Source organism: Actinomadura sp. HBU206391 (genome assembly GCF_014323665.1).
Classification (GTDB): domain Bacteria; phylum Actinomycetota; class Actinomycetes; order Streptosporangiales; family Streptosporangiaceae; genus Actinomadura_C.
In genome coordinates, this window is sequence record NZ_JABVEB010000005.1 from 56,084 (window position 1) to 109,677 (window position 53,594).

The following is a 53,594-nucleotide window of genomic DNA, read 5'->3' on the forward strand; positions in this document are numbered from 1 at the left end:
CCAGGCCATCGACGGAGGAGCGCAGCAGCGTGGCCGCGACCAGGTGAATCGGGTGAGCCGGTCTGGTGATCTCAACATGCTACATACGGCGTTACGCTGCACAATGTGACTTATAGCTACCGTGTGGACAGTGAGGTCGGACGGCTCCGGGCCGTCGTGCTGCATCGCCCCGGTGCGGAGCTGAAGCGCCTCACTCCACGCAACAACGACAAACTCCTGTTCGACGGGATCCCATGGGTGGGCCGCGCGCAGGAGGAACACGACGCCTTCGCCGAGGCTCTACGGGGTCGCGGCGTCGAGGTGTTGTACGTCACCGAGCTGCTCCAGGAGGCACTGGAGTACCAGTCCGCGCGGCAGGAGGCGATCGCCGGCGTACTGACCGACGCCCGGCTCGGCGACCGGCTGCGGGGTGTGGCGGCGTCCTATCTCGCGGATCTCGACACCGAGAGCCTCGCCCATGTGCTGATCGCCGGGCTCGCCCATGAGGAGCTCAAGTCCGGCCACGGCCTGGTGTACGAGCTGATGGGCCGGCATGACTTCATCATCGACCCGCTGCCGAACCTGCTGTTCACCCGGGACTCCAGCGCCTGGATCGGCGACCGGGTCGCGGTGACGAGCCTGGCCATGCCCGCCCGGGAACGGGAGACCGCGCTCACCCGGCTGATCTACGGCCACCATCCGAGGTTCGCCGGGGTCGACACGCTGTACGAACCCGGCCTCGAGCACGTGGAGGGCGGCGACATCCTGCTGCTCGCCCCCGGAGTGATCGCCGTGGGCACCGGCGAGCGGACCACGCCGGCGGGCGTGGAGCGGCTCGCGCGCCGGGTCTTCGACGCGGGGCTGGCCCGCACCGTGCTGGCGGTCCCGATCGCCCAGGAACGGGCGACGATGCACCTGGACACGATCTGCACCATGGTCGACGTGGACACGGTGGTGATGTACCCGGCGATCGCCCACTCGCTGACCGCCTATACCGTGACGATGGCGGACGGCGAGCTGCGGATCGCCGCGGCCCGGCCGTTCCTGTCGGCCGCCGCGGACGCGATGGGCGTCGACCGGCTCAAAGTGATCGACACGGGGCTCGACCCGGTCACCGCCGAACGCGAGCAGTGGGACGACGGCAACAACACCCTGGCCGTGGGGCCACGCCTGGCGGTCGCGTACGAGCGGAACATCGAGACCAACGCCCAGCTCGAGGCCGCGGGCGTCGAGGTGATCAGGATCAAGGGCAGTGAGCTCGGCAGCGGCCGGGGCGGCCCCCGCTGTATGTCCTGCCCGATCGAGCGGGCCGCCCTGCCGGAGTCGTGACCACGGCCGGCCCGGTGGCGTGCTTGGAGGCTCGGATGCTGCCGACGGGGGCGCGGCAGCACCCGAGCTGGGATGACCCTAGCGGGTGCGGTTCAGCAGGTTGACGGCGGGGATGCCGGTTATGCCGGGCTGTGCCGTGACCACGGGCTGCGGGGTTTCCGCCGCTCGGCCGTTGCTGGTCTCCGTGGAGGGCAGGACCGCCCACACCGTGGTGCCGCCGTCCTCGTAGCGCACGCCCCAGCATTCCGCGAGGCTCTCCACGATGCCGAGCCCCCGCCCGCCGAGCGACGAGAGCGTGGGGTGATTGCGCCGGGGCTCCGTCATGGCTCCGCCGTCGCTGACAGCGATCTCGATCGCGTCACCGGTACTGATCCACGTGAGCTTGATCTGCCCTGAGGGCAACGGGCGAGCGTGCCTCAGCGCGTTGCTGAGCAGTTCGCTCATGATGACGTTCACGTCGTCGATGACCGATGGGAGGACCCCCGAGGCGATGAGCTCAGAACTGAGGCATTGCCGGGCGATCGCGACGCTGGATGGCGCATGTGGCAGCAATACGACGCTCGACGCCCTCACCTCCCCGTGGCCTCCCGAGTCCGAACACTCACCGTCGCATCCCCGGTACGACCGAAATGCCCAGTACGGGATACCCGGAAACCCACAGCAAACCATCGGCTACCAACACAACGAGTGACTAACTCTACAGACACCCCTACAGACCCCCTCAAAACCTCTGAAGCATCGCGATGCGTCTCGAACCGGACGCCCGTCGTGGTGGTGCACCAAGGTCGGTTAAAGACCTATCCACTCAACGCGGGATTACTCCTCCTGCGAGAGTTTCGTCCGTCACGGTGTGTGCAAGAACGAATCGTCCGCGGGCTTCAGCACGAGGCGCATGCACGTTCCACCGCACGTGCGAGAGTGTGCGGAGATGTCGCCCTGCTGTGCGAGGGCCAGCCGTTTCACGATGTACAGGCCGAGCCCGATCCCGCCGAACCGCCGGCGATCTCCGGCCTCGCCCTGGACGAACCGCTCGAAGATCCGCTCGTGGTCGCCGGACGCGATGCCGACGCCCTCGTCCTCGACCGTCACCACGATGTCCGCGCCGTCCAGCCCCGCCCGCACGTGGACGGTGCCGCCGTCCGGCGAGTACTTGAAGGCGTTCTCCAGCAGCTGGCCGATGATGATGTCGGTGGCCATCGCGTCACCGCTGATCTCCGGCAGGTCCGGCGGCACGTCGAGTTCCACCGTGTGCCGGTCCGACAGCGAGCGGAACCCCGCGACGGCCTGCCCGAGCAGCCGGACCAGATCGAACCGCTCGATCGTGACCTTGAGCTCGCCGGCACCCGCACGCGACCCGAGCAGCAGGTTCTCGACCAGCCGCGCGAGCGAATGCGCGCGTTCGGCGATCGTCGCGACCGCCTGCCTGCGATCGTCGTCGGTGAGCTTGTCCCACCGGTTCACCAGCGTGCTGGCGAACCCCTGGACGACCGTGATCGGGGTACGGAGCTCGTGACTGGTCGTGGCCAGGAACAGATCCTTGGCCTCCTCGAGGGCCTTGGCGTCGGAAACGTCACGGAAGTCGACCACCAGCTCGTCGGTCTCCTCGATCTCCGCGCACAGCACATTGAGCCAGGTGCCGCCGGTCAGCCGATGCGTGACCATCTCACCGGGCAGGGGCTGCGGGAACGGCAGATGCTGCCCGATCGCCACGTCCGACGGCACACCGGTGATGGCATGGGCGGCCGGGTTCCACTGCCGTACGACGCCGTCCCGGTCGAGCACGGCGATACCGTCCGCGCTCGCGTCGATGACCGCCCGCTCGTGGGCGCGCTGCCGGACCACCTTGGAATAGGCGACGGCGTTGCCCACGGCGACCCCGGCGTGCCCGGCGAGGAGTTCGAGCACCTCCAGCTCGCTGTGGCCGACCTTCTGCCCCGAGAACAGCGCATACAGCGCGCCGTACGGCGCCTGCTGCAGGTAGGACAGGCTCAGCGCGATCGTGTGGAGGCCCGGCAGCTCAGACCAGATCAGCTCGTCGAGCCGGCGGTGACCGGTCGCGAGCATCACCGTCTTGCCGGTGCGGAGCAGCTCGCCGACCAGGCTCGGGTGCAGTTCCGCGACGGAGTCGTTGAGGTGCTCTGGGAGCCCGCGCATGCTGACCAGCCTGAGCTTGTCCCCGTCGATCCGGACGAACCCGCCGGCATCGGCGCCGGTGAGCTCGATCAGCGCGCCGGTGATCCGGTCGAGCACGGTGGCCAGGTCGAGCTCGGCGTTGAGGTCGGCGATCACGTCGTTGAGGCGGCGGACGAGGCGGGCCCGCTCTGTCGCGTGATGCTGGGCCGCCTCGTCCTCCTCGACCGGGTGGAAGACGCTCACCCAGCCGATCAGCTCATCGCCCGCGTCGCGCAGGACGCTGGTGTCGATCCGTACGTCGATCAGGTGCCCGTCCCGGTGGAACCTGCGGGTCGCGATCGAGATCTGCCCGCCCTCACGGATCCGCTCGAGCACGGCGTTGTGCTCGGCCTTGAGCTCGTCGGGCACGATCGGCGGGATCTTGCCGAGCACGTCGCCGGCGGCCCAGCCGAACATCCGCTCCGCCGCCGGATTCCAGACCGTCACGGCGAAATCGGGATCGACGGCGACGATGGCATCCGCCGCGCACTCGATGACCGCGCGGACGATCGGATCGTGGACGTCCCCTTGCACGTTTGTCATGGTGCCACCGGATGCCACCTGACGGCGCCTGAAGTGCCGTGGAAAAGTTCCGACGGTTCCCCGGCCCACTCCGCAGGATCGTCACTGATCAGCGTGATCGCACGAAGGTTTCCCGGTGGTCAGCGCCGCGTGAGCCGGCCGATGAGGTACGTCGCCAGGGCCGCTGCGGCGAACGCGAGCAGCGATGCGCTCATCCAGGAGGACGGGGAGAAGTGCAGCAGGTCCTGCACATCGCCCCAGAAACCGCTCCACCAGCCGACGCCGCCCGGGTTGATCAACTGATAGAGGGCGAAGCCGACCGCCCAGGCGGCGATCATGCCCCACCGCGAGGGCGCCGTACGTGAGACGTCCCAGGCACGGCCGCGGTGCAGCACGAAGAAGTCGACCGCCAGCACGCCCAGCATGGGGACGAACACCGAGCCGATGAGCGACAGGAAACTCGAGTAGTCGCCGATGTCGACCAGCAGTGCCAGCACCGTGATCAGTACACCAAGCGCGATCGACAGGACCCGGCGGTCGGCTCTCGGCGCGAGATTCTGGAGCGAGACGGCGGTGGAATAGACGTTGGCGAACGACTGGTCCGCCTCGCGGAGCACGAAGATCCCGAAGAACACGGCGCCCAGCGCCACGTGGAGGAACGGGTCGAAGACCTTGGAGGAGTCGCCGGCCACCAGCGCCAGCGCGATGAGCCCCAGGACATAGGCGACGATCTGGGTGACCGAGTACCCGATCGCCGCGGCGCCGAAAGCCCCGCGCGCCGTACGGGCATGGCGTGTGTAGTCGGCCGCCATCGGGACCCAGGAGATCGAGACGGCCAGTGCGGCGTCGGCGCCCAGCCAGAACTGTCCCCAGCCCCCCTCGGTGAGGTCGGGCAGCGGTTCGCGCAGCAACTGGACATAGAAGTAGACGAGAGAGATCGCGACCGCGATGGTGACGTAGCGGCGCAGCATCCGGACCGAGCCGAGCGGCCAGATGGTCAGCACCGTAGTGATCACGCCGGCGGCGACGACGTAGCTCCACCGCGGGATGTCGTCGTACAGCGCCCGCGCCGCATCGGCGATCACGACCAGCTCGAAGGTGCCCCACCCGATCAGCTGGGCCACGTTCAGCACGGTCGGGAGATACGACAGCCGGGCCCCGAACAGCCCGCGCAGCAGCACCATCGCGGGCTGACCGGTGCGGGCGCCGGGCACCGCGGCCACCCCGAGCATCAGCCCGCCGAGCACCGTACCGACGATCATCGCCGTGATGCCGGCGGTGATCGCGAGCTGCGGGACGCCGTTCGCGTCCGGGGCCAGCACGGTGTAGGCCCCGGAGAAGGCGAACAGGCTCACCCCGAGATTCGCCCAGAACGCCCCCTGGTCCCAGAAGCTCAGGACCTTCGGCGCGGGCTCGTCGAGGGTGTAGGGGACCTCGTTGGGTCGGCCGTCCTTGTTCGGACGCTCGTTGTTCAGATGCTTCTGGACGGCGGCGCTCAACGCACTCTCCCTACGCCGGCATTACCCGGACAGGTTCATGCGGTCGGCGACGCTGTCAGTCGCCCTCTCAGCCCGGTTCCGCCCGAGCTCCCGCGGTCTTCAGTTAGTTAGACGGGCAAATAGTACAGGTCCAGCACTCGGCCCGCCAGGCTCCACCGGTCTGGCGTTGTGGGCGGTCAGGCCGTTCGGCGGGTCGGAAGACGCGGGCTCGGGCGCTCAGACCACGTAGGGCTCCAGGCTCGTCTCACTGACCATCGGACGCCCCGCCTCGGCCCAGCGCTGCATGCCGCCGTCGACGTTCGCCGCCTGCCAGCCGGCGTTGTTGAGCGCGACCGTGACCTGCGCCGACCTGGCACCGGACCGGCAGATCACGTAGACGTCCTGATCGCGTGGGATCTCACCGGCCCGATCACTGAGCTCGCGCATCCGGATGTGCACCGCCCCCGGTGCGTGGCCCGCCAGCCATTCCTCCGGCTCCCGGACGTCCAGCAGATACGCACCTTCCGGGACGGCCGTGGCGTCGACCACCGGAATGTTCTCCCCGAGATTCATCACGATCCCATGGAACCCCGAGGAACCCGTCCACGTCGAATCTCGCATGCGGTATCGGATGCTCTTTTTCACAGTGCCTGGCCTCGCGGTGATCGTATCTCTGGCGAGTTGCGGCTCTGAGCAGGCCAAAGGCGCTCCGAGCCGGACCCCTTCCGGGGTGGTCGCCACCCCGAGTCCGGCACAGCCCATGACCGATCTCACTATCCAGGTGAAGTCGCCCACGTCATCGACCGAACCGCCCGCCGAGGCGCCCACCAAGAGTTGGACGCTCTCCTGTGATCCGCCGGACGGCACCCACCCCGACCCGACCGCCGCGTGCGCGGCGCTGGGCAAGGCCCCGGACCCGTTCGCGCCCGTCCCCAAGGACCGGCAGTGCACGATGATCTTCGGCGGGCCCGAGGAGGCGACCGTCGCCGGCACCTGGAAGGGCAAGCGGGTCGACGCGAAGTTCAACCGCAAGAACGGCTGCGAGGTGTCCCGTTGGAGCGGGCTCGCCCCCGTGTTCGGCAAACTCCCCCAGGCCGGCTGACCTCCCGTCGGCAGCGGTGATCCGGCGGTCATGATCTGGCGGTCGTCCCGTGCGCGGACGGCCACCAGATCACCGCCGCGAGAGCCACCGCTGCGGTCCACGCCCGGTTGGAGCGCGGACTCACTTGAGCAGCCGGGACAGCCTGCGGTCGGCGAGAGGCTTCCCGCCGGTCTGGCAGGTGGGGCAGTACTGCAGTGCCGAATCGGCGAACGACACCTCCCTGATCGTGTCGCCGCAGATCGGGCACTTCTCACCGGCTCGCCCGTGCACGCGCAGCCCGAGTTTCTTCTCCGCCTTCAGGTCGCCGGCCGCGAGTCCCTCGGAGCGGCCGACCGCCTCCCTCAGCGTCATCACGATCGAGCCGTGCAGGAGCTCGACCTCCTCTTCCGTGAGGGTCGCGGCGATCTTGAACGGGGACATCTTGGCGACGTGGAGGACTTCGTCGGAGTAGGCGTTGCCGATCCCCGCGATGATCCGCTGATCGCGGAGCAGCCTCTTGATCTGCGTACGGCGGTCGCCGACGATCTCCTGCAGCGTCGCCACCGTGAAGGTCTCTGACAGCGGGTCCGGGCCGAGGGCCGCGATGCCGGGGACGTCCGCGGGATCTCTGACGACATAGACGGCAAGGCCCTTCTTGGTGCCGGCCTCGGTGAGGTCGAATCCCGAGCCGTCGTCCAGATGGACGCGCAGCGCGAGCGGCCCCTTGCCGGGCCGCACCGGTTTGACCGGGATCTCTTCCTTCCACCGCAGCCAGCCCGCGCGGGCGAGATGGATGACGAGGTGCAGTCCGTCGACATCGAGGTCGAGGAACTTGCCATATCGACCGACCGCCGTGACTGGCAGACCGCCCAGGCCGGTCACAGGGGGGTCGTAGGTCTTGAGTGCGGAGATGGCGAGCACATCGATCCGTGCGATCACGCGACCGACCGCGCGTTCCCGAAGGAACGCCGCGAGCGCCTCGACCTCGGGTAGCTCAGGCATCCCTCAAGTATGGGCGACCATCCCGTGGGGGCAAGCCGACCTTCCACAGGCCTGTGGACGGCTGTGGAAAAGCCTGTGCGTAACCCCGGATCCAGGTGCGGCTTCAGGGTTTCCGAGCTCCGTACCATGGCAGAAGCGGGCAAACCGCCAAGGCGCGGCGGTTCCGGCCGTCACAACGCCTGTGGATAACTCTCCGTAACGTGCCGGCGGAAAGACCACTGAAGATCGGCGCCACGCCGGAACGGCCCCACCTGCGGAACGGCCGCGCCGTCGGCCCGGCGGGCGTGCCTCAGGCCGGCACGTCCCAGAACGCGATCTCGTGGCGCATGCCGTCGAGAAAGAGCGACTCGGCCCGAGCCGGATCCGGTGCCGCCTCGTCGATCATCTGCGCGCAGCGCCGGGCCAGCGCCGCGAATCCCGGGTCGGCGTACGTATCGACCCACCGCCGTAGGCGGGGCTCCTCCGGCGGATTCGTCGCCAAGATCGCGCCCAGCTCCGAGTAGCCCCACATGCAGGGGTACAGGGCCGCCAGTCCCTCGCCGTAGAGCGCGGCGGCGTCGAGCAGGAACGCGGTGTAGGCCGCGCACGCCGGGCTCTTGCGCGCGCCGCCGAGGTCGGCGTCGAACTCGGCGGCCAGCGAACGGTGCAGCGACAGTTCCTCGTGGAAGGTGGAGTGCGCCAGGTCGACGAGGTCGCCCAGGTGCTCGGACGGCGCCTGCCAGGCCAGCCGGGAGAACACCCTCACGTAGTCCAGCAGGAACAGGTAGTCCTGCTCGAGCCAGGATCTGAAGACCGCCTCGTCCAGATCGCCTCTCGCGATCCCGGCCACCGTCGGGTGCTTCAGTTGCTCCTCGACCAGCGGCCGGCCGATCTCATGCAACCGCGCCGACAGACTCATGGTCGGAAGTGTCCCATTGCCCGCCAGAGGCCGGCCACGTGGCGCGCGTCGGGACTTCCGGACGCTCAGGTAACTTCCGGCTTCGGTTCGGTGTCGAGCCGACGCGGCAGCGATGTGACGTGCATCACTTTCCGCCTGAGGGCGATCGGGTAATGGAGGGGCCATGACGGACACGAACCTGACCATCGCCGAGGCCTTCGTACTGCTGTCCCTGCGCGAGGAGAACGGCAAGCCGCTGATCGGCTCGACCGAGGCCGTCACCGCCGTCGCCGGGGCCCTGCTGACCGACCTGGTCATCGCGGGCCGCCTCGGCATCGACGACGACGACCGCATCACGTGCACGGACCCGTCACCGACCGGCGATCCCGAACTCGACGCGGCGCTGAGCCGCATCGCCGAGGAGAAGAAGCAACGCAAGGCCAAGTGGTGGGTCTCGAAGCTGCGCTCAGAGAGCCTGCGGAAACGGCTGACCGGCCGGCTGGCCGAACGCGGCATCCTTCGCGAAGAGCGCGGCCGCGTGCTCGGCGTCTTCCCCACCACCCGCTACCCCGAGCAGGACCCCGTGCCGGAGCAGCAGATACGGGCCGACCTGCGCTCCGCGATCGACGGCGCCCGGCCCAACGCTCACACGGCATGCCTGTTCGCCCTGATCCACGCCTGCAAGCTCGACCGGAAGATCTTCCCGGACGTCGCCAAGTCGCTCCTCAAGCAGCGCGCGCAGGAGATGGCCGAGGGCGAGTGGGCCGGCGCGGCCGTACGAAAGGTCATCAGTGAGGTTCACGCCGCGACCACGGCCGTCCTCGTGGCCACGACGACCGCCACGACAGCGGGGAGTTCCTGACCCCCACCCCGCCAAGGCAGGCGAAACCCCGCCCAGGCGGGCGTGACCCAGCCCGGACGGGCGCACGTCCCGCCCAAACGCCGCCGTGATCATGCAGTTGTTCCCGCCCGGGCGTTCCCGCCAGCACGGGCACACCGCGAACAACTGCATGATCACGGCTGAAGTGGCGACATCCACCGGTCGTGATCATGCAGTTGTTCGCAGGGACTCGTCGGACGGCCTGGGATGAGAAGAGAACAACTGCATGATCACGGCGGGGGAGGTGGACGGGGATGTGACCTAGGCGGGTGACGTCGCGGCGCCGCTTGCCCCGGGCCTCGGTATCGGTTCGCAAGACGTCGCGGCGCCGGTTGCACCGGCCTCTTGGTATCGGTTCGCAATCGCACCAATCCGGTCCGCACACGGCTCCGAATGCTCCGTGTGACAGGCGAACCGGTACGCCGCCCCGCCGCCGCATCCCTCGGCCTCCTCGCCGCCGCGGCGGCGATGGGGGTCGCGGAACTCGCTGCGGGCCTGCTCGGCCGCGCCGGAGCCGCACCGCTGTTCGCCGTCGGCGCGGCCGGGGTCGATCTGACCCCGCAGTGGCTCAAGGACTTCGCGATCCGCCGGTTCGGCGCCCACGACAAGCTCGTCCTGCTCTGCGATATCGGCGCGGGCATCGTGGTCATCGCTCTCGTCATCGGCCTGCTCGCCCGGCGCCGCCCGGTGTACGGAACGGTGGGGCTCGGGCTGCTCGGCGCGCTCGGCGGCGTGGCCGCGATCTCCCGTCCGGGTGCGAGGGGAACCGATGTGCTCCCGTCCGCCGCCGGGGCCGTGGTGGGAGCGCCGGCGCTCACCCGCCCTCGTGCGCGCGATGCGACAGGGCACCGCCGTCCGGTCGCGGGTCGAGACCGTAGCCGGCGTGGTCTGCGGGAACGTCAAGACCGCCAATGCCACCGTCTACACCATCGACAGCGTGCTGATGCCCAAATAGGGACACAGCACGGCAAATCCCCTATCGGGGCAGGTCAGACGCCGTCGCCCCGTACACTGCCCATAACAAGCAATCGGGCCCCGGTGCTTGCCGCACTGGGGCCCGTTACGTCACTGTGGGGGTCAGTATCACATCGCTGTCCCCGAGTGGGCGAGGAGGGATTTGAACCCTCACGTCCTTGCGGACACACGGACCTGAACCGTGCGCGTCTGCCGTTCCGCCACCCGCCCTGGGCGCGTGGAAAGGTTAGCACGGCTCGGGCACGAGGTCGGAACGTGCATGCTTCCTGCGAACCTCCGCACGGATACGATCGTCTAGCAGTGGGGAAGGGAGGTGCCCGTGGGTGTCCTACAGCGCTTCGAGCGACGGCTCGAGGGCATGGTCGAGGGTGCCTTTGCGCGAGCCTTCAAGTCGGAGCTACAGCCGGTTGAGGTCGCGAGCGCCGTACAGCGGGAAATGGACGAGCGGGCCGCGATCGTGGCCCAGGGCCGCACGCTCGTCCCGAACGACTTCGTGGTCGAGATCTCACCGACGGACGGGCAACGGCTGGCGGTCTACGCCGACAGCCTGAGCCAGGAGCTCGCCAACCTTGCGCGGGAGTACGCGAAAGAGCAGGGGTACTCCTTCGTCGGGCCGGTGCGGGTGCGGTTCGAGAACGCCGGTGATCTCGCGACCGGCATGTTCCGGATCCGGTCCGGCGTGATCCGCGGCTCGACGGTCGAGGGCGGCGAGATCCGGCAGCCGAGGAGCGACCTGCCACCCGGCGGTCCCGGCGTCTTCGGCGGTCGGCCACGACTCCTCGTGACCACGGCCGGCGAGGGTGGCGGTGCCGGCGTGCAGCGGTCGTACGACATCACCACTCCGGTGACGCTGCTCGGCCGGGGAACGGACTGCGATCTACGGCTGGTCGACCCGGGCGTATCACGGCATCACGCCGAGATCCGCGTAGAGGGTCCCGAAATAGTCCTTGTGGACCTAGGGTCAACAAACGGCTCATTCATGAACGGGCAGCCGATTCGACGCGTCACACTTGTCGACGGTTCTCGTATCACGATGGGCCGGACGACCCTGGTGTTCCGCCGCGATAGGGAGTAGCCCCGACTCCGATGACCGCACTGACCCTGACTCTCATCAAGCTGGCATTCCTCGCGGTGCTGTGGCTCTTCGTCATTGCCACGGTCGGCGTGATTCGGGCCGACCTGTTCGGCTCGAAGGCCGCCACGAGATCGGCATCCCGGCCGGCCAGGCAACCCAAAGCGCCCCGCCAACCGAAGCCGCCCTCCCGGCCCAGCAGACAGAACGTGCCCAGCAAGCTCGTTGTGACTCAGGGCGCCCTGCAGGGCACGACCTTCGACCTCGGAGAGGCCCCCATCACAATCGGCCGAGCCAATGACTCCACGCTCGTGGTCACCGACGACTACGCTTCGAGCCGACATGCCCGAATTTTCGCGCAGGACGGTCAGTGGATCGTGGAAGATCTCGGTTCGACCAATGGGACCTATCTCGGACGTACGAGAGTGACCCGGCCCGCGCCGGTCCCTCTCGGCGTACCAATCCGTATCGGCAAAACCGTCGTTGAGCTGCGCAAATGAACATAGGAATTCGTTACGCCGCCAGGTCGGACGTCGGCATGCTCCGTGAGGGCAACGAGGATTCGGCCTACGCGGGCACTCGCCTGCTCGCGGTCGCCGACGGCATGGGGGGCCATGTCGGGGGCGAGATCGCCAGCGCCGCGGCCATCGACGCCCTGCGCAAGCTCGACGCCGACGTACCCGCGGCCGAGCTTCTCGCAGCGCTGGAACACGCCGTCAAGCAGGCCAACGAGAACCTGCACCGCATCGTCGAGGGCGACCCGACCCTGCAGGGCATGGGCACGACGCTGACCGCGATGCTGTGGTCCGGCAGCCAGATCGCGCTCGTGCACATCGGCGACTCCCGCGCCTATCTGCTCCGCAACGGCGAGCTCTTCCAGATCACGCACGACCATACTCTCGTGCAGTCCCTGGTCGACGAGGGCCGGATCAGCATCGACGAGGCGGCCGTGCACCCGCAGCGCTCGCTGCTGCTGAGGGCCCTGGACGGGCGCGGGGAGGTCGATCCCGACCTGTCACTGCGCGAGGCACGCGTCGGCGACCGCTATCTGCTGTGCTCCGACGGCCTTTCCGGTGTGGTCAGCGCTGAGACCATCCACCAGGTGCTGACCGGTGTCGCCGACCCTGAGCAGGCCGTACGCCAGCTCATCGATCTGGCCAACCGGGGCGGCGGGCCGGACAACATCACCTGTGTCGTGGCCGACGTGGCCGACCTGAGCCAGCAGCTACCGGCCGTACGGCCGGTCGTCGCGGGCGCGGCGGCCAACTCGGGCGGCCCGCCCGGGCAGACGTCCGGCGGCCCCGCCCCGGCCATGGTCGAGGACACCCCGGCGCAGCGCGCCAGGCAGCTCGGCGACACCATGCCGCAGCCGCCGATCGCCGTCGACGAGATGCCCCCGCCGGCGCCCGCCCCTGCCATGGCGGGTGCGGGCGACCCGATGCGGAGGTCGCCGCACGCCCGCCCGCGGCGGAGCTGGACCTGGCTGGTCGTCGCCGTCGTCGTGTTCGCCCTGCTGATCGTGGGCGGCGGCTTCGCCGGCCTGCGATTGCTGCGGAGCGGCTACTACGTGACCGCCGACAAGGGCACGGTCGCCATCTACAAGGGCTCGCCTGACGGCGTCTTCGGGCTCGACATGTCACAGAAGGCCAAGGACCAGCCGTCTCCGCCGGTGCCGCTCAGCGATCTTCCCCCCGACCGGCGCAAGCAGGTGACCGACACGATCCAGGTCGACGGAGGCCTGACCGCCGCCAAGAACACCGTCAACGAACTCCGCGCCGCGCTGTGCCGCTACACGGTCGCGTCGGAGAAGGAGAACGTACTGATCTTCCAAGGCCGCGGGCAGGTGGACAAGGGCTGCTCGGGCGCATCGATCACCGGCACCCCGGCCCTTAAGATCAACGATCTGCCGAACTCCGACAAGGAGGCCGTGCGGAAGGGCATCGCCAGCGAGAGCCGTGAGGGCGCACAGGCCACTCTGACCGAGTTGATCGCCAAGCGTGACACCTGCCGCACGACGCCCACCGCCCTGCCGGACTGCCCGAAGTAGACATCATGAGTTCAGTGTCCGAACAAGTCCCGCGAACCCCGCGAAAAGGCGCCTCACTGTCGCTGCTCGTCTTCGCGATGGTGGTCACGCTCGCCGCTTTCGCACAGGTGGGGCTGGCCCGGGACGGCGGCCTGCCCAAGGGCCTGTTCTTCTATTCCGTCGCGCTTCCGGTGCTGGCGGGCGCCGCCTATTACGTCGTCGCCAGGTTCACCCCGTACGCCGATCCGGTGCTGCTGCCGCTGGCGGTCCTGCTCAACGGGATCGGCATCGCGATGATCTACCGTCTCGACCTCGACACAAGCCGCACCAAGATCGCCGCCGTCCAGGCGGGCCAGAAGCTCGCCGAGGACGAGGCCAAGGCGCTCACGCAGCTGCAGTGGACGTTCATCGGCATCGCGCTCTTCGTCATCGCCATGGTCATGATGCGCGACACCAAGGGCGATCAGCGCTTCACGCTCACGCCCAAGACGCTGCAGCGCTCCACCTACACGCTCGGCGCCCTCGCCATTCTGCTGCTGCTCCTGCCGATCGTGCCGGGCATCGGCGGCGAGGTGAACGGCGCTCGGGTCTGGGTCTTCATCGGCCCGTTCTCGGTCCAGCCGGGCGAGTTCGCCAAGCTGCTGCTGGTCGTCTTCTTCGCCGGCTATCTGGTGAACAAGCGGCAGGCACTGTCGCTGGTCGGCAAGAAGATCGGCTTCCTCTCCCTGCCGCGCGCCCGCGACCTCATGCCGATCCTGGTGATCTGGTTGATCACGCTCGGCGTGCTGTTCGTCCAGAAGGACCTGGGCACCGCGCTCCTGTACTTCGGGCTGTTCGTGTCGATGCTCTACATCGCCACCCAGCGGATCTCGTGGGTGTTCATCGGCACCGGGCTGCTGGCCTTCGGCATCTTCGTGGCCACGCTGATCCCGTTCCTCGGCCACGTGAACCAGCGAATCGACATCTGGCAGAACCCCAAGCCGTACTTCGACGGCGGGTGCCTGCTCGACAGCGGCAAGGTCGTGTCGGTGGCCCCCGACACCCTGAAGCCTGGCGAGAACGGCTTCGGCAAGTGCCTCCAGATGGGCGGCGAGTACGCCGACAGCGCCCAGTTGCTGAAGGGCGTCTACGCGCTCGGCGAGGGCGGGGTGCTCGGCACCGGGCTCGGCCAGGGCGAGCCCTGGCGCACACCGCTGTCGTTCAGCGACTTCATCTTCGACTCGCTCGGCGAGGAGCTCGGCCTCACCGGCCTCATGGCGCTGCTCGTCTGCTACGCGTTGATCGTGCAACGGGGTATGAAGACCGCGCTCGCCGCGCGTGACCCCTTCCTCAAGCTGTTCGCCGGCGGCGTCTCGTTCGTCCTCGCCCTCCAGGTCTTCGTGATCGTCGGGGGAGTGACCCGGCTGATCCCGCTGACCGGCCTCACGACGCCGTTCCTGTCCCAGGGCGGTTCGTCGCTGATGGCGAACTGGATCTTGATCGCGCTACTGATCCGGATGAGTCACGACGCGCGCAAGCCGCCCCCCCAAGCCATCCAGGACGAGGGCATGACGCAGGTCGTGATGACACGATGAGCAGACCCGAGAACCGGCGAGGGAGCGCCGCGAGCGCCGCTCCCGGCGCGCACTGTCGCATCGCCCCGCCGGCCGGGCGCACGAGGCAGGGAGCGGAACCATGGATCTAGACAAGCCACTGAGGCGCGTGTCGATCTTCGCGCTCTTGCTGATCCTCGCCCTGATGATCAATGTGAACTACATCCAGGGCAGCGAGGCCGAGAACCTGCGGAAGGACAAGCTCAACTCCCGGCAGTACGCCGACGTCTTCAACCGCGACCGTGGTTCGATCATCGCCGGCGCCGAGACGCTGGCGTCGTCCAAGGAAAGCGGGAAGAGCAACCCGAAGTACCAGCGGGACTACAAGGACGGCGTGATCTTCTCCCCCGTCACCGGCTTCTTCTCGTCCACCGGTGGCCGGTCCGGCCTCGAGGTGGCCTACAGCTCCCTGCTCGACGGCCAGGACAAGCGGTTGTCGGCCAAGCGCTGGTTCGACTCCTTCATCGGCAAGCCCACCGAGGGCGCGAACGTGGTGACCACGATCGACCCCCGGGCGCAGCGCACCGCCTACACCGCCCTGAAGGGCACCACCACGCGCCGCGCGGCCGCGGTGGTCATGGACATCAAGACGGGGGCCATCAAGGTCCTGGCCTCCTACCCGTCCTACGACCCGCAGGCGATCGCCCCCCAGACGGGGGACAAGGGCGCCAAGGAACTCGCGCGCCTCGACGACGCCAACTTCAAGCCCCTGGTCAACAAGGCGCTGAACGAGACCTTCCCACCCGGATCGTCGTTCAAGACCGTGGTCGCGGCCACGATGATGGCCGACAAGGGGCTCACCACCGACAGCGTGGTCCCGACCGGCACGCTGATCCTGCCCGAGTCGCGCAGGCCGCTGCCGAACTCGCACGAACATGGGGCATGCGGCGGCAGCGCGTCGCTGATCAACGCTTTCGCCGAGTCGTGCAACACCACGTTCGGTGACATGGCGCTCAAGCTCGGTGCGCCCGCGCTCAACGCAGGTGCCGCCAAATTCGGCTTCGGCAAGAAGGTGCAGGTCGAGCCGGACCTGTTCAGCGCCGAGAGCGACGTGCCCGTCAAGGAGCCGAACGGCCAGCCGCTGGGCGGTGACAACCTGGGCCGGAGCGGCATCGGCCAGGCCAACGTCCGGGCGACCCCCCTGCAGATGGCGATGGTCGCGGCCGCCGTGGCGAACAAGGGCAAGATCATGAAGCCGTACCTCGTGGACAAGGTGCGCGCGGACGACCAGTCAGAGCTCTACAGCGCGAGCCCTGAGCAGTACGCCCAGGCCATGAGCGGCGGCGTCGCCGACCAGCTCAAGCAGATGATGGCCGCCGTGGTGAACAGCGGTACCGCCACGAACCTGCGGGGCACCAACATCGCCGGCAAGACGGGTACCGCCGAGACCGGTATCGCCGCCAACAACAGCCGGTGGTTCGTGGGCTACAGCCCGGTCGAGAGCCCGCGCTACGCGTTCGCCGTCGTCACCGAGGGCGCCGGAGCGGCCGCCACCAACGCGGGCAACCCCGCCGCGACCATCATGCAGGCGGTGCGGCGTTGAGCGACCCGACGCGGAGGCCCACCGCCGAGCGGGGGTCTCCATGACCGAGCAACTCCTGCTGAACGGCCGCTACCAGCTCGACGAGCTGCTGGCCACCGGCGGAATGGGCCAGGTGTGGAGCGCCACCGACCAACTCCTCGCCCGTTCGGTGGCGGTCAAGCTGCTGCGTCCCGAGTACGTCTCCGACGAGGCCGCCCGCAGCCGGTTCCAGGCCGAGGCGAGGTTCGCCGCGTCACTGCACCACAGCGGCATCGCCCAGGTGTACGACTACGGCCAGCAGGACGATCTCATCTTCCTGGTCATGGAGCTCGTCCCGGGCGAACCACTCTCCAAGATCATCGCCCGTACCGGCGGGCTCGACCCCGAGGCCACCCTCGATCTGATCGCGCAGGTCGCACGGGCACTCCAGGTGGCGCACTCGGCGGGGATCATCCACCGGGACGTCAAGCCCGGCAATCTCATGGTGACCGCCGACAGCACCATCAAGGTGACCGACTTCGGCATCGCCCGGGCCGCGGCGGTCAGCACACTGACCCAGACCGGCATGGTGATGGGCACCGCCCACTACGTGTCACCGGAACAGGCGTCCGGTCAGGCGATCACCCCCTCGACCGACCTGTACTCGCTCGGCGTGGTGGCGTTCGAATGCCTCACCGGCCGGCCGCCCTTCGACGCCGACACCCCGGTCGCGATCGCGCTCCAGCACGTACGGGACTTCCCGCCGGCGCTGCCCATCGACATCGCGGCACCGGTGCGCGAACTCGTACGCCAACTGCTCGCCAAGAAGCCGGCCGATCGCCCGGCCAGCGCCCAGGAGGTGGCCGACCAGGCCTACCTCATCCGCGAGTCGCTCGCCCTGGGCTTCGACCTGGACGAATTTGACGACGCCACGAGGTCGGATAACCTCGCCGTCGAATCAGACGAATCAGACGTGGCCGAGGATCCGGACCTCCTCGCCACCGGACGGATCACCGGTGGACCGGCCACCACCGCACAGGCCACCACACGGGCCGCCACCGACGATCTCGCCATTGACGAAGCCGCCACCGACGAAGCCACCGTCGGCACCGGCCCCCGATCACCCTTGCTCCTGGCGGCGGTGGCGATGGGCGTCCTGCTCCTGGGTGTGATCCTCATCACGTCCCCCTGGGCGGGGAGGCAGGGCGCCGGGCTCAACGGCAACGACAGCGATGTTCCGGCCTCGCACGGGCCGGTGCTGCAGGGGGATCTGACCGATCCGAACCCGGTCGGATCGACCCCCTCGCCTGAGGAGACTCCGTCACTCGACAACGGAGGGACGACCGTGCCCACCCCGAGTGCGTCCCCCACGGCGACCGCCAGCCCGACCCCCAGCAAGACCCAGACAATCACTCCCAAGCCGACCCCGCCCAAGCCTGATCCAAGTACTGAGCCGTCGATTCCGGAGCCAGATCCGTCAAGCAGTGCCGGATCGGCACTAGGTTCATAGCATTGCTGTAGACGACAAGGGAATGTGCGAGACATGACTCAGCCTCGGCTACTCGGTGGCCGCTACGAGCTCGATGGTGTCATCGGGCGCGGTGGCATGGCCGAGGTCTACCGTGCCCGAGACCTCCGGCTGGACCGTGTCGTCGCGGTCAAGACACTCCGCTCGGACATGGCCAGGGACCCCACGTCCCAGGCGAGGTTCCGGCGCGAGGCGCAGTCGGCCGCGTCGCTCAACCATCCCTCCGTGATCGCGGTGTACGACACCGGAGAGGACAAGTTCGGGGACACGCCGGTCCCGTACATCGTCATGGAGTACGTCGAGGGCCACACCCTCCGTGACCTGCTCCAGCAGGCCCGCCGACTCCGGCCGGAGAAGGCGATGGAGATCGTGGACGGCATCCTGCGTGCGCTGGACTACAGCCACCGCGGCGGGATCATCCACCGGGACATCAAGCCGGCGAACGTGATGCTGACCCGTGAGCACGAGGTCAAGGTCATGGACTTCGGCATCGCCCGAGCCATGGACGACTCCGCCGCGACGATGACCCAGACGGCTCAGGTCATCGGGACCGCGCAGTACCTGTCGCCGGAACAGGCCCGCGGCGAGCGCGTCGACGCCCGCAGCGACGTCTACTCGACCGGCTGCGTGCTGTACGAACTGCTGACCGGACGTCCGCCGTTTCAGGGCGACTCCCCCGTCTCGATCGCGTACCAGCACGTACGTGAAGATCCGATCCCGCCGTCCCAGCTCGACCCGCAGATCCCGCCGTGGGCCGACGCCATCGTCCTCAGGGCGATGGCCAAGAGCGCGGACGACCGCTACCAGAGCACCTCTGAGATGCGGGCCGACATCCAGCGCGCCCTGCAGGGGCAGCCGGTCTCCGCGGCGGCCACGATGGCGATGAGCGGGACCCAGGTCATGAGCGCCGCCCCGCCGGCCCGGACCCAGATGCAGCGGCCCGTGAACACCGGCTACGACCTGCCGCCCGTCCGCTACGACGAGGACGAGCGCGATGGGAGCGGCAAGAAAGCCGCGATCTGGCTGCTCGTGGCGGTACTGATCCTCGGCGGAGCGGCACTGATCGGCATCATGCTGACCAAGGGCAACGGCGACGACTCGGGCAAGGGCCAGCAGATCGCCGTGCCGAAGGTCGTGGGGCTCGACCAGGGCGACGCCGTGAAGGCCATCGAGGACGCTGGGCTGAAGTCCGACATCGAGGAGGTCTTCGACGACTCCGTGGCCGACGGGAAGGTCATCAGTACCGACCCGAAGGAGGGTGAGGAGATCTCCGCGGATGAGACGGTGACCCTGACCGTCTCCAAGGGCAAAGAGGTCAAGGAGGTCGAGGTCCCCGACGTCAGGGGTCAACCCGCGCAGGCGGCCAAGGCCGAGCTCCTGGCGGTCGGCTTCAAGGTGGTCACGCGAACACAGCCGTCCACGTCGGTGCTGCAGGGCATGGTGATCAGGACCAGCCCCAACGGCGGTGGCAAGGCCGAGGAGAAGTCCACGGTCATCATGTACGTCTCCTCCGGCCCGCAGGAGACCACGGTGCCCGGCGTCGTGGGTCTGCAGAAGAACGACGCGGTCAACCAGCTGAAGGACGCCAAGCTGCGCGTCGAGATCAGAGAGGTCCCGCCGGAGGGCGATGTCCCCGAGGGCACCGTGTTCCGACAGAGCCCGGACGAGGGCCAGAAGGTCCGGCCCGGCACGACCGTGGTCATCTACGTCGCCAAGGCGCAGCAGCAGCCGCCGCCCGGACCGGAGCCGACCATCACCCTGCCCGGCCAGCAGTGACGACATGGAAAGAGGGCTTCCGCCACTCGGGGGCAATGGCGGAAGCCCTCTTCATGTGAGTCGTTTCAGCGGCTCACGGTGTTACAGAGTCTGCGCAGCCAGTTTTCGAAAAGTTGGTGCCCGCCCTCGCTGAGCACCGACTCGGGATGGAACTGAACACCCTCGATCGGCCGTCCGCGATGCCGGAGGCCCATGATGGTCCCGTCGTCGGTGCGGGCGGTGATCTCCAGTTCCGCCGGTACGGTCGCGGGCTCGACCGCCAGCGAGTGGTACCGGGTGGCCGGGAACGGGTCGCCCAAGCCGCTCAGCACGCCCTCACCGGTGTGGTGGATCAGGCTCGTATATCCGTGCAGCAGTTCGGGCGCGCGCGACACGACCGCCCCGTACGCCTCCGCGATCACCTGATGGCCGAGGCACACACCGAGCAGCGGTCGCCCGCTCTGATCGGCGTCACGCACGAGATCGAGACAGACACCCGCGTCGGACGGATGCCCCGGACCCGGGCTGAGCAACACGCCGTCCACAGCGCGCGCGTCGGCGATCGTGACCTCGGAGCGATCCCGCACCACGCAGTCGGCGCCCAGTTCGAGCAGGTACTGAACGATGTTGTAGACGAAGCTGTCGTGGTTGTCCACGACGAGGACTCTGCTCATGGCCGCACCTCCGTCGCGGCGGCTCGGGGCGCTTCGAGGCCCCCCTCGCGGAACTCCTCAGGTCCGGGCATCGTCGCGGCTTTCATGGTCTGGGGGTGGACGGCCCGGAGGTGTGGTGGTCGATGACGCCGCGGTCGAACTGGACCTTGGGTTCGAGCCACGGGAAGACCACGTACCAGAGTACGGCGGCCAGGACCAGAGCCAGGGCCGCGGCGGTCGCGGCCCTGGTCGCAGGGGTGCCGGGCAGATGACGCCAGATCCACATGTACATCAGGTGCCCCCGCCGGAGCCGTGGGCGGGCGAGCCGGCCTGTGCACGGGGGAGCTCCCGCACCAGCTCACCGAAGATGATCAGGCGCTTTGCGGCGGAGAATTTCGGGTGGCATGTAGTCAGCGTGATCAGCCGCTTGGCGGCCTTCTGCTTGGGGTGGAAGGGGACGGAGGCGGTCACGTTCACCTCGCGAGGAGAGACGATCTTCTTGTCGGTCACCTTGTAGACGAACTGGCCCGCGCGGGTGTCGACCAGGATCCGATCTCCGTCGCGGAGCTCGTCGACCCGGTTGAACGGGGCGGAGTAGGTGGTCCGGTGGCCCGAGACCACGAAGTTGCCCTTCTCACCCGGCAACGCCGTCCCCGGATAGTGCCCAGGCCCCTTGCGGAGATCGCCGAGATCGACGCCCTCGACCACGACGTAGCGGAACTTCTCGCCGAACCGGGGGATGCGCAGCAGCGCCATGCCGTGACCGAGCCGCACCTTCTCGGTGGTGACCCGCGGGCGGTCCCAGTCCTGGGCGAGCTGCCTGCTCAGCATGTCCTGCTGCTCACGGGTGTAGCGACCGGTGCCCCACAGCTCGTAGGTGACGAAGAACAGCAGGACGATCCCCGCGGTGATGCAGAGCTCGCCGACACCGCGAATGAGTGTCCGCACTTTTCATACCCCCGCAGCTACATCCCGTCGCGCTCGCCGGCTTGCGGCACGGTCGCGTGTTCCATGGTCACGTTGCCGGTGTAGGCGGGAAGGGTGACATGGTCGAGGGTCTTCACTTCGTATCCGAGGCCATACTCGGTGACATAGTCCTTGTAGGTCGCGATGTCCGGGGAGGCATCGAGCGCAACCCGCAACCGGCCCGGATCGCCCACAGCGGTGATCCGGAATGGCGGGGAGTAGACGACGCCCTGCAGAATCAGCGTATTGCCAACGCACCTGACGGCGCTGGTGGAGATCAGACGTTGGTCCATTATTTGCATGCCCTGTGCACCGCCCGCCCAGAGGGCGTTCACCACCGCCTGAACGTCCTGCTGATGGACGACCAGATCGTCGGGATTGGGCTTGACGCCGCCGCGCTTGCCGAGACCGGAGCGCTGCGGGGCGTCGTCGAGCGTCACCCTCAGACCGCTGCCTTTGATCGCGGTGAATCCGGAGATTCCGGCCAATCCATCCGCCCGCGCCTGGGCCTGCTTCACCCGCTCGTCGCGCCGGCCGGCCTGTCGTGAGATGCTGTCCACATCCTGGTGGAGCCGCTGGTAATCAGCGCGTTCCCGCTGGTTGCGGCGCTGCTCGGCAGTGATCAACTGAGTGAGTCTGGTGCGGCCGGCATCGCGCAGATCGGTACCACGCGCGGTGCTCGCACTCGCGGCGAACAAGGTGCCCGCGGCAAGTGTGAGGATGGGAATGATGCTTCTCCACGTCTGACGCCGTACGCTGCTCACCAGCGACTACGCTATCCGACAAACCACCCATGCGTGGCCCGGCGCGCTGCCGCCGCCCGCCCGAGGAGACCGATCCACAGTGGCCAAGTCCAAAGTGCGCAAGAAGGCCGTCTACACGCCGCCGCAGAGATCGCAGAAGGTCCAGGTCAGCCCGCGCTGGCTGGCGCCGACGATGGTCGCATGCTGGATCGCCGGCGTGGCCTGGATCGGGACCTTCTACGTCGTGGCGAGCACCGATACCAGGGTCCCCGTGATGACCGATCTCGGCAACTGGAACCTGGGCATCGGGTTCGCCTCAATCATCCTGGGGCTGGCGCTCGCGACCCGCTGGCGTTGACGCGTACCCACGTTTGTTGATGATCAATCCACGAGAATCATCCACAGCCTGTGGATAACTCGCCCTGATATCCCCAGGTCGTCCACAGCCCTGTCCACCGTCGTGGTCTCGCAGCCGTTCGCCGAACGGCTGCGAAACCACGACTAGGTGATGCTCAGCTGCGTGGTCAGCTGACCGACACGGATGACGATCAGCGCCAGGAACAGTGCGGCGACCGCCACGGTCGCACCGAGCTGGATCGGCTTCTGCCGGTCCCGTGGGGCATAGGCGTACGCGAACGCCAGCACCGCGCCCGTCACCAGGCCGCCGAGGTGCCCCTGCCAGCTGATACCGGGGATGGTGAAGGTGATCAGCAGGTTGAGGCCGATCACGACGGCGATCCCCCGGGCGTCGAACCGCATCCGTCTCGCGACCACGAAGATCGCTGCGAACAGCCCGAAGACCGCGCCGGACGCTCCCGCCGTGTTCGTGTTCAGCGAGGCGAACAGCAGGGCGCAGACCGAACCGCCGAGCGCACTCAGCACGTAGAGCACTGCGAAGCGCAGCCGTCCGAGCCACATCTCGAGCGGCTGCCCCACCATGTACAGCGCCCACATGTTGAACAGCAGGTGCACGATCCCGTAGTGCAGGAACGCCGAGGTGAGCAGCCTCTCGTACTGACCGTCCGCGACGGCCGGGGGCAACAGCCCGTAGCGTGCCTCCACCGCACTGTCCTGCAGGAAGAACACGACAACGTTGACGGCGATGAGCGTGTACGTCACCACCGGGGTCGTCGAGACCCTGCCACCGAAGACCGTACGCGGCGCGCGCACGGCCCTGTTGCCCTCTTTCACACACTCGACGCACTGGTGACCGACCGACGCGACCCGCATGCACTCAGGGCAGATCGGACGGTCACAACGCGTGCACCGCACGTACGTCTCGCGGTCGGAATGGCGGAAACACTTGGGCGTCTCCGCCTCCGATCCCGTAGGAGGCTGCGGATCAGTATTCATTCGCGCTCGCTCCGCTCACGCGACTCCGCGCGCTTCGAGGCCCCTCGCGGTTCATTGCGCTCGCTCCGCTCGCGGTTCATGCCTCGCCTCCGAGTCGACCGGTCCACGAGTACTCATACTTCTATTACGACTGGCGACGGTCGATCGTCACCGACTCGAGGATGATGTCGTCCACCGGACGATCCATCGGGCCCGTCCGCGTCGTGGCGATCTTGTCGACGACATCGGTGCCCTCGATGACCTCACCGAAAATGGTGTGCCGGTTGTTGAGGTGCGCTGTCGGTACGACGGTGATGAAGAACTGTGAGCCGTTGGTGTTCGCGCCGGCGTTGGCCATCGCGAGCAGATACGGCCGGTCGAACCGAAGGCCCGACTGGAACTCGTCGGCGAACTCGTAGCCGGGCCCGCCCGTTCCCGTTCCCAGCGGGTCGCCGCCCTGGATCATGAAACCGTCCATCACCCGGTGGAAGATCGTGCCGTTGTACAGCGGCGCCCTCGACCTCTGCTGGGTGTTCGGGTCGAGCCATTCCCTCGTGCCCTCGGCCAGGCTGACGAAGTTGCCGACCGTCTGCGGCGCATGTTCGGGGAACAGCCGAATGACGATCGGCCCGAACGTTGTGCGCAGTGTCGCGACGAGCACCTCCGAGTTCCCCGTTCCCCCGTACCCCTGATTGGTTTGTTCAGCCACGGAAGGCTGCCTCCTCCTCGATCACGGACATGTAGCGCTTGGAAAACAGCGCGTGACCGCATACTCCCACGCGGGAGGTTTACCCTGCGCGCTCAGGGAAGGTTGAGGGTCGAGACCCCGCAGATCCGGGAGGTTAGCGTGTTCCTCAAAGAAAGATACCGCCCGTCGACACGGGTCAAGATTGACCGTGCGCAACTGCAGCGTATGCAGGAGATGAGCAAGGAGGGTGCGTACCGGGCCAAGGAACGTCTCGGTCCCACCACACAGGCCGCGCGTGTGATCGCCGCAGAGCGCATGCTCGAGGCCAGGGAGTGGAGCGCACCGCGACTGGTGCGCGCCGCGCATTACGTGGAGACCGAGTTGGGCCCGCGAGTGGGCACCCTGCTGGCCAAGGCGGCGGACAAGGTCGAGCCGCCGAGACGTCAGCGCCAGCGGCGGAACACCGCGATGAAGACGCTGGTGGCCGCCAGCGCGATCGGCGCGGTCGGCGCGGTGGTGAGTCGCCGCATCCCCACGAACTCTCCGAAGCAGTCTGAGGACGTGCTGGAGCCGTCGTCCCCGATGACCAAGCCGTCAACGGACGGGCAGGCTCGCATTCCTTGATCCGATCTCCGTAGGACGGCAGCGAAGGACCCGGCGGCGTGGCCGCCGGGTCCTTCCGCATCTCGTCTCGTGGTGTGGCGCTTGTCTCGTGGTGTGGCGCTTGTCTCGTGGTGCTCGCCTCGTGGTGCTCGCCCGGCTCACCCGGACCGCGCGCATCCCCTGCGCAGGTGGCCTGTACCGTGTCCGCCATGTCGCTCAGGGACGGGGTCGCCGCGCCGATCCGCCGCATGCTCAACGTCGCCGTGCACCGTGGGTGGGAGTGGCTGATGCGGCACGGTGAGATCACTCCGAGCACACCCGGCCGGCTGCGCTTCGCCCGGCTCGGCGAAGGCGCCTGCATCGGCTTCCCGGTGGGCACCATCTACGGTGAGCGGTGGATCTCCGTCGGGGCCCACACGCTGATCGGGCCGCACGTCACGCTGTCGGCCGGCTTCGGGCCGGGGCTCGACCTCGGTCCGAAGCTGATCGTACGTATCGGTGAGAGCTGCTCTCTGGGCCGCGGCAACCAGATCATCGGGCATCAGTCCATCGAGATCGGCAACAACGTCTTCACCGGCCCGAACGTGTACATCACCGACCAGAATCACAGCTACGGCGATCTCGACATGCCCATCGGGCGGCAGTGGCCGGAGAACAACCCCGTCGTGATCGGCGACGGCTGCTGGCTGGGCACCGGCGCGATCATCCTGCCCGGCACCCGGCTCGGCCGGAACGTCGCGGTGGCCGGCGGCGCCGTCGTACGCGGGGAGTTCCCCGACCACTGTGTCGTCGCCGGCGTTCCGGCCAGGATCGTCCGGCGCCATGACCCCGACGAGGGCTGGCAGCCGCCGCTGCGCGGCAGTTCCCGGCTGGCCTCGATGGACGAGCTCGCCGCACTCACCGTGGAGGAGCTCGAAGGCCTCCAACTGCTCCAGGAAAGGCTCCGCGAAGAAGCCGGCTGAGTGGTGCGGGTCAGCCCTGGTGGGAGGGGCGGGGGCGGCGGCGGTCTCCGCCGGCGCTGGGACGCTGCTCCTGACCCCGCTGGCCATGGCCCGTGCGCGGCTTGAACGAATGGCGGTCGCCGCCGCCGTCGCCGCCGCCCTCGCCGGACCAGCCGCCGCGCCGCTCGCCGCTTCGGGGCCTGCTGCCGAGACGGTCGCCGCCGCCCCAGCCCTGGCCGCGGTTGCCGCGCCGCTCGCCGGGCCGGCCACGGCCCGAACGGCCCGCCGACGTGCGGACGACCGGCTCGATGATCGGCTCGCCGCTCGGCGGCCGCGCACCCGTGAGCCGGACGAGCTTGTCGTCGCCGGCCATCACCTTGGTACGGGACGGGTCGATGCCGGCCCGGCGGGTCATCGCCGCCGTGGCCCGCACCTGGTGCGGCAGCACGAGGGTGACGACGGTGCCGCTCTCTCCCGCCCTGGCCGTACGGCCGGCGCGGTGCATGTAGTCCTTGTGGTCGGCCGGGGGGTCGATGTGCACGACGAGGCTGACGTCGTCCACGTGGATGCCGCGGGCCGCGACATCGGTCGCGACGAGCACGCTGATGCTGCCCTCACGGAACTCGGCCAGCGTGCGCGTGCGCAGGTTCTGGCTCTTGCCGCCGTGCAGGGCGCCGGCCCGCACGCCCACCTGGGCGAGCTGCTTGGCCAGCCGGTCGACGCCGTGCTTGGTGCGGGCGAACAGGATCGTGCGGCCCTCACGGTTGGCGATCTCGGCGGTGATCGCGTTCTTGTCCCTGGGGGCCACCAGCAGCAGGTGGTGGTCCATGGTGTCGACCGACTCGTCGACCGGGCCGATCGCGTGGTTCACCGGGTCGTTGAGATAGCGCCGCACGAGGACGTCGACGTCCTTGTCGAGGGTGGCGGAGAACAGTAGCCGCTGACCGCCCGGGCGCACCTGGTCGAGGATGTCGGTGACATCGGGCAGAAAGCCCATGTCGGCCATGTGGTCGGCCTCGTCGAGGACCGTGACGGCGATGTCGCCGAGATCACAGGCGCCTTGCCTCATCAGGTCCTTGAGCCGGCCGGGGGTGGCGACGAGCACCTCGACGCCGCGGCGCAGCGCGTCGATCTGGCGGGGCATCGACGTCTGGCCGATGACGGTCTTGAAACGCAGGCCGAGGCTGCGCCCGAGCGGCTCCAGGTTGGTCTGGACCTGCATCGCCAGCTCGCGGGTGGGGACCAGGATGAGGGCGAGCGGCCGCTTGGGCGCCGCCTTCTGCCCGGCGATCAGGGTGAGCAGCGGGAGTCCGAAGGCCAGCGTCTTGCCCGAGCCCGTCTTGCCGCGTCCGAGCACGTCACGTCCGGCCAGCACGTCGGGGATGCAGGCCTCCTGGATCGGGAACGGAGACTCGATCCCCTGGCGGGAGAGTGCTGAGACGAGAGGAGCAGGCAGGCCGAGCTGGGCGAACGTGGGCGTGTCTGACACGTAAAACCTTCCGAGAGGGGGCACGTCTCGGGAGGCACCACGTTCCATCGGTGGGCTGCAAGGACGAGCCAGGCGCGCTCAGCGCCGCAAAGGGTGATTGCCTCATTCTAACGGTGAGGGTGTGCCTCGTTATGCCCGGAGCGTCGAAAAAGATCTTTCGGGTCCCGCCGGGTCCACCGTCACGGACCGGGTACCGGCAATGGGCTCCCGGTCTCGATGCGGCTCTTCAGGCTGGACGGCAGGCGGGGCCATCCCGCCGAGCAGGCCCGCCATTCCGGCTCCACCCGGTGGCCGAACCAGCAGCGGCGCGTGAACTCACCGCCGGTGAGCGCCCGCCACAGCTCCTCGGGGATGGCCTTGACATATGTCACATACGCGGTCCCTGCCGTCCCCCGCCGGTCGGCGACACCTATGCCGTCTGGGAGCGGAGGGCGATGCCCGGTATCGTCTGGCGAGTCACAAACAGCACCATCAAGAGGTCCTCGAACGAACTGTGAGCCCGGACCGCCGACCCGCGTCACTGCGGCCGCAGCGCCCCGTTCGGCCGACCCCTCGTTCGGCTGACCATGCCGTGCCGAAGCCTGGACGCCTCTGGACGACCTCCGGGGGCGTCCGCGTACGACCCTGGAGACCGCCCGTGACCGACCGCGACGAGACCCGACGGCCCGCCCCCCAGCACGCGCCCGACCTCGAGGTCCTGAACGAGATCCAGCGGCGGGTGCGGTGGCTCTCCACGCGGATCGTGGACGCCGCCAACCACGACCGCGAGACCGGTGACGGGGTCAAGGTCGGCGGGCATCAGGCGTCCAGCGCATCGCTGGTGACGGCCATGACCGCCCTATGGTTCGCGCACCTGAACGCGGACGACCGGGTCGCGGTCAAGCCCCACGCGTCGCCGGTGTTCCACTCCATCCAGTATCTGCTGGGCAACCTGGACCGTTCCTACCTGCCGCGGCTGCGGGCTCGCGGCGGCCTCCAGTCCTACCCGTCGCGCACCAAGGACCCCGACGAGGTCGACTTCTCCACCGGATCGGTCGGGCTCGGGGTGGCCGCGCCCCTGTTCGCGGCGGTGACGCGACGCTACGTCGACGCCCACTTCGGCGAGCGGCCCACCTCACGCTTCGTCGCCATCCTCGGGGACGCCGAGCTCGACGAGGGCAACATCTGGGAGGCGGTCGCCGACCCGGCGACGACCGGGCTCGGCAACGTGATGTGGCTGGTGGACTTCAACCGCCAGTCGCTCGACCGGGTCGTACCGGGCGTGCGGATCGACCAGTGGCGCGGCCAGTTCGAAGCGGCCGGCTGGCATGTGGTCGAGGTGAAGTACGGCCGCCGCCTGCGTGAGGCGTACGAGCGCCCGGGCGGCGAGCACCTGCGGGCATGGATCGACGCGATGCCCAACGAGCAGTACCAGTCGTTGTTCGGGCCGCTCGGCGACGGCCTGCGCAAACGATTCCTCGACGGCGCCCCGCCGGAGGTGGAGCAGATCATCGCCGGCATCCCCGACGACGAGCTGGCGCCGCTGGTCACCGATCTCGGCGGGCACGACCTCGACGCCATGCTCGACGCCTACGCCCAGTGCGACGCCGTGACCGATCGTCCCAGCGTCGTGTTCGCCTACACCGTCAAGGGATGGGGGCTGCCGATCGCGGGCAATCCGCGCAACCATTCGGCGCTGCTGTCGACGGAGCAGATCGACACCCTGCGGGCCGAGCACGGGCTCGACCGCGAGACCGAGTGGGACCGGTTCGACCCCGCGTCGCCCGCGGGGATCTGGGTCGGTTCCCGCCGCGAGGCGCTGGCACGCGCCCCACGGGAGCAGGCGCTGCCCGTAGAGGTGCCCGAGAGCACCGACGTTCGGACGAGCAGGCCGATCTCCACTCAGGAGGTCTTCGGGCGGGTGCTGGTCGACCTGGCCCGCAACGAGAACGTCGCGCCGTACCTCGTCACCACCGCACCCGACGTGGCGACCTCGACCAACCTGGCCGGGTTCATCAACAAGACAGGGGTGTTCGCCCCGGCACAGCGCCGGTCCTGGAACGAGGACAAGATGCTCCGCTGGGCCGAAGGGCCCTCGGGTCAGCACATCGAGCTGGGCATCTCGGAGATGAACCTGTTCCTGCTGCTCGGCCAGCTCGGCCTGTCCTGGGACCTGTCCGCACAGCCGCTGCTCCCGGTCGGCACCGTGTACGACCCGTTCGTCCTGCGCGGCCTCGACGCGTTCCTGTACGGCACGTACTCCGGTTCCAGGTTCATCGTGGCCGGCACCCCATCCGGCGTCACCCTGGCCCCCGAAGGCGGCGCGCACCAGTCGACCATCACCGCCTCGGTCGGCCTGGAACTGCCCGGTGTGACCTTCATCGAGCCCGCCTACGCGACCGCGCTCGACTGGCTGATGTGCGACGCGCTGTCGCACATCGCCGCAGGCCCGAGTTCGACGACCACCGCGACCCCCGCCGAGGACGGCGCCTACTACTTCCGGCTGACCACTCGCCCGGTCGACCAGGCCCCGTTCGAGGCCGCGCGGGCGCGGATCGGCGACGCGGTGCTGCGCCGTCAGGTGCTGGCCGGCGCCTACCGGCTGTTCGACGCCCACCACGCCCACCCCGAACTCCGTGCGGCCGGCGCCCCCGTCGTGCACCTGGCGGCGTCCGGCGCCGTACTCCCCGAGGTGCTCGCCGCGGCGGCCGAGCTCGCCGACGAGGGCATCGCCGCCCACGTGGCCGACGTGACCTCGCTGGACCGGATCTACACCGCCTGGCAGCGCACGCTGCGGCAGAGCGTACGGACCGCCGCCGCGCCGAGCGTCCCCGGTGCCCTGCGTACGGTGTTCGGCGACCGCGCGCCCGTCGTCACTGTGCACGACGCGGCCTCGCACACCATGGCGTGGCTCGGTTCGGCGCTCGGAACGCCGTGCGTGCCGCTGGGCGTCGACGAGTTCGGCCAGTCCGGCACCGTGCGGGAGCTCTACGAGCTGCACGACCTGCTGCCCGGAAGCATCGTCAACGCCGCACTGGCCGCGCTGTCCCTGTCCTGAGTCGCAGGGGGCGAGGAAGACGCGAGGCGCGTGCCTGAGGCGCGGAGGGTCAGCCGCCCACCGACAGCCGGTCGAGGAGATCAAGGGCTGCCTGCCGTACCGGCTCGGGCTTGACGCCGCTGAGTACGGTCCGAGCCTCGTCGAGGCTGCGGGTGGTCGCGCAGGTCACGGCCACTGACCCGGCGGCGGCCTTCTGTACGGATCCGGACGGTGAGCCGTCTGCTATCTCCCGCGCGCTCGCGGCGAGGTCCAGGTTTTCGCTCGTGTCTGAGGCGGTCAATGGGGCTCCTTGAACTAGCGACGTGGTTCCATTGTCCGCTGTCGCGGGCCGCGAGGTCGCCGCGGGGCCGAACCTTGACCAACTTCCGGGTTTGAGCCGGTGCCCGCCGGGCTCGTCGCACCTCGCCTCAGCGGCCCCCTCACGGTACGCCGGGTCACAACGGGCCCTGGGTCCCTTGGGTCCTCACGTCGCGAAGGACGTTCCATGATGACGTCCTCTCGTCGGTCGGCGGCGCTCAGATTATTCAGCCCGATGGCTTCAATGGCGCCATTCTTTCGGTACTCCATAAAGGCCGGAATCGGCGCGGCATCCGGCGCCCTGGGCCCTGAATGTAGGCCCGGAAACTTGGGCCTGTACATGCTGATCTTCCTCGGTTATTCATGGTATGCCCCAGCGGGACCGCGCCCACGAGAGGGGAGTGCGCTCGACCTCTGCGCAGTGCCGGCACTCCGTGTCGCGCCTGCCGGCCATGCCGCTTAATGGAAGAGAGTCTCATGACGAACACCGCAGTACAGGAATTGAACCGTGAACTCGACAACCCCGCAGGCGATCTGGACGCCGAACTACGCGAACTCGAGCGGTCCGAGGATCTGCGGGAGACCGAGAGCGTCTTCACCTGGTTCTCGGCCGTTCGCATCTGCTGCTTCAAGGTCGGTTCCTGACTGATATCGATGTGACCGGTATGGCCCAGCCGATGGCCTCTCCGCCGGCGGGCGGTGAGGCCGTCCCGTCGGTCGGCGCGTTCCGGCGGGCCACCCCGCTGAGCGAGCGTCCGGTCCCCGAGGACGGCGTCCGGGACACCGGGCGGCTGCACCTCGCCCAGGTGCGGCGGGAACGCTGGCGCCAGGCGGTGCCGTTCGGCTCGAACGACGCGATGGGCACGAGCGGCTCACCCGGATCGAACGGCACCGCAGAGGTCGCGGCGGTCGGCTCAGCGGCCGGCTCAGGGGGCGGTTCAGGGGGCGGTTCAGGGGACGGGCAGGTGTTGTGGCGCCGCCGTCTCGCGTCCGCCGGGCTGGACGAGCCCGGCCTGCTCGCCGTGCTGGCGGGCGAGGGCGGCCCCGAGCCGGAATGGGCGGCCGACCTCGCCGCCGCCTACGCACTGCCGATGGACCTGCGGATCGGCGAGGCCGGCGGCCTGCCGTTCCTCGCCCTGGCAGAGCCGGTCGCCGGCCAGGTACGCGAGCGGCTGGTCGCGGCGGTCGAAGCCGTCGCCGCAGAGCGGCTGCCGGCGCCCGAACACCTCGCCGACCTTCTACTGCGCGGGCTGTTGCCACGGCTGAACGCGATGGTGCAGCGCACCTGCATGCTGGAGCTGGCCGCCGCCAGGCGGGCGGGCACGCTCATCGGCGAGACACCAGAGGACCGGTTCGCCTCCTTCCTCTCGTGGTTGCGCGAGCCGGGCCGGCGGTGGAACGTGCTGGTCCGCTATCCGGTGCTGGCCCGGCAGCTCGCCGTGACCGGCCGGGCCTGGGCCGACCAGGCGGCCGGGTTCGTGGCGCACCTCGCCGCCGACCTGCCCGCGATCGTGGAGACGTTCGCCGCCGGCACCGATCCGGGACCGGTCGTCGAGGTCACCACCGGGCTGGGCGATCCGCACCGGGGGGCGCGGACCGTGGCGATGATCCGCTTCGCCTCCGGGCTGCGCGTGGTCTACAAGCCCCGGCCGTCCGCGGTGGAGGGCCATTTCCAGGACCTGCTGGCGTGGGTCAACGCGCGTACCCCCGGTCTGCGTTACCGGGTGCTGCGATGCCTGGACCGGGCCGACCACGGCTGGATGGAGTACGCCGCGGCCGCCCCGATCACCGACGTGGACGCGGCGCGGCGGTTCTACCGCCGTCAGGGCGGCCTGCTCGCGCTGCTGTACCTCGTGCACGCGGGCGACATCCATGCGGAGAACCTGATCGCCGCCGGTGATCAGCCGGTGCTGGTCGACCTGGAGACGCTGTTCCAGCCGGGGCTCCCGTCGCTGCGCGCACCCGGCGAGTCCGAGGCCGAGCGGCTGGCGGCCGATCTCACCTCGGGATCGGTCCTGCATGCCGGTCTGCTGCCGACCGGGCCGTCCCCCTGGGGCGCCGGTCTGTCCGGCATGCGCGACGTCGGAGCGCCGCGGGCCGAGCGTGCGGTGGTGCGGTCGCCGCATGTTGCCGACGCCCGGACCGATCGGATGCGGATCCGCCTGGCGCACGCGGATGAACAGGCGCACGCGGATGAACAGGCGCATGCGGATGAACAGGCGTATGCGCATACGCACGCGGACGAGGACGCGCACGCGCATGCGGACGACGCGGCGGACCCGCACGCTGCCGGCGAGCTCCCCATCCGCCTCGCCGACCATGTCGAGGACATCGTCGGCGGCTTCACCGAGGTGTACGGGGTGCTGCTGGAACACCGGGACGAGCTCGCCGCGCCGGACGGCCCCCTGGCGGCGTTCGCCGATGACGAGGTACGGGTCCTGGTGCGCGACACGATGACCTACGCGTTGTTGCTGGACATGTCCTTCCACCCCACCCTGATGATCGACGGGCTGGACCGGGAACGGCACTTCGACTGGCTGTGGCGCGACGCGGCTCGGCGACCCGGGCTGGCGGCGGTCACCGAGGCGGAGCGCCGGGACCTCTGGCGCGGCGACATCCCGGTGTTCACCACCGGCGCGGGCCGTGGGCCGCTCGTCGACGGCCACGGGGCGCAGGTGCCCGGCGTACCGGTGGTGCACGGCATGCGCGTCACCCGGGAGATCCTCGCCAGGCTCGGGGATGAGGACCTGGCCAGGCAGACCTGGCTGGTCCGCGCCTGTATCGCCGTCAACGGGGTGCGGCAGGAGCAGCGGTTCCTCTTCCGGCGGCACCGGACCGAACCGGCGGCGCGGCCCGCGAGCGATGCCCGGCTCGCCGGCGCGGCCGCCGCCGTCGCCGACCGGCTGGCCGCGCTGGCCGTACGGGGTGGCGACGGAGCCGTGTGGATCGGAGCGCACACCGGGTCGTACCGCAACTGGAACGTCGGGGTGCTGGGCCCGGGCCTGCACGACGGGCTGCTGGGCATCGCGCTCTTCCTGGCGTACAACGCCGAACTGGGCGGAGACCCAGGCTCCCGGAGCCTCGCCGGCGATGCCGCCCGTACCGCCGTCGCCCAGGTGCGCCGCGGTCGCCTCGGGCGAGCCATCGGGTTCACCGGGATGGGCGGCGTGATCTACGGTCTGGCCCATCTCGGAGCGCTGTGGTCCGACGACGGCCTCCTCGACGAGGCGGCCCGCATCGCGGGTGGGCTGGACGAGCCGATCATCGCCGATACCGAGTACGAGGTGATGGGCGGCGCGGCCGGCGCCGTGCTCGGCCTCGCCGCGCTTTATCGCACCCGGCCGTCCGGGCGAGTGCTCGACCAGGTCAGGACGGCGGCCGACCATCTCCTGGCGGCCCAGCGGCTCTACGGCCGCGGTGCCGCCTGGCTGCCTGCGGAGGCCGTCGCCACGGGCCTGGCCGACCGGCCCCTGGCCGGGTTCGCCCACGGCACCGCCGGCATCGCGGCGGCGCTGCTGGCGGCGGCGGAGATTCTCGGCGACGACCGGTACGGAAGCGCGGCCGCCCGGGCGTTCGACTACGAGCGCGATCTCTTCGACCCGGCGGGCGGCCATTGGCGGGATGTACGGGACTTCTCCCGCACCGAGAAGGAGATCGAGATCGAGTTCGACGGCGGCGCGCCGGGGCGGTTCGACCGGCCGGTCGCGTGGTGCCACGGCGCCCCGGGGATCGGGATCGCGCGTCTGCGCGCCACCGCCCGTCTCGGCCTGGCCCGTCTCGACGTGCCCCACCTCGTCACCCATCTCGGCCTGACCGCCGATCTGGACGCGGCGATCGCAGACACGCTGCGGGAGGGCTTCGGCAACGGCCACTCGCTCTGTCACGGCGACGCGGGCAGCCTCGACTTCCTGCAACTCGCCGCGGAGCACCGGGACGACCCGGTGCTGCGGGACCGGGTGCGCAGGCAGGCCGCGACGGTGCTGGACTCCATCGACCGGACCGGCTGGCACTGCGGGCTGCACCGGGACATCGAGGTGCCCGGGCTGCTCACCGGGCTCGCCGGGATCGGCTACGGCTGGTTGCGGCTTCTGGCCCCCGAACAGGTGCCCTCCGTCCTGGCCCTTGAACCGCCTACATGCGAATGAGCCGAGGGATGACCGAGCCAGGTACGACAAGCCGACTTCGAATAATGTGGGCGGCCGTGTAGAGCACCCGCCGTCGGCTCCGACCCCTCGGTGAAAGGTGCCCCACCGGGCGCCACTGCGGTGAGCACAAGGAGTCTTCATGCGGAAGCTGTTCTCTTTCATGATGGTGTCGCTCGACGGCTACCACGCCGGCCCGAACGAGGAGATCGACTGGCACAACGTCGACGAGAAGTTCGGCGAGTTCGCCGCACAGCAGCTCGACGAGGTCGACACGCTGGTGTTCGGCCGGGCCACCTACGAGGTGATGGCGTCGTACTGGCCGACGCCCGAGGCCAAGCGCGACGACCCGGTCATCGCGGCGATGATGAACGAGGCTTCGAAGATCGTCGTGTCGAGCACCCTCGAGCGGGCCGAGTGGAACAACACCCGACTGATCACAGGCGACATCGCCGCCGAGCTCACCGAACTGAAGGCGCGGCCCGGCAAGGACATCGCGATCTTCGGCAGCTCCGCTCTGACGGCGAGCCTGCTCGACCTGGGCCTCGTCGACGAGCTCCGGGTCATCGTCGCTCCTGTCCTTCTCGGCGCCGGGAGGTCGCTGTTCCGCGACACGGCCGGCCGGATCGCCCTGACGCTGACGGACACCAGGCGGTTCGACTCGGGGAACGTCCTCCTCTACTACCGGCCCGCGGAAACGGGCAGCGCTTCGAGGTCATAGCCGTGGAAGGTCCCGGGTGACTCCCTCGGCCGTGCCCGAGACGCTGTAGAGCCCGCCGTAGGCGGGGGCGGGGGCTGGGGCGGAAGGATCGAGGGCGGTGCGGGTCGCCGACCAGATGCCGTCGGCGCCGACGAGCAGGTCGGCGCTCGCGGTGTGCCCACCGGCACCGGTGACGATCCGGGCGCCGGTGTTCGGCGGACGCGGAGGCGGGCACGGACGCCAGGAGGTCGGCTACGTCGTCCTGCCCGAAGTAGCGCGCCCAGCCGAGCGGAGTCTCGTTGAACTTCGGGTCGCGCGCGTTCAGGTCCGCCCCGCGGTCGACGAGAAGTCGTACGAGCTCCGGCTCGCCCCACCGGCCGCGTAGTGGATCGCGGGAACCCCTTCGGAGGTGTTCACCTCGAACCCGGATTCGGCCAGGAGGCCCACGACGTCCCAGCTTCCCGCGGCCGCCGCCTGGACGAGGATCGCCGGATGGGACGTGCGCAGGCCGGGATCGGCCGCGAGCCGTGCCTCCGCAGCAGGGCGATCGCCGCCGAGACATGCGGCCACGAAGTCGAGGGCCTCCGCCGCCGTACCCGGGGCCCCCGTGTGCTCCGGCGCCGCCGAGGGCGAGACCCCGATCCACGTGGCGTTCCGCTCGCCGCTCAGCAGATCGATGACGTGGGACAGCCGCCACGCGATCGTGGTGAACGGCGCGGGCTCGGGCGGCAGCGCCGAGCCGTCGGCCCGCCAGGTGCCGTCGCCGGCGGCGCGAACCGTCCAGCAGTAGGGCGCCGGCTCCCAGAGGTACTCCTCGTTGGTCAGTCCTTCGACGCGGGCACGGAGTCGCCGCCAGGCGGTGTCGGAGAGGTCCAGAAGCTCGCTCTTGAGCGTCATACCGAAACCGTACGACCGAACGCGGACAGGATCGGGCCGCTTCCGACAGTCGGCCGCTCCTGCGCGGTCAGCCGCCGCGCAGCAGATCCGCGATGGTGTCGATTCCTTCGGAGATGGCGTCGGCGGTCAGGTTGCCGTAGCCCAGAACGAGCTGAGCGGGCCCGGGGCGCGGTTCGAGTCGGTAGTCGCTCATCGCGTACAGCCCGACCGACCGGCGACGCGCGGCCGTGACCACCGCCTGCTCGTCCGTGCCGGGCGGCAGCTGGGCGACGGTGTGGAACCCTGCGGCGAGACCGCGCAGCTCGACAGCGGGCGCGTGTCGCCGGAGCGCTTCGACGAGCGCGGTACGCCGCGCGGCGTAGCGCAGGCGCATGCCGCGCAGATGGCGGTCATACCGGCCCGACCTCAGCAGGTCGGCGAGCGCCAGCTGGTCGATGATCGGTGATCCGCGGTCGGCCAGCCCCTTGTGGTGGGCGATGGCGGCCGACAGGTGCGGGGGGCACAGGATCCAGCCGAGCCGCAGCCCTGGTGCCAGCGACTTGCTGACGGAGCCGATGAGCGCGACCCGGTCGGGGGCGAGGCCCTGGAGCGCGCCGACCGGCTCGCGGTCGTACCGGAACTCGGCGTCGTAGTCGTCCTCGACGATCGTCGCGTCGTTCGCCCTGGCCCAGGCGATCAGGGCCTGCCTGCGCTCGGGAGCCAGCACGACGCCGGTGGGCGATTGATGGGCGGGCGTGACGACGACGACGCGAGCGTCGGTGGCCGCGAGCGCGCCGGTGTCGATGCCGCCTTCGTCGACGGGGACGGCCACGACGCCGAGGCCCAGCGTCGCGGCGATGACGCGCTGGTCGGGATCACCGGGGTCCTCGACGGCCACCGTGCGCACCCCCTCGCCGGCCAGGGCCCGCAGGACGAGCTGCAGACCCTGCGCGTAGCCCGCGCAGACGACCGTGTGGGCGCCGTCCGCGGCGGCTGCGCGCACGCGCCTCAGGTAGGCGGCGAGCACGTCGCGCAACGCCCGATCTCCGTACGGGTCGGTGTAGCCGAGCAGGTGCGCGGGCGCGTCGCGGCAGGCATGGCGCAGTGCGCGGCTCCAGTCCTCACGGGGGAAGCTCGACACATCCGGCAGGCCTGGCCGGAAGTCGACCCGGGCGATCGCGGTGGCCGCGGGTCGCGGCCGTACGGCCGCGGACGCGGACGCGGACGCGGCGGCGGACGCGGCGGCGGACGCGGCGGCGGACGCGGCGGCGGCCACGCGCGTGGCCGCCCCAGGGCGCGTGACGAGGTAACCCTCGGCCTGCAGCTGCGCGTAGCACTCGGTCACCAGGCCCCGCGAGATGCCGAGGTCTCGCGCCAGGGCCCGCGAGGAGGGGAGTCTCTCGCCGGTGGCCAGCCGGCCGGCGCGGATGGCCTCGCGCAGTGCGCTTTCGAGCTGGTCGCGCAGGGGCTCCGGCCGGTCCCGGTCGATCTGCAGCAGGAGCTCCGGCCCGAAACCGGTCCACTCAATCGGCACGGAACTGGACCTTACCAGTGGACCGGCGTCGCCTTACGGTCTGATCATGTATCACGATGAGAACGGCGGCCAGAGCGGCCCTCCGGCTGCCCTCGCCGACGTCGGGCCCACGAGCGTGCCGGCCCCGCAGCCGATCCTGACCCGTCCCATGATCTTGCTGTTGATCACGTCGATCGGTTCTCTCGGGAGCTTCTACCTCCTGATGCCGGTCGTCCCCCTGCTGGCGGCCGCGGGCGGAGCGGGCGGCGTGGGCGCCGGGCTGGCCACCGGCGCCATGATGCTCGGAACCGTGCTGATGGAGTTCGCCGTACCGGCTCTGCTCGGCAGGTACGGATACCGCGCGGTCATGGCGCTGGGCCTGTTCCTTCTCGGAGCGCCCGCCATCGCGCTGACGGCATCGCAGTCGTTGCCCCTGGTGCTGGGCGTCTGCCTCGTGCGCGGTGCGGGGCTCGGCATCGTGGTGGTGGCCGGCGCGGCCCTGATCGCCGAACTCGTACCGGCCGAACGCCGCGGCGAGGGGCTGGGGCTGTACGGCGTGGCGGTCGGGGTCCCGTCCATCGCCTGCCTGCCGTTGGGTCTGTGGCTGAACGCGAACATCGGCCACCGGCCGGTTCTCGTCACCGGGGCGGCGTTGTCGCTGCTCGCGCTCGCGGCGGTGCACGGCCTGCCCGGCCGGTCGGCGCGGGTCGAGCCCCATGGCAGTGTCCTCGGGGCCCTTCGCATCGACGGGCTCGCGGGGCCGGCGGTCGTCTTCGCCGCGGTGACGCTGGCGGCCGGTGTGCTGCTGACGTTCCTTCCGCTGGCCCTGTCGGCGTCGGATCACCTTGCGGCGACGGCCCTGCTCGCGCAGTCCTGCGCGACCCCGCTCGCACGCTGGTTCGCGGGCCGGTACGCCGACCGGCACGGTTCCACCCGCCTGCTGGTGCCCGCCGTCCTGTTCGCCGCCCTAGGCACGGCGGCGCTCATCTGGGTGGACGAACCGCTCGCTGTGATCGCCGGGATGGGACTGTTCGGGATCGGGTTCGGGGTGGCGCAGAACGTGACCCTTGCCGTCATGTTCGAGCGTGTGCGCGAGGCCGACTTCGGCCGGGTCAGCGCGCTGTGGAACCTCGCCTACGACGGCGGGATGGGCGTCGGTGCGGTCGGGTTCGGCCTGGTGGCCGGGCCGGTGGGCTACCCGATGGGATTCGCCCTCACCGCCGTCGTACTGTGCGCCGCGCTCGCACCGGCATGGCGCGACCAGAGGAGAAACAGCGGCCTGATCGAGGCGACGCCGCCGACCCGCACCGCGCCTCTCGTGGCCTGAGGCCGACGCGCTACGGTCGAGATGGCCTCCCCGGGAGGAAATGCCGTGCATCTTGGGAGACGTACCTGGTCCGGGACGCCGTACTCGTCTGAGACGTGCCCCGTTCCGGGGATGGTGCCCACTCGGGAACGGGACGACTCAGGACGGGAGTGCGCATGACGCGAGTCGACGTGGTGGTGGTCGGCCTCGGGCTGACCGGATCGGCCGCTGCTTGGGCGCTGTCTCGTCGAGGCCGCTCCGTCGTCGCCTTCGAGGCCTTTCAGCCGGATCACCGCAGGGGAAGTTCACACGGCCGGTCCCGTATCTTCCGCCGCGCCTATACCGATCGGCTGTACGTCGAGCTCACCGGCCGGGCGGGCGAGCTCTGGCGGCTGCTGGAGCGGGAGAGCGGGGAGAGCCTGCTGCACCGCACCGGAGGGCTCGACCACGGTGCCGGCGGCGAGCCCGAGGCGATGGCCGCGCTGCTCGCCGATGCCGGCGTACCCGCCGAACTGATCCCGCCGGACGAAGCCGCCCGCCGCTGGCCCGGGATGTCCTTCGAGGGACCGGTGCTGTTCCACCCCGAGGCCGGGGTGATCGATCCGGAGCGCGCTATGGCCGCCATGACCCGCCTGGCCACCTCGGCGGGCGCGCGCATCTCCTACGGCACCTGGGTGGACGCGCTGGAGCCGCAGAGCGACGGCGGCGTGCTGGTGCGCACCGGCAGCGGGTCGTTGCACGCGCGTACGGTCGTCGTGGCGGCGGGGCCGTGGACGGAACCACTGCTGTCCGGGCTGGTGAAACTGCCGCGGCTCACCGTGACCCAGCAGCAGGTCTTCTTCTTCCGCCCGCACGAATCCGCCGTCTGGCCGACGTTCATCCGCGAGGACGACGACGCGGTGTACGGGCTGCCCGAGGGCCCGCTGCTGAAGGTCGCCGAGCATGGCCGGGGTCGCGTGACGACCGCGGAGGACCGCGACGGCGTCGTCGACCCGGCCTCGCGTGAGCGGGTGATGTCGTTCGTACGCCGATGGCTGCCCGGAGTCGATCCGGCGCCATGTGACGAACTGACCTGTCTCTACACCTCGACGGACGGCGAGGACTTCATCCTCGACCGGCAGGGCCCGATCGTCGTGTGCTCACCGTGCTCCGGACACGGCGCCAAGTTCACCCCGCTCGTCGGCGAGATCGCCGCCGACCTCGCCGACGGCCACCCGCCGATCCACGAGCGCTTCACCCTCGCCGCGCACGAACGGCCATCCGGCCGAGACCGCCGGGCGAACTCTTGAGCCGCCGGCCGGCCGGTCAAGACCGGTCTTCGCTCTTCGGCGGCACATTCCGCAGGAGATCGCCCAGGACCGCGGGCATCCGTACCGCCGAACCGTCGGAGACGCAGACGTAGGTCGCACGGCCGACCGCGAGGACCTGCTCGTCCCGCCGCACGGTGAATGTCACCGACAACGAACTGGTGCCGGCCGCGACCGGTCGGGTCTCGATGAACAGCAGGTCGTCCAGATGGGCTCCGTCGCGGTACTCGCACCCGCTGGCGACGATGACCACGTCGACGCCCGCCGACCGGAGCCGGCGGTAACCGCCCGCATGGCGATCGAGCCAGTCGAGGAACGCGTCCTCGAAGTACTCGTAGTAACGGGCGGCGTGCACCATCCCCTGGGCGTCGCAGTGCCGTGGCCGCACCTGAAGCCGTGAGGTGGACGTCGGAACCTCGCTCATGAACATCCGATCTGGGCGGCCGGCGGTCTAGGTCTCATCGAACGTCCAGGAGAACACAACCTGGTCCTGCTCCACCTCCTGGGCGAAACGGCCGTAGGTCGCGCGGGCCGCCGTGTTCCCCTCGTCGGTGATGACCCACATGCCGTAACAGCCACGCCCACGCCCCAGTTCCGCCAGCGCCGACACCAGCGCCGCGGCGATGCCACGCCGGCGGTACGGCTCGTCCACACCGAGTTCGTAGACGAACATCTCGGTGCCCTTGTCAGGATGGGTCATCTCGACCCCGGTGATCATCCCGGCCGGGACACCGTCCTCGTACGCGATGAAGAGGTGGTGCCCCGGGTCATCGAGAAACCGCCTTGTGGCTTCTTCGCGTGGCGGCTCGTCGAAGAGGTGACCGGCTGCCTCGACCGCCTCGAACCGGGTGATGCGGTGGATCTCCACGCCCCGAGTCTGGCACGGACGGCTGTACTGCCGTCATCGCGCCGCCTTCTCATCCCGCTACCGGAAAACATGACGGCATAGACCTTGATAAGCCATCGGGATTCGAGGCCCGCCGGAGGATACGGAACGATGTCATGATGCCTACCGGCTCTGCCTCTGACCCGAAAGAGGCCAAGGATCGCGCAGCGATCGAGCACATCATCGGCCGCTCCTTGAGCGGACCATGGCCGGCAGAAGCGCTCGCTCCCGGAACCCGGGTCACGGTGATCCACGACCCGGAATGGGACGGGCCTTGGCGAGATGAGTTCTCCGGCACGATCGACGCTGTCGGTCCTCCCGAAGACATCTCCCACGCGCGAGCCCTCCCTGAGGAACTCAAGTACGAGGTCGCCTTGGGCGGCGCACGAACCTCTCTGCGGGGGTGCGCGCCGCCGCCTGGTTTAGGCTGATCGTGTCAATGCCTCTTTAGAGACGTTGGCGGTGACGGCGGCCCCTGTTCCCTCGCCGGGCCCGGGGGCCGCCTCCCAATGCGTGGTTCGTGGCGGTCAGTCGCTCGGTGCCGAGCTTGAACCCAGGGTGTTCGGGCGACGGGCGGGTACGTTTGGCCGCATGACTGCCCAGCCCGCAGAGGCTGCCAGGCCGCACGATCCCAGCGAGGATCCGGCCCGCGATCTTCGACGCGCTCCCGCCGTCGCACCGCGAGCAGTTCGGGCTGAATACGACGAGGCTTTGGACGCCGCTGATGACCTCGTACGGTTCAAGCAGGTACAGACGCTGCTGCGGCAGTGGCGCTTGCGTGCGATCGCGTACACCCGGTCTGGGTATGAGGAGGCGATCCAGGACGCGTTCCAGGGGCGTGAGGATGCCTTTGCGAGGTACAAGCCGCCAGAGCGGAAAGGCCGTGTGTAACAACATTTCCGGACCAGCGGGTGTTTATCCACGAACGCCCTCATAAATGAGCGGAATGAGGGAAAGGGAAAGTCCTGCCGACATGTTGCGCCTGGGCCCGTGTTTGGGCCCCTGAACCCTGTTAGAGGAAGGGTGCCGCCGATAGCTTGCCGATCATGAGATCTTGGATGGAGAGCGAGGCGGGAGCGGTCTGCCGGCGAAGCGTGGACCGCGGTGAGGGCCCGGTCTCCTACCTGGCGATCGCCCTGCTGGTGGCCTTGGTAGCCGGAGTGATGGTCACTGCAGGCATCGGCAATGCGGTCACAGGCGACATCGTCCGGGCAGTCTGCCGGGTCGGCGGTGACGATTGCGGCGGCGGTCCTACGCCGGGCCCATCAGCGGCGTCCATCTCACCCGCTCCGAGCACCCCGCCGATCTCATCCAGCTTTCCGCCTGGGACGGATTCCGCCGCGTCAGCCATGGAGGGCATTCTCGCCCAGACTCCTGAGGGCCGGCAAGTGCTCGCCGATGCGAAGGCGCTCGGGATCAAGGTGGTCACCGGTACCACGGGCCAATCCCGGTACGACCCCACGAAGAAGGAGTTCTTCCTCAACACCAATTCACCCCTTGGTCAGAATACACTTGGCTTCGCGATCCAGGTCGGCTACGCGCGCCATTCCGGCGCAGAGTTCGATCCCAAAAGGATGCCGCAGGAGGAGTGGATAAAGGCCATGATGGATGCGGACCTGCGTCGTGGCGAGCTCGGAATCGCAATATACGAGCAGCTGAGAGATTCCGGTCAGCTGAAGGGAATCGACCCGGGCGTCGCCGCCATGATCGAACAAGCGGCGAAGGAGCACGAACGGGGCCCAGAAGCTTTTCGGCAGTATCTCGAAGAGCTCAATCACACATCCCACAAGAAGACATGGTGCTCCGCCAACACTGCCGACGCAAAGGCTGAGGCTGAGTGCGTGAATCGGTAGATCGGTGGATCTATCCGAGTGCACTGGTGTTCGCTCTTGTCGCCATCACCGTTGCCGTCCTTTTCATCAGCGGCTGGGGACCGGCGCCTGCCGATCAATCTCACGGCAAAGAACGGTGATCATGTCATTGAAGGTGCCAGTGCCGTGCTTCTGTATGAGGACACCGTAGAGGTCCTTGCGGCTGGCCTCCCTGACCATCCAGTTGAGGGTGGTGTGATGAACCTGGCGACCGGCGGCCAACTCATCGTAGGCGTCGCGAGTGACTCTCAGCAGCTTCGGAAAGGCCGCAGACTCCGCCAAGATCATGCGGGTCGCGTCGTTGAGATTCATGCGAGAAAGTCTAGGTCAGCCGGTGCCACCACGGAGGCCCCGCCGGCGGTGGCCAAGGCCGAACGCAACGCCGACAAGGAGCGATCGCGCACGCAACAGGCACGACCAGCGGCTCAAGCGGATCGTGGAAGCGGGCGAGAGCGTCCGCAAGACCGTTAGTGACCGCGTGGACTACGGCAAGTTTCCCCACGGTGCCTGGCCGCAGGCCGTCACGGGCTGATCCGACCCGAAGCACGTGTGGGTCCGCTCCCGTTCGCCGGGAGCGCCCCACACCTGCGACGGCCGTGCTACTTCCAGGCGCGCGTGACGGTCGCGTACGTCTTCGCGGCGATCGCCTCGACCATCGGCGCGAGCTTTCCCTTCGGCGTGTACGCGTTCCCACCGACCGCGAGCCAGACCTCGATGTGCAGGTTGCCGCTGAGCGTGTGGACCAGGTACTGCGATTGCTTGTCGCCATCGACCGTGTCCAGCGTGCGCGCCTCGCCCTGCTCCCACGGTCCGGCGATCGCGCCATCGGCCTTCATCGGATCCCGCTCCGCCACCGTTCGATAGTTGCGCCGCGCCTCGTCCACCGACCTGGCGAGACGTGCCTCCACGGTCAAACGCGCGATGTGGCCGCTCGGCGTCGTCATCTCGTGCAGGCACACCTCGCCCGCGCCGTCGCCCTTGCGGTACCCAAGGGGCACCTTGCGCCGCTTGTCCTTCACCGTCAGCTTCAGAGCGGCCAGGGGCGCGAGGTCGGTCGCCGCGCACAGGTCCAGCTCGGAGTGGCGATAGGCCAAGAGCGGCGACTCCGAAGGCGCCACAGCCGGTGGCGTCGTCGCCGGGTCCGTCGGGAGAGGTGCCGGCGTGCCTCCGGAGCACGCGGCCAACGACGGCACAGTCAGCGCGAGGGGAAGGGCACGCAGAGAGATCATGGCGAGAATCTAGCCGGATACGGTGGATCGCACGCCCAAACTCGGGTCACCCGCAGGGTCCCCCGCGCTCCGGTCAGCCCGACGTCTATCGGGCCGACCTTCGCGGCGATACGCGCGGCCACCGCCGGATCGACGGCGCGGGAATCGCTTCCTGACCTGGGCTCGTTGGCGACCGTACGCGCCCTTGATCGTCTACCCGGATGGACACACAACGGGCATGTCGGGCAACGGTGAGGTCATACCTCTGCGAGCGGCCAATCCCGGACGGGCGTTACTGTCAGAGGATGACCAATAGGCCGAAATGCACGCATTGTGGAGTAAGTGACCTAGATGAGGGTTTTATCACCGAAACCCCATACAACAGCTCAAGCAGCCTGAGTCGGCCTGAGCAGGCTCGTTGGTACAAGGGCATCGCGGTGTATACGGGGGTATTCGCCAGGCGCGTGAAAGTGAAAGAAAAAGAGTCATTGCCGATGGTCGCTTACCGTTGCCGCCAATGTGGGCACATTGAGTTCTTCGCTCGTTTCTGAGCTCCCCCACCTCAACCTCTCGCGCACCGTCACGGGTGCGGACCGGGCTTCCCGGAGTTGGAGGCCCCCGCCGGGAGGCATGTCCGAACTTACGCCCCATGGCGTGCACCAGCTCGGCGGCGCGTACCCCGTGACTGCCATCAGCCGGGCGGCTGGGCGTGGGCGGTGGCTTTCGCGCGCCCGCCCTCGGCCCGCCGGGGTGGGACCGGCGCCCACGCCGCACGCCCGCCCCGGTGTCGCCGGGCGGGCGATGCGGAGGCGCGAAGCGCCGCCGCTCTTGATGTCAAGGCGGGAACGGTTCGAGTTGAGCGGACCCGTGTGGAGGTGACCGGCGCAACCGGTTGCGCGCTCTGGAGAAGGCCGAGCTGCAGGGCGTCCGGTTCCACGACCTGAGGCATACCGGGAACACGCTGAGCGCCATGGCCAAGGCCGAACTCAAGCAGGCCGACATGAAGCGATCGGGCACGCAACGGGCACGGAAGCGCAAGAAGGGGTCCTGAACGACCGAAGCCCAGGGCGGGAATCGCTTCCTGACCTGGGCTTTCGGGTGGGTGGAGCCTAGGGGATTCGAACCCCTGACACCCGGCTTGCAAATCTCCGTGATCACCGCCGGTCACGTCCCTGACCAGGGCGATCCATGATCCGCAAGTGACCGCTATTGCCCCCTGGTCACCAGGGCTAATGGCACGCTAATGGCACGGCGTCCGGGGCCGTGTGCTGTGCTATCCGATGGAGTCGTACCGGCATACCCACCAAGGGAGTTGAGGCGAGGCGAACGGGTTGGGTAGTGACCAGGCCTGGTATGCCTCGTCGAGTGGGATGATCAGCACACGGAACTGGCGTCTCGCTCGTGGCGTAAGACTCCGTAGGGCGAGTTCGATCACGGTGCGGGAGTCGTCGAGATCGCCCCTCCAGTCGTAGGCGTTATCTGGAGTCCCTCCGCCGTAAGGTCCCTTGAGGGGTCTGCCTCTGAATGCCCACGCCCTGTACCGGAGGTACGCGTCTACGACGTGTCCTGGCTCCAAGCCGTTGTCCAGCTCGTAGTTCTGGAACTGGCGGTGGACCGAGGGAGCAAGCCCGGGAATCACGGTGCGGTGCCTGCGAAACCGGCGCGGGAGCCGGGCGCGTACTTCGGCCGGAGACCGGCGAGGCATGGTCACTTCCGATGATGTGCCTGTGGTGAGGTTAGCAGCGCGGGCCGCACCCCACGGAGGTCGGTCCGGAGTGCTCATCCGCGCGAACGGCGGGGAGTGGCGACAGACCTCGTCGCGCGGATGAGTGCTCTGGCTCGCGGGGGTCTGGGGGCTCCGTGGCCCAATGCAGTTGCTTTTGAGTGATCTGCGGCTCGGGAAGCCCGTGGTTCCCCCAGCTGGGCATGTTCGGCCCGGCCTGCATCCACGTTGCGTTGCGATGGATCACGGTTGCGGTTCGTGATCATCACGGGTCGGCGGTACCGGGTGGTAGTGCTCTGCTGGTGCTTGATCGTGTTCGAGCGTGAGTGGTGGAACCGCTGGGCTGCGGGCCCGGCTCGGCGTGTTGACAGTGGTGTTCACCCCTGAGCTGGTCGATGAGGTCATCGCCGAACACGGCCGCGTTGAGCGTCGGCGCAGGCTGCTCCCCTCCCGCCTGGTGGTCTACTTCGTGCTTGCGCTGTGCTTGTTCGCCAGGGAGTCCTATGAAGAGGTCATAAGGCTGCTGACCAGCGGCCTTCCGGGCAGCCGGGCCTTGGTCCAGATCAACCGATCATCGTTGTACCGAGCGCGGGCCCGGTTGGGTGATCAGGTGCTGGAGACGCTGTTTCGGCAGGTCGCGGGGCCGCTGGCGACCCCAGGCACGCCCGGAGCGTGGTGGCGCGGGCTGCGGTTGCTGGCGCTGGATGGCACCCAGTTCGACGTGCCGGACTCGGTCGGTAACGGCCAGACCTTTGACGGGCCGTCCACCGGCGGCACGCCATTCGGTTTCCCGCAGGTCAGGTCGGTGGTTCTGTCGGAGATCGGCACGCACGGAGTGTTGGATGCGGCGGTCGGTGGCTATCGGGACGGGGAGCGCGGCCTGGCGCTCGAGCTGACCGGGGCCATCGGCCCCGGCGACCTGGTGATCGCCGATCGCGGGTTCTGGTCGGCCGAACTGGTCGCAGCGTTCACCGCGACCGGCGCTGACCTGCTGATCCGACTGCAGTCCAACCACCGGGGCACGACGGTGAGTGAACTGGCCGACGGCTCGTGCCTGTCCACCTCACAGCCGAGCAAGCAGGTCCGGCGTCGGGCCAAGGCCGCCGAGCGTGTGCTGCCGGAGCGGATCACCTTCCGGGTCATCAGCTTCGCCGCAGGCGACAGCATGCTGCATCTGGGCACCACGCTGACCGATCCCGAGCGGTTCCCCGCCGACGAACTGATCGCGCTTTACCGGCAACGCTGGGAGATCGAGCTGGCCTTCGATGAGCTGAAGAACCATCTCGGCACCGGCGGGCCGTTGCGTTCACGCACGCCCGAAGGCGTCCGCCAAGAGATCTGGGCCTATCTGGCGGTGCACCACGCGGTTCGCCGACTGGCCCACGACGCCGCCGCGAGCACTGGCCCGCAAGTGGACAGCGACCGCATCTCCTACCTCAAGTGCGTGCGGATCATCCGCACAAGCGTGACACCCCAGGCCGGCGCCACACCCGCCAAGCTCACCCGGGCCTTGGTCCAGGCCGTGCACGAGGCACGCCACCGCCTGCTAGCACCCCGATCCGGCCGCCGCTGCCCCAGAGCGATCAAGAAACCCAACCGATGGCCCATCCTGCGCACCCGCGCCGGACGCGACCAAGTCGACCCCGGCCGCCACGCCAACAGCCCCACCGCCAAGGTCAAACCCGATCGCCGGGCAGGAAGACCCTTCATCAGCGGCGCACATCCCACCCCGCCACCGCTCCGCTAAAACAACTGCATTGGGCCACGGAGCCCCCAGCGGCGCTCTCGATCAACCGATATGACCTTGCGGCCATAGGCGTCGGCGCTGATGCCGAGACGGCGGCCAGGTCCCCGCGGTCGAATAGCCGGCGCTGACCCGGCCGTCCGGGCACGGCGCGTAGGGACCGGCGCCCACGCCGCACGCCCGTAGCGGCGGGACCGGACGGCCGAGGCGGCGGGCGCGAAGCGCCGCCGCCCTTGATCTAAAACGGCCAAATTCGGCAATGATCGTGTCACGGGCAGTGTCGCGTCACGGGCAGCACTTGATTCTCTTGCGGGACCAGACATCGCTGTGGCCTGTTGGCCGATCCAGACCAGGATCAACCCTCCCAGTCTTGGAGCGTCTGAGCTAATGTGGTAAAGCACAGATGGCGGTACGAAGGGGGCAACCCGTTGGAGGTCGTTCGTACGACTGTTCTGCCGCCGTTTACACAAGAGGGAGTTCTGCCACCTGGGCGTTATGTCTGTAGTGCACGCGCCGTTCGGAGGGCATTCGTGGATTCATACACAAATAGCCATAGCCGCGGAGCGATATACCGGGAGTGGCGGTCGCATCGGGCAGCGCTTCGGTCACTAGCCCCTGTACTGTATCAGTGGGTAGACGGTAGTTTCGTCACAGATAAGCTGAATCCTGGCGATATTGATGTAGTCACCTTTGTCGATGCAGTCGCTTTTGATCGACTACCTGCATGGCGTCAGGATGTTGTTTACGAGTTGTCCAACGGGCGTGGAGATTCTGCCTACAGTCATGTAGATTCCAAGGTTTGCGCCGTATACCCGTCGACGACCCCTCAGGGTAGCGCCTACACTCATGAACGCTCATACTGGGATGGACTTTGGTCCCGATTTCGGCCTGGATCCACCAAGGGTTATGTGGAGGTGCCGTGATGACGTGGATCTCCGAGCTTGAGGAAGAAGAGCAGACCCTTGAGCGACTAATAGCCGAGAAAATGCAGGTTGATTCAGGTAGTCTCAGACTTTCTGTCTCCTCGCTCAAGCGTCGCTTGGAAGAGGTGCGCGCTCGCCTGAGCAGTGCCACCAGGCCGCAATTGGAGATCCGTCTGGTCGGTACAGCAATCAATGATCACGAGGTCAGGCTAGAACTTCTCGGGCCCTTTTTGGAAGAATTGCAGCAAACGGTCTCCTCGATCGGGCAGGCGTTGCGAGGTAGCGCAACCGCTGCAAGCTCTATTCCCAAGGAGGTCAGAGATCAGACGGCGCTAAGTTACAATGCTTCGGGACCTGGTTCTGTCGTGCTCTACCTTCGAGCCCCATCTGATCCACGAGTAGCGGAAGAAATTCCCTATCCGGAGCTACTAGACGAGCGGACTAAGCCACTAGCAGTTGCCGCTATTGAACGCCTGCTCGCGCTAGCACAACACGCCCGTAGTGGCACGCCAGATGACTCGCTAGTTGACGACGTTTATCCCCTCGGGCCTCGTACGTATAAGCATCTAAATAGTCTAGTTCGACTAATAAGCGACAGTGAGACGGATGCAGAATTTACTCTTTCTGCTCCGATTGAGGGCGAGCTTAATGCATCTTTGGATGCCGTCGCCGCTCGTCGCATCCATGATGTTCTTAAGCAAACGAGAGTTGCTGAGGAATTTCAAGAGATCGTGGGTGAACTTCGGGGCGTAAGTAGTATTCGTAATGCATTTGAAGTTATCACGCCCGAGGGAAGAGTTATTACTGGAAAGGTGCGCGAGGATCTAGTTCCGTCTCTGCGGAATTGGTACGAGAAACCTGTTATAGCCTCGCTTGAGGTGACTGTATCTCGATCACTTACGACCGGACTAGAGCGTCGGCGACACCTTTTGACTGGGTTGGCTGATGCAAGACCATACGACGTTGGAAGTGGCGTCTAGGACGGCCTATGTATTACGGTTGCACGATACTTGGCGTTCAAGTTAGCGGCGCTATCTAGTGGCTCGTCTCCGAACGTTGGCCGGTAATTGATTCGGATCAAGTCGCCAAATGCAGGCCATGACGATCGCTTGGGTGGCCGGCCGCCGTGCGTGGCAGGGCGATCGGCTGCCGCGCCGCGTTCCGGTCCTCGGGCCGTAGCCGGCCCTGCGGTCCAGGTCGGCTTGCCACCGCGTAGGAGGGTGCTGCTGACGGCAACGGTGACGGCAACGACGGCAACCGCCGACAGGCATGGGCGTACGTCGACCGCCGCTCTACCTCGGCTGACGGGCCGGCAGCAGGGCAGTTGCTACTCCTGAAAAGCGGAAGGTCGGCGGTTCGACCCCGCCCCTGCCCACCTACGTGATCAACAAAAACCGGCCCCTGAGCCTGGAAGTAATCCGCATCAGGCGGTTGACCCATTCCGGCTGCTTTGACGCTCACCGGGAGGAACTTCGCCATCATCGGACCATAGATGTCCCGGTAACAGTCGGTATGGCGCTTTGTGGGGGCGACACTAGAGGCTGGCGCCGGCCGGGGGCCTGCCCGGTAGCCTTGCTGAAATGATCGCGATCGATGGTCCGGGTACGGGTCTACTTTTGAAGTAGGGGTGTTGCCGAATGGATTCGCTGCGGGTGACAAAACTTCCGCGACGCGCCCTCGTCCTTGGCGCTCTTGGTCTCGGCGCATCCAGCCTCGCAGCCATCTCCACGATCACACTCTGGCCCGAACCCGCCGAGCGCCTCACCGCCATTCGTAATTTTTCGCTCAAGGGGGCCACCGGCCACACTGACGTCGTCTTCTCGGTTGCGTTCAGCCCAGACGGCCGCATCGCGGCCAGTGGCAGCGGCGACAGGACCGTGCGGCTGTGGGATGTGGCGACCGGACGCGCCACCGCCACCCTCACCGGCCACACCGACTGGGTCACTGCTGTGGCGTTCAGCCCGGACGGCCACACCGTGGCCACCACCGGCCGCGACGACACTGTGCGGCTGTGGGATGTTGCGGCCAAGCGCGCCACCGCCACCCTGACCGACCCTGGTGGCATCGGCGGCGACGTGATGGCGTTCAGCCCGGACGGCAAAGCCGTGGCCGCCGGATACGGCGGCGCCGTGCAGTTGTGGGACGTGGCGACCCGGCGCACCACCGCCACCCTCGACGGCGACAGTGCCCTCGAGTCGCTGGCGTTCAGCCCGGACGGCACAACCCTGGCCAGCACATGGTGTGACGGCGCCGTGCGGCTATGGGACGTGGCGACCCGGCGCAACATCGCCACCCAACGCGGCGACAGCGCGGTCCTGTCGCTGGCGTTCAGCCCGGACGGCAAAACCCTGGCCAGCGCAGACGGAGGCGCCGTGCGGCTATGGGACCTGGCGACCCAGCGCACCACCGCTACCCTTACCACCAGCGAGGGCCCCTTCGACGGCCCTGTCGTCGGCATTCACTCACTGACGTTCAGCCCGGACGGCCACACCCTGGCAGGCCAGGGAACCGACAACACCCTACGGCTGTGGAAGATCCGATGATCTCCTAACACCTCACGACGAGCGACAGCCTCACGTGAGGCGGTGTGACCGTCTCGCTTTCACGGGCCATCAGCCAGGATGGTCTAGTGGTATATCGGGGCAACCGCGCGCTGTCGTACGTACGACTCACCGAGGTGAGGGGCGTACGGAAAAGACCTCAATGCACATCTTTCCTTATGTTACGTTTCCGGGATGACGGCGCAAATCACCGCAATGACTTTCATGGAGACGGTCGACGTTCTGGTCGTCGCCAGAGCGGATGGCAGGATAGAATCCTGGGCTTTCGACGGCTCGCGCACATCGCGGATCGTGCATGAGACCTCGGGAGATCCCATACTCGATCTGGCGAGCGACGGCCCGCTGATCCTCGGCGTCACAGAACAGCGCCTGTTGGTCTGGAACACCGAAATGCAACTCCAGAGCGAACACACGCTGGCGTATCCTGTGCACTTCATCGCGGTGACGCCGGACCACTTCTGGCTGGCCGGGGACTCGCACGTCGCCCGCCTGGAGCGCGAGTCGGACGGTGTGCGATGGAGCCCGATCTCAGCGGGAGAGACGACCGATTTCGATGTCCATCCATCGGAAGCACGCTGGGTCGTGGTGAAGGACGGCACCCGTGTCCGCGTGCACGATGCCGATACCGGCGAGGAGATGCACGTGTGGGCCGCGCGCAAGGGAACACAGCACTTGTCGGTGCGCTTCACGGAAAAGCCCGAGTATCTTTGGAAGGTCGCCAACCGTGATTGGGACCTGGAGCGGGTGACGGCCAAAACCGGCCGGCCTGCCAAGCGCAACGAGCAGTTCGTGACCAAGCTCCAGAGCGCATGGGCGGGACCGCTCGCGATATCCTCCGACCGTCGCCGTCTCGCCATATTGCAGACCGGCCGGGATGTAATGATCTGGGATCTGGACATCGGCCGGCCGGAGTTCTATGCCGAGCCGGTGATCGACCTTTCCAGTGAGAAGGTGCTGGCGAGTCTGAGTCGTGTCCCGAGGTTCGCACCAATGGCCCCCGGCTTCGTCAAGGTGACCGCCCGTCGCCGTCAGCCGAGCCGTGAAGCGAAGGTGACCGCGCTCGCAATCTCCAAGGACGGGGCGATGGTGGCACTGGGCGACAGGGAGGGGGCGGTCCACCGCTGCGACGTCGCGACGGGAGGGCTGGAACGACTGGGCGCGAAGGCGTGGACGGTGCCTCCGCGCTGTACCGGTAGGGCCTGGTGGCGCGGTGGCGCCGAGCACGGGGTGCGCGATGGCGAGCATTGGACCATACGGCAGGGTCGGCTCGCCAGGCTTGATTTCGACCACCCCGGCCGCACCGATGGCGTGGAGCTTGACGGATTCCCGCTCAACGACGATTGGGGCCGGATGCGTCACACGCCGTCGCTGTTCTTCCGCGGCGACCTAGTCTGGTTCGCCGACCGAGTATTCATCGGCGCTTGGGAAGTCTCGACGGGACGTCGCGTATGGCGCAGCGAAACACGCGAGCAAATGCATCTCGTCGGTGACGCCGCGTACTCGATCATGAACCGCGTCCCGGGACGGCTCACCCTCATGCGGTTCGATCTGAACACGCGTGAGCTTGACGAATTCGGTGAAGTCGCCACTGGCCTGTCGGAGACGTGGTGGTCACTGCGCGCGGTCGGGCCGCACCTGATCGCCGTTGCCGGCCGGAACGACAGCTGTTATCCGATCGATTTGGCCGAGCCTGCGCTGAAACGCAGACTCCCCGGGCGCATCCACCACGATCCCCACGACGACCACCGGATATTCTATGAGGTGCGCGATGGATATGCGGTCACCGATCTGCGTGACCCTGAGGCGGAGCCGGCGGTGCGGGAGTTCGCCGATCCGATCCGCAACATGGACCCGTATATCGAGCTCAGCGACGGCCGCGTCGTGGGGTGGAACGATAGAACCAAGCGGGTCACCATCGCCTCTCGTCTGACCGGTGAGCTCCTCGAGCACTATCCCGGGCACGGCCATCCGCCGCATGCCTTCTTCGTCTCCGCCGACGAACGCAAACTGCTCACGGTGGACGTCACGGATTCTGTGCGCACGTGGCGACTCGATCGATAGAGACGGCCTGGCCCGGAAACCTGCTCAGAGCAGGGCACAGGCAGCGCCGAAACCTCACAGGTTCGGTGGCGTGTTGTGGTTGGTCCGGCAGTTCCGCGGCTCAAAGGGCCTAGAGATCATCGGCCGGGAGCGTGCATTCGGGGCCACCGAACCGACATGACCAGTGCGTCACGCAACCTTGGCCGGGTAACTGGTGGGACCCCTCCCGCTTCCGTAGACACCGTGCCAAGTGGTACGACGGTCTACGAGGAGATT

At 68.4% G+C, this 53,594-nt stretch carries 51 protein-coding genes, 1 tRNA gene and 1 riboswitch (1 of these 53 cut by a window edge); of the genes, 29 read left to right on the forward strand and 23 right to left on the reverse strand.

Annotated elements, in window-relative coordinates; translation table 11 throughout:
• Window positions 1-70: the 5' end (the start) of an MFS transporter gene (locus tag HKK72_RS04425; RefSeq protein WP_315987074.1), read on the reverse strand. It extends 1,292 nt beyond the left edge of the window; the window shows 70 of its 1,362 coding nt (coding positions 1-70); the start codon lies at window positions 68-70; its stop codon lies off the left edge, out of view.
• Window positions 71-105: 35 nt separating this feature from the next.
• Between HKK72_RS04425 and HKK72_RS04430 the strand changes: the two genes are divergently transcribed.
• Complete coding sequence (locus HKK72_RS04430; RefSeq protein WP_315987068.1) at window positions 106-1,308, forward strand: arginine deiminase; 1,203 nt, start codon at window positions 106-108, stop codon at window positions 1,306-1,308.
• 78 nt (window positions 1,309-1,386) lie between these two features.
• Here the strand turns inward: HKK72_RS04430 and HKK72_RS04435 are convergent, their stop codons facing one another.
• The 4 genes from HKK72_RS04435 to HKK72_RS04450 form a co-directional block, all read right to left on the reverse strand.
• Window positions 1,387-1,881, reverse strand: a complete 495-nt coding sequence (locus HKK72_RS04435; RefSeq protein ID WP_315987069.1) for an ATP-binding protein — start codon at window positions 1,879-1,881, stop codon at window positions 1,387-1,389.
• A 270-nt stretch (window positions 1,882-2,151) separates the two neighbouring features.
• Complete coding sequence (locus HKK72_RS04440; protein ID WP_187232930.1) at window positions 2,152-4,023, reverse strand: PAS domain-containing protein; 1,872 nt, start codon at window positions 4,021-4,023, stop codon at window positions 2,152-2,154.
• 119 nt (window positions 4,024-4,142) lie between these two features.
• A complete protein-coding gene (locus HKK72_RS04445) occupies window positions 4,143-5,501 on the reverse strand; it encodes a purine-cytosine permease family protein (protein WP_187232931.1) in 1,359 nt (452 codons plus the stop codon).
• Window positions 5,491-5,605, reverse strand: a riboswitch (TPP riboswitch). It overlaps the preceding gene by 11 nt.
• Before the next feature lie 112 nt (window positions 5,606-5,717).
• On the reverse strand, window positions 5,718-6,053 hold the full coding sequence (locus HKK72_RS04450; RefSeq protein ID WP_187232980.1) for a rhodanese-like domain-containing protein: 336 nt from the start codon (window positions 6,051-6,053) through the stop codon (window positions 5,718-5,720).
• Between the two features lie 187 nt (window positions 6,054-6,240).
• On the opposite strand from HKK72_RS04450, the gene HKK72_RS04455 reads away from it, so the two are divergent.
• Entirely contained in the window at window positions 6,241-6,582 is a 342-nt protein-coding gene (locus HKK72_RS04455; protein WP_261986533.1) for a subtilase-type protease inhibitor, read from the forward strand.
• 120 nt (window positions 6,583-6,702) lie between these two features.
• Here HKK72_RS04455 and HKK72_RS04460 read toward each other — a convergent pair whose 3' ends face one another.
• The gene (locus HKK72_RS04460; RefSeq protein WP_187232933.1) at window positions 6,703-7,563 is read right to left on the reverse strand and encodes an Fpg/Nei family DNA glycosylase; all 861 of its coding nucleotides are present in this window, start codon (window positions 7,561-7,563) and stop codon (window positions 6,703-6,705) included.
• A gap of 289 nt (window positions 7,564-7,852) precedes the next feature.
• Window positions 7,853-8,461, reverse strand: a complete 609-nt coding sequence (locus tag HKK72_RS04465; RefSeq protein WP_187232934.1) for a TenA family protein — start codon at window positions 8,459-8,461, stop codon at window positions 7,853-7,855.
• Window positions 8,462-8,624: 163 nt separating this feature from the next.
• Here HKK72_RS04465 and HKK72_RS04470 point away from each other — a divergent pair, with 163 nt between their 5' ends.
• Both HKK72_RS04470 and HKK72_RS40605 read left to right on the forward strand, forming a co-directional pair.
• Window positions 8,625-9,302 (forward strand): GOLPH3/VPS74 family protein, encoded by a 678-nt coding sequence (locus HKK72_RS04470; RefSeq protein ID WP_187232935.1) that lies wholly within the window; start codon window positions 8,625-8,627, stop codon window positions 9,300-9,302.
• 787 nt (window positions 9,303-10,089) lie between these two features.
• Window positions 10,090-10,275, forward strand: a complete 186-nt coding sequence (locus HKK72_RS40605) for a hypothetical protein (protein ID WP_261986534.1) — start codon at window positions 10,090-10,092, stop codon at window positions 10,273-10,275.
• A 147-nt stretch (window positions 10,276-10,422) separates the two neighbouring features.
• Here HKK72_RS40605 and HKK72_RS04480 read toward each other — a convergent pair.
• Window positions 10,423-10,505 (reverse strand) — tRNA-Leu (locus HKK72_RS04480).
• A gap of 109 nt (window positions 10,506-10,614) precedes the next feature.
• Between HKK72_RS04480 and HKK72_RS04485 the strand changes: the two genes are divergently transcribed.
• The 7 genes from HKK72_RS04485 (at window position 10,615) to pknB (ending at window position 19,790) form a co-directional block, all read left to right on the forward strand.
• Entirely contained in the window at window positions 10,615-11,370 is a 756-nt protein-coding gene (locus tag HKK72_RS04485) for an FhaA domain-containing protein (protein WP_187232936.1), read from the forward strand.
• An 11-nt stretch (window positions 11,371-11,381) separates the two neighbouring features.
• Window positions 11,382-11,867: an FHA domain-containing protein gene (locus HKK72_RS04490; RefSeq protein ID WP_187232937.1), complete on the forward strand. Its 486-nt coding sequence runs from the start codon at window positions 11,382-11,384 to the stop codon at window positions 11,865-11,867.
• Window positions 11,864-13,414: a PP2C family protein-serine/threonine phosphatase gene (locus HKK72_RS04495; RefSeq protein ID WP_187232938.1), complete on the forward strand. Its 1,551-nt coding sequence runs from the start codon at window positions 11,864-11,866 to the stop codon at window positions 13,412-13,414. The genes HKK72_RS04490 and HKK72_RS04495 overlap by 4 nt, the downstream gene beginning before the upstream one ends.
• A 5-nt stretch (window positions 13,415-13,419) precedes the next feature.
• Complete coding sequence (locus tag HKK72_RS04500) at window positions 13,420-14,967, forward strand: FtsW/RodA/SpoVE family cell cycle protein (protein WP_187232939.1); 1,548 nt, start codon at window positions 13,420-13,422, stop codon at window positions 14,965-14,967.
• A gap of 100 nt (window positions 14,968-15,067) precedes the next feature.
• A complete protein-coding gene (locus tag HKK72_RS04505; RefSeq protein ID WP_187232940.1) occupies window positions 15,068-16,528 on the forward strand; it encodes a penicillin-binding transpeptidase domain-containing protein in 1,461 nt (486 codons plus the stop codon).
• A gap of 40 nt (window positions 16,529-16,568) precedes the next feature.
• Entirely contained in the window at window positions 16,569-17,996 is a 1,428-nt protein-coding gene (locus tag HKK72_RS04510; RefSeq protein ID WP_187232941.1) for a serine/threonine-protein kinase, read from the forward strand.
• A gap of 33 nt (window positions 17,997-18,029) precedes the next feature.
• Window positions 18,030-19,790: a Stk1 family PASTA domain-containing Ser/Thr kinase gene (gene pknB / locus HKK72_RS04515; RefSeq protein ID WP_187232942.1), complete on the forward strand. Its 1,761-nt coding sequence runs from the start codon at window positions 18,030-18,032 to the stop codon at window positions 19,788-19,790.
• A gap of 65 nt (window positions 19,791-19,855) precedes the next feature.
• Here pknB and HKK72_RS04520 read toward each other — a convergent pair whose 3' ends face one another.
• From HKK72_RS04520 to HKK72_RS42005, 4 genes are all read right to left on the reverse strand, one after another.
• Window positions 19,856-20,443, reverse strand: a complete 588-nt coding sequence (locus tag HKK72_RS04520) for an anthranilate synthase component II (protein ID WP_187232943.1) — start codon at window positions 20,441-20,443, stop codon at window positions 19,856-19,858.
• 82 nt (window positions 20,444-20,525) lie between these two features.
• A complete protein-coding gene (locus HKK72_RS04525; protein WP_187232944.1) occupies window positions 20,526-20,714 on the reverse strand; it encodes a hypothetical protein in 189 nt (62 codons plus the stop codon).
• A complete protein-coding gene (locus HKK72_RS04530; protein WP_187232945.1) occupies window positions 20,714-21,370 on the reverse strand; it encodes a class E sortase in 657 nt (218 codons plus the stop codon). Before HKK72_RS04530 ends, HKK72_RS04525 begins: the two co-directional genes overlap by 1 nt.
• 17 nt (window positions 21,371-21,387) lie before the next feature.
• The gene (locus HKK72_RS42005; RefSeq protein WP_187232946.1) at window positions 21,388-22,152 is read right to left on the reverse strand and encodes a DUF881 domain-containing protein; all 765 of its coding nucleotides are present in this window, start codon (window positions 22,150-22,152) and stop codon (window positions 21,388-21,390) included.
• A 79-nt stretch (window positions 22,153-22,231) separates the two neighbouring features.
• Between HKK72_RS42005 and HKK72_RS04540 the strand changes: the two genes are divergently transcribed.
• Window positions 22,232-22,489: a cell division protein CrgA gene (locus HKK72_RS04540; protein ID WP_187232947.1), complete on the forward strand. Its 258-nt coding sequence runs from the start codon at window positions 22,232-22,234 to the stop codon at window positions 22,487-22,489.
• 143 nt (window positions 22,490-22,632) lie between these two features.
• Here the strand turns inward: HKK72_RS04540 and HKK72_RS04545 are convergent, their stop codons facing one another.
• Both HKK72_RS04545 and HKK72_RS04550 read right to left on the reverse strand, forming a co-directional pair.
• Window positions 22,633-23,361, reverse strand: a complete 729-nt coding sequence (locus HKK72_RS04545; protein ID WP_261986535.1) for a rhomboid family intramembrane serine protease — start codon at window positions 23,359-23,361, stop codon at window positions 22,633-22,635.
• A gap of 247 nt (window positions 23,362-23,608) precedes the next feature.
• Window positions 23,609-24,172, reverse strand: coding sequence for a peptidylprolyl isomerase (locus HKK72_RS04550; protein ID WP_315987070.1), 564 nt, complete (start codon window positions 24,170-24,172; stop codon window positions 23,609-23,611).
• Between the two features lie 213 nt (window positions 24,173-24,385).
• On the opposite strand from HKK72_RS04550, the gene HKK72_RS04555 reads away from it, so the two are divergent.
• A complete protein-coding gene (locus HKK72_RS04555) occupies window positions 24,386-24,775 on the forward strand; it encodes a hypothetical protein (protein ID WP_187232949.1) in 390 nt (129 codons plus the stop codon).
• A 188-nt stretch (window positions 24,776-24,963) separates the two neighbouring features.
• Window positions 24,964-25,716: an acyltransferase gene (locus HKK72_RS04560; protein WP_187232950.1), complete on the forward strand. Its 753-nt coding sequence runs from the start codon at window positions 24,964-24,966 to the stop codon at window positions 25,714-25,716.
• Window positions 25,717-25,726: 10 nt separating this feature from the next.
• Here HKK72_RS04560 and HKK72_RS04565 read toward each other — a convergent pair whose 3' ends face one another.
• Together HKK72_RS04565 and HKK72_RS04570 are read right to left on the reverse strand one after the other, a co-directional pair.
• On the reverse strand, window positions 25,727-27,184 hold the full coding sequence (locus HKK72_RS04565; RefSeq protein ID WP_315987071.1) for a DEAD/DEAH box helicase: 1,458 nt from the start codon (window positions 27,182-27,184) through the stop codon (window positions 25,727-25,729).
• A 179-nt stretch (window positions 27,185-27,363) separates the two neighbouring features.
• Window positions 27,364-27,555 carry a hypothetical protein gene (locus tag HKK72_RS04570; protein WP_222720314.1) on the reverse strand — a complete coding sequence of 64 codons (192 nt, stop codon included), beginning with the start codon at window positions 27,553-27,555 and terminating at the stop codon, window positions 27,364-27,366.
• A 266-nt stretch (window positions 27,556-27,821) separates the two neighbouring features.
• On the opposite strand from HKK72_RS04570, the gene HKK72_RS04575 reads away from it, so the two are divergent.
• Window positions 27,822-30,221 (forward strand): transketolase-like TK C-terminal-containing protein, encoded by a 2,400-nt coding sequence (locus HKK72_RS04575; protein ID WP_187232952.1) that lies wholly within the window; start codon window positions 27,822-27,824, stop codon window positions 30,219-30,221.
• A 49-nt stretch (window positions 30,222-30,270) separates the two neighbouring features.
• On the opposite strand, the gene HKK72_RS04580 is transcribed toward HKK72_RS04575, so the two are convergent.
• Window positions 30,271-30,501, reverse strand: a complete 231-nt coding sequence (locus tag HKK72_RS04580) for a hypothetical protein (protein WP_187232953.1) — start codon at window positions 30,499-30,501, stop codon at window positions 30,271-30,273.
• 494 nt (window positions 30,502-30,995) lie between these two features.
• Here HKK72_RS04580 and HKK72_RS04585 point away from each other — a divergent pair, with 494 nt between their 5' ends.
• From HKK72_RS04585 to HKK72_RS04600, 4 genes are all read left to right on the forward strand, one after another.
• Window positions 30,996-31,163 (forward strand): hypothetical protein, encoded by a 168-nt coding sequence (locus tag HKK72_RS04585; RefSeq protein ID WP_187232954.1) that lies wholly within the window; start codon window positions 30,996-30,998, stop codon window positions 31,161-31,163.
• A gap of 32 nt (window positions 31,164-31,195) precedes the next feature.
• Window positions 31,196-34,663 (forward strand): type 2 lanthipeptide synthetase LanM family protein, encoded by a 3,468-nt coding sequence (locus tag HKK72_RS04590; protein ID WP_187232955.1) that lies wholly within the window; start codon window positions 31,196-31,198, stop codon window positions 34,661-34,663.
• Window positions 34,664-34,802: 139 nt separating this feature from the next.
• Complete coding sequence (locus HKK72_RS04595) at window positions 34,803-35,381, forward strand: dihydrofolate reductase family protein (RefSeq protein ID WP_187232956.1); 579 nt, start codon at window positions 34,803-34,805, stop codon at window positions 35,379-35,381.
• A 97-nt stretch (window positions 35,382-35,478) separates the two neighbouring features.
• Entirely contained in the window at window positions 35,479-35,745 is a 267-nt protein-coding gene (locus tag HKK72_RS04600) for a hypothetical protein (RefSeq protein WP_187232957.1), read from the forward strand.
• Here the strand turns inward: HKK72_RS04600 and HKK72_RS04605 are convergent.
• Window positions 35,682-36,257, reverse strand: a complete 576-nt coding sequence (locus HKK72_RS04605) for a DinB family protein (protein WP_187232958.1) — start codon at window positions 36,255-36,257, stop codon at window positions 35,682-35,684. The two genes, HKK72_RS04600 and HKK72_RS04605, sit on opposite strands and share 64 nt — an antisense overlap.
• A 67-nt stretch (window positions 36,258-36,324) precedes the next feature.
• Window positions 36,325-37,770: a PLP-dependent aminotransferase family protein gene (locus tag HKK72_RS04610; protein ID WP_187232959.1), complete on the reverse strand. Its 1,446-nt coding sequence runs from the start codon at window positions 37,768-37,770 to the stop codon at window positions 36,325-36,327.
• Between the two features lie 46 nt (window positions 37,771-37,816).
• On the opposite strand from HKK72_RS04610, the gene HKK72_RS04615 reads away from it, so the two are divergent.
• Both HKK72_RS04615 and solA read left to right on the forward strand, forming a co-directional pair.
• On the forward strand, window positions 37,817-39,076 hold the full coding sequence (locus tag HKK72_RS04615; RefSeq protein WP_187232960.1) for an MFS transporter: 1,260 nt from the start codon (window positions 37,817-37,819) through the stop codon (window positions 39,074-39,076).
• A 155-nt stretch (window positions 39,077-39,231) separates the two neighbouring features.
• On the forward strand, window positions 39,232-40,344 hold the full coding sequence (solA, locus tag HKK72_RS04620; RefSeq protein WP_187232961.1) for an N-methyl-L-tryptophan oxidase: 1,113 nt from the start codon (window positions 39,232-39,234) through the stop codon (window positions 40,342-40,344).
• Window positions 40,345-40,360: 16 nt separating this feature from the next.
• Here solA and HKK72_RS04625 read toward each other — a convergent pair whose 3' ends face one another.
• Together HKK72_RS04625 and HKK72_RS04630 are read right to left on the reverse strand one after the other, a co-directional pair.
• A complete protein-coding gene (locus HKK72_RS04625; RefSeq protein ID WP_187232962.1) occupies window positions 40,361-40,786 on the reverse strand; it encodes an acyl-CoA thioesterase in 426 nt (141 codons plus the stop codon).
• Window positions 40,787-40,813: 27 nt separating this feature from the next.
• Entirely contained in the window at window positions 40,814-41,230 is a 417-nt protein-coding gene (locus tag HKK72_RS04630; protein WP_187232963.1) for a GNAT family N-acetyltransferase, read from the reverse strand.
• 609 nt (window positions 41,231-41,839) lie between these two features.
• Here HKK72_RS04630 and HKK72_RS42630 point away from each other — a divergent pair.
• On the forward strand, window positions 41,840-42,139 hold the full coding sequence (locus HKK72_RS42630; RefSeq protein ID WP_410050281.1) for a DUF6247 family protein: 300 nt from the start codon (window positions 41,840-41,842) through the stop codon (window positions 42,137-42,139).
• A 167-nt stretch (window positions 42,140-42,306) separates the two neighbouring features.
• Complete coding sequence (locus HKK72_RS04635) at window positions 42,307-43,101, forward strand: hypothetical protein (RefSeq protein WP_187232964.1); 795 nt, start codon at window positions 42,307-42,309, stop codon at window positions 43,099-43,101.
• A gap of 66 nt (window positions 43,102-43,167) precedes the next feature.
• Here the strand turns inward: HKK72_RS04635 and HKK72_RS04640 are convergent, their stop codons facing one another.
• The gene (locus tag HKK72_RS04640; protein ID WP_187232965.1) at window positions 43,168-43,431 is read right to left on the reverse strand and encodes a hypothetical protein; all 264 of its coding nucleotides are present in this window, start codon (window positions 43,429-43,431) and stop codon (window positions 43,168-43,170) included.
• A 287-nt stretch (window positions 43,432-43,718) separates the two neighbouring features.
• On the reverse strand, window positions 43,719-44,348 hold the full coding sequence (locus HKK72_RS04645) for a hypothetical protein (RefSeq protein WP_187232966.1): 630 nt from the start codon (window positions 44,346-44,348) through the stop codon (window positions 43,719-43,721).
• An 871-nt stretch (window positions 44,349-45,219) separates the two neighbouring features.
• On the opposite strand from HKK72_RS04645, the gene HKK72_RS04650 reads away from it, so the two are divergent.
• The 6 genes from HKK72_RS04650 (at window position 45,220) to HKK72_RS04670 (ending at window position 53,339) form a co-directional block, all read left to right on the forward strand.
• On the forward strand, window positions 45,220-45,378 hold the full coding sequence (locus HKK72_RS04650) for a hypothetical protein (protein WP_187232967.1): 159 nt from the start codon (window positions 45,220-45,222) through the stop codon (window positions 45,376-45,378).
• Between the two features lie 994 nt (window positions 45,379-46,372).
• Complete coding sequence (locus HKK72_RS04655) at window positions 46,373-47,797, forward strand: IS4 family transposase (RefSeq protein ID WP_222720315.1); 1,425 nt, start codon at window positions 46,373-46,375, stop codon at window positions 47,795-47,797.
• 386 nt (window positions 47,798-48,183) lie between these two features.
• A complete protein-coding gene (locus HKK72_RS42635; RefSeq protein ID WP_410050282.1) occupies window positions 48,184-48,717 on the forward strand; it encodes a DUF6932 family protein in 534 nt (177 codons plus the stop codon).
• Window positions 48,717-49,697: a hypothetical protein gene (locus HKK72_RS04660; RefSeq protein ID WP_187232968.1), complete on the forward strand. Its 981-nt coding sequence runs from the start codon at window positions 48,717-48,719 to the stop codon at window positions 49,695-49,697. The genes HKK72_RS42635 and HKK72_RS04660 overlap by 1 nt, the downstream gene beginning before the upstream one ends.
• A gap of 672 nt (window positions 49,698-50,369) precedes the next feature.
• A complete protein-coding gene (locus HKK72_RS04665) occupies window positions 50,370-51,260 on the forward strand; it encodes a WD40 repeat domain-containing protein (protein WP_222720316.1) in 891 nt (296 codons plus the stop codon).
• Window positions 51,261-51,452: 192 nt separating this feature from the next.
• On the forward strand, window positions 51,453-53,339 hold the full coding sequence (locus tag HKK72_RS04670) for a WD40 repeat domain-containing protein (RefSeq protein ID WP_187232970.1): 1,887 nt from the start codon (window positions 51,453-51,455) through the stop codon (window positions 53,337-53,339).
• The last annotated feature ends 255 nt before the right edge of the window (window positions 53,340-53,594 follow it).

Coding starts and splice junctions, on each gene's coding strand:
- HKK72_RS04645 (WP_187232966.1), bottom strand. CDS start 44,348: ATGATCTCTCTGCGTGCCCTTCCCCTCGCGCTGACTGTGCCGTCGTTG.
- HKK72_RS04555 (WP_187232949.1), top strand. CDS start 24,386: ATGAGCAAGGAGGGTGCGTACCGGGCCAAGGAACGTCTCGGTCCCACC.
- pknB (WP_187232942.1), top strand. CDS start 18,030: ATGACTCAGCCTCGGCTACTCGGTGGCCGCTACGAGCTCGATGGTGTC.
- HKK72_RS04640 (WP_187232965.1), bottom strand. CDS start 43,431: ATGAATCTCAACGACGCGACCCGCATGATCTTGGCGGAGTCTGCGGCC.
- solA (WP_187232961.1), top strand. CDS start 39,232: ATGACGCGAGTCGACGTGGTGGTGGTCGGCCTCGGGCTGACCGGATCG.
- HKK72_RS04440 (WP_187232930.1), bottom strand. CDS start 4,023: ATGACAAACGTGCAAGGGGACGTCCACGATCCGATCGTCCGCGCGGTC.
- HKK72_RS04500 (WP_187232939.1), top strand. CDS start 13,420: ATGAGTTCAGTGTCCGAACAAGTCCCGCGAACCCCGCGAAAAGGCGCC.
- HKK72_RS04605 (WP_187232958.1), bottom strand. CDS start 36,257: ATGACGCTCAAGAGCGAGCTTCTGGACCTCTCCGACACCGCCTGGCGG.
- HKK72_RS04450 (WP_187232980.1), bottom strand. CDS start 6,053: ATGAATCTCGGGGAGAACATTCCGGTGGTCGACGCCACGGCCGTCCCG.
- HKK72_RS04545 (WP_261986535.1), bottom strand. CDS start 23,361: ATGCGGGTCGCGTCGGTCGGTCACCAGTGCGTCGAGTGTGTGAAAGAG.
- HKK72_RS04595 (WP_187232956.1), top strand. CDS start 34,803: ATGCGGAAGCTGTTCTCTTTCATGATGGTGTCGCTCGACGGCTACCAC.
- HKK72_RS04560 (WP_187232950.1), top strand. CDS start 24,964: ATGTCGCTCAGGGACGGGGTCGCCGCGCCGATCCGCCGCATGCTCAAC.
- HKK72_RS04625 (WP_187232962.1), bottom strand. CDS start 40,786: ATGAGCGAGGTTCCGACGTCCACCTCACGGCTTCAGGTGCGGCCACGG.
- HKK72_RS04460 (WP_187232933.1), bottom strand. CDS start 7,563: ATGCCTGAGCTACCCGAGGTCGAGGCGCTCGCGGCGTTCCTTCGGGAA.
- HKK72_RS04490 (WP_187232937.1), top strand. CDS start 11,382: ATGACCGCACTGACCCTGACTCTCATCAAGCTGGCATTCCTCGCGGTG.
- HKK72_RS04660 (WP_187232968.1), top strand. CDS start 48,717: ATGACGTGGATCTCCGAGCTTGAGGAAGAAGAGCAGACCCTTGAGCGA.
- HKK72_RS04635 (WP_187232964.1), top strand. CDS start 42,307: ATGGAGAGCGAGGCGGGAGCGGTCTGCCGGCGAAGCGTGGACCGCGGT.
- HKK72_RS04465 (WP_187232934.1), bottom strand. CDS start 8,461: ATGAGTCTGTCGGCGCGGTTGCATGAGATCGGCCGGCCGCTGGTCGAG.
- HKK72_RS04585 (WP_187232954.1), top strand. CDS start 30,996: ATGACGAACACCGCAGTACAGGAATTGAACCGTGAACTCGACAACCCC.
- HKK72_RS42630 (WP_410050281.1), top strand. CDS start 41,840: ATGACTGCCCAGCCCGCAGAGGCTGCCAGGCCGCACGATCCCAGCGAG.
- HKK72_RS04505 (WP_187232940.1), top strand. CDS start 15,068: ATGGATCTAGACAAGCCACTGAGGCGCGTGTCGATCTTCGCGCTCTTG.
- HKK72_RS04670 (WP_187232970.1), top strand. CDS start 51,453: ATGACGGCGCAAATCACCGCAATGACTTTCATGGAGACGGTCGACGTT.
- HKK72_RS04520 (WP_187232943.1), bottom strand. CDS start 20,443: ATGAGCAGAGTCCTCGTCGTGGACAACCACGACAGCTTCGTCTACAAC.
- HKK72_RS40605 (WP_261986534.1), top strand. CDS start 10,090: ATGTGCTCCCGTCCGCCGCCGGGGCCGTGGTGGGAGCGCCGGCGCTCA.
- HKK72_RS04470 (WP_187232935.1), top strand. CDS start 8,625: ATGACGGACACGAACCTGACCATCGCCGAGGCCTTCGTACTGCTGTCC.
- HKK72_RS04495 (WP_187232938.1), top strand. CDS start 11,864: ATGAACATAGGAATTCGTTACGCCGCCAGGTCGGACGTCGGCATGCTC.
- HKK72_RS04455 (WP_261986533.1), top strand. CDS start 6,241: ATGACCGATCTCACTATCCAGGTGAAGTCGCCCACGTCATCGACCGAA.
- HKK72_RS04510 (WP_187232941.1), top strand. CDS start 16,569: ATGACCGAGCAACTCCTGCTGAACGGCCGCTACCAGCTCGACGAGCTG.
- HKK72_RS04590 (WP_187232955.1), top strand. CDS start 31,196: ATGGCCTCTCCGCCGGCGGGCGGTGAGGCCGTCCCGTCGGTCGGCGCG.
- HKK72_RS04615 (WP_187232960.1), top strand. CDS start 37,817: ATGTATCACGATGAGAACGGCGGCCAGAGCGGCCCTCCGGCTGCCCTC.
- HKK72_RS04525 (WP_187232944.1), bottom strand. CDS start 20,714: ATGTACATGTGGATCTGGCGTCATCTGCCCGGCACCCCTGCGACCAGG.